The 56284-nt window shown below is 62.5% G+C and carries 49 protein-coding genes and 3 pseudogenes (2 of these 52 running past the window's edge); 19 read left to right on the top strand and 33 right to left on the bottom strand.

Annotated elements, in window-relative coordinates; genetic code table 11:
- From chrA to AC0C6X_RS24615, 3 genes are all read left to right on the top strand, one after another.
- Window positions 1–1206 carry the 3' portion of a chromate efflux transporter gene (chrA, locus tag AC0C6X_RS24625; RefSeq protein WP_376741727.1) on the top strand. Its footprint begins 210 nt before the window's first position, so only the last 1206 of its 1416 coding nucleotides appear in the window; the start codon falls outside the window, past its left edge; its stop codon occupies window positions 1204–1206.
- A 328-nt stretch (window positions 1207–1534) separates the two neighbouring features.
- Window positions 1535–1789: a type II toxin-antitoxin system Phd/YefM family antitoxin gene (locus AC0C6X_RS24620; protein ID WP_173520014.1), complete on the top strand. Its 255-nt coding sequence runs from the start codon at window positions 1535–1537 to the stop codon at window positions 1787–1789.
- A complete protein-coding gene (locus AC0C6X_RS24615) occupies window positions 1789–2196 on the top strand; it encodes a PIN domain-containing protein (RefSeq protein WP_472955716.1) in 408 nt (135 codons plus the stop codon). The genes AC0C6X_RS24620 and AC0C6X_RS24615 overlap by 1 nt, the downstream gene beginning before the upstream one ends.
- A 283-nt stretch (window positions 2197–2479) precedes the next feature.
- Here AC0C6X_RS24615 and AC0C6X_RS24610 read toward each other — a convergent pair whose 3' ends face one another.
- On the bottom strand, window positions 2480–2677 hold the full coding sequence (locus AC0C6X_RS24610; protein WP_173520016.1) for a hypothetical protein: 198 nt from the start codon (window positions 2675–2677) through the stop codon (window positions 2480–2482).
- Window positions 2678–2978: 301 nt separating this feature from the next.
- Here AC0C6X_RS24610 and AC0C6X_RS24605 point away from each other — a divergent pair, with 301 nt between their 5' ends.
- From AC0C6X_RS24605 to AC0C6X_RS24585, 5 genes are all read left to right on the top strand, one after another.
- Window positions 2979–3911 (top strand): LysR family transcriptional regulator, encoded by a 933-nt coding sequence (locus AC0C6X_RS24605; RefSeq protein WP_472955713.1) that lies wholly within the window; start codon window positions 2979–2981, stop codon window positions 3909–3911.
- Window positions 3912–4054: 143 nt separating this feature from the next.
- The gene (locus tag AC0C6X_RS24600; RefSeq protein WP_173520018.1) at window positions 4055–4768 is read left to right on the top strand and encodes an SDR family NAD(P)-dependent oxidoreductase; all 714 of its coding nucleotides are present in this window, start codon (window positions 4055–4057) and stop codon (window positions 4766–4768) included.
- Between the two features lie 128 nt (window positions 4769–4896).
- A complete protein-coding gene (locus AC0C6X_RS24595) occupies window positions 4897–5136 on the top strand; it encodes a tautomerase family protein (RefSeq protein WP_173520019.1) in 240 nt (79 codons plus the stop codon).
- Window positions 5137–5360: 224 nt separating this feature from the next.
- Complete coding sequence (locus AC0C6X_RS24590; RefSeq protein ID WP_247960007.1) at window positions 5361–6101, top strand: response regulator; 741 nt, start codon at window positions 5361–5363, stop codon at window positions 6099–6101.
- Entirely contained in the window at window positions 6098–7432 is a 1335-nt protein-coding gene (locus AC0C6X_RS24585) for a sensor histidine kinase (protein WP_472955710.1), read from the top strand. Before AC0C6X_RS24590 ends, AC0C6X_RS24585 begins: the two co-directional genes overlap by 4 nt.
- A 278-nt stretch (window positions 7433–7710) precedes the next feature.
- Here AC0C6X_RS24585 and eglC read toward each other — a convergent pair whose 3' ends face one another.
- The 3 genes and pseudogenes from eglC to AC0C6X_RS24570 form a co-directional block, all read right to left on the bottom strand.
- A complete protein-coding gene (gene eglC, locus AC0C6X_RS24580) occupies window positions 7711–9108 on the bottom strand; it encodes an endo-1,3-1,4-beta-glycanase EglC (RefSeq protein WP_173520022.1) in 1398 nt (465 codons plus the stop codon).
- 772 nt (window positions 9109–9880) lie between these two features.
- Entirely contained in the window at window positions 9881–11320 is a 1440-nt protein-coding gene (locus AC0C6X_RS24575) for an FAD-binding oxidoreductase (protein ID WP_173520224.1), read from the bottom strand.
- Between the two features lie 162 nt (window positions 11321–11482).
- Window positions 11483–11713: pseudogene (locus AC0C6X_RS24570) on the bottom strand (IS1595 family transposase); the annotation flags it as partial.
- Window positions 11714–11879: 166 nt separating this feature from the next.
- Between AC0C6X_RS24570 and AC0C6X_RS24565 the strand changes: the two are divergent.
- The 3 genes from AC0C6X_RS24565 to AC0C6X_RS24555 all read left to right on the top strand — a co-directional run bounded on the left by AC0C6X_RS24565 (window position 11880) and on the right by AC0C6X_RS24555 (window position 16854).
- Window positions 11880–13751: a sigma-54-dependent Fis family transcriptional regulator gene (locus tag AC0C6X_RS24565; RefSeq protein ID WP_173520023.1), complete on the top strand. Its 1872-nt coding sequence runs from the start codon at window positions 11880–11882 to the stop codon at window positions 13749–13751.
- Window positions 13752–13913: 162 nt separating this feature from the next.
- Window positions 13914–14987: a 2,3-butanediol dehydrogenase gene (locus AC0C6X_RS24560; RefSeq protein WP_472955707.1), complete on the top strand. Its 1074-nt coding sequence runs from the start codon at window positions 13914–13916 to the stop codon at window positions 14985–14987.
- Between the two features lie 67 nt (window positions 14988–15054).
- The gene (locus AC0C6X_RS24555) at window positions 15055–16854 is read left to right on the top strand and encodes an NAD(P)-binding domain-containing protein (protein ID WP_472955705.1); all 1800 of its coding nucleotides are present in this window, start codon (window positions 15055–15057) and stop codon (window positions 16852–16854) included.
- A 208-nt stretch (window positions 16855–17062) separates the two neighbouring features.
- On the opposite strand, the pseudogene AC0C6X_RS24550 reads toward AC0C6X_RS24555, so the two are convergent.
- From AC0C6X_RS24550 to AC0C6X_RS24520, 7 genes and pseudogenes are all read right to left on the bottom strand, one after another.
- Window positions 17063–17355: pseudogene (locus tag AC0C6X_RS24550) on the bottom strand (type II toxin-antitoxin system RelE/ParE family toxin).
- Window positions 17352–17660 carry a type II toxin-antitoxin system RelB/DinJ family antitoxin gene (locus AC0C6X_RS24545; RefSeq protein WP_173520026.1) on the bottom strand — a complete coding sequence of 103 codons (309 nt, stop codon included), beginning with the start codon at window positions 17658–17660 and terminating at the stop codon, window positions 17352–17354. The pseudogene AC0C6X_RS24550 and the gene AC0C6X_RS24545 overlap by 4 nt, the downstream one beginning before the upstream one ends.
- A gap of 226 nt (window positions 17661–17886) precedes the next feature.
- Window positions 17887–18936: a sn-glycerol-3-phosphate import ATP-binding protein UgpC gene (locus tag AC0C6X_RS24540; RefSeq protein WP_472955703.1), complete on the bottom strand. Its 1050-nt coding sequence runs from the start codon at window positions 18934–18936 to the stop codon at window positions 17887–17889.
- Window positions 18936–19784 (bottom strand): sn-glycerol-3-phosphate ABC transporter permease UgpE, encoded by an 849-nt coding sequence (ugpE, locus tag AC0C6X_RS24535; RefSeq protein WP_472955700.1) that lies wholly within the window; start codon window positions 19782–19784, stop codon window positions 18936–18938. The genes AC0C6X_RS24540 and ugpE overlap by 1 nt, the downstream gene beginning before the upstream one ends.
- 7 nt (window positions 19785–19791) lie before the next feature.
- Window positions 19792–20673, bottom strand: a complete 882-nt coding sequence (gene ugpA / locus AC0C6X_RS24530; protein WP_247960001.1) for a sn-glycerol-3-phosphate ABC transporter permease UgpA — start codon at window positions 20671–20673, stop codon at window positions 19792–19794.
- Window positions 20674–20841: 168 nt separating this feature from the next.
- A complete protein-coding gene (ugpB, locus tag AC0C6X_RS24525) occupies window positions 20842–22146 on the bottom strand; it encodes a sn-glycerol-3-phosphate ABC transporter substrate-binding protein UgpB (protein WP_472955697.1) in 1305 nt (434 codons plus the stop codon).
- A gap of 309 nt (window positions 22147–22455) precedes the next feature.
- Window positions 22456–23379, bottom strand: coding sequence for a DMT family transporter (locus tag AC0C6X_RS24520; RefSeq protein ID WP_472955693.1), 924 nt, complete (start codon window positions 23377–23379; stop codon window positions 22456–22458).
- A gap of 337 nt (window positions 23380–23716) precedes the next feature.
- Between AC0C6X_RS24520 and AC0C6X_RS24515 the strand changes: the two genes are divergently transcribed.
- A complete protein-coding gene (locus tag AC0C6X_RS24515) occupies window positions 23717–24646 on the top strand; it encodes a LysR family transcriptional regulator (protein WP_472955691.1) in 930 nt (309 codons plus the stop codon).
- A 10-nt stretch (window positions 24647–24656) separates the two neighbouring features.
- Here the strand turns inward: AC0C6X_RS24515 and AC0C6X_RS24510 are convergent, their stop codons facing one another.
- From AC0C6X_RS24510 to AC0C6X_RS24485, 6 genes are all read right to left on the bottom strand, one after another.
- Window positions 24657–25463, bottom strand: a complete 807-nt coding sequence (locus AC0C6X_RS24510; protein WP_472955689.1) for an inositol monophosphatase family protein — start codon at window positions 25461–25463, stop codon at window positions 24657–24659.
- Window positions 25460–26431 carry a sugar phosphate isomerase/epimerase family protein gene (locus AC0C6X_RS24505; protein ID WP_472955686.1) on the bottom strand — a complete coding sequence of 324 codons (972 nt, stop codon included), beginning with the start codon at window positions 26429–26431 and terminating at the stop codon, window positions 25460–25462. The genes AC0C6X_RS24510 and AC0C6X_RS24505 overlap by 4 nt, the downstream gene beginning before the upstream one ends.
- Window positions 26432–26517: 86 nt before the next feature.
- Entirely contained in the window at window positions 26518–27576 is a 1059-nt protein-coding gene (locus AC0C6X_RS24500; RefSeq protein WP_173520034.1) for an ABC transporter ATP-binding protein, read from the bottom strand.
- A 2-nt stretch (window positions 27577–27578) separates the two neighbouring features.
- On the bottom strand, window positions 27579–28367 hold the full coding sequence (locus AC0C6X_RS24495; protein WP_472955683.1) for an ABC transporter permease: 789 nt from the start codon (window positions 28365–28367) through the stop codon (window positions 27579–27581).
- A complete protein-coding gene (locus AC0C6X_RS24490) occupies window positions 28364–29248 on the bottom strand; it encodes an ABC transporter permease (protein ID WP_173520036.1) in 885 nt (294 codons plus the stop codon). Before AC0C6X_RS24490 ends, AC0C6X_RS24495 begins: the two co-directional genes overlap by 4 nt.
- Window positions 29249–29322: 74 nt before the next feature.
- Window positions 29323–30417: an ABC transporter substrate-binding protein gene (locus AC0C6X_RS24485; protein WP_247960086.1), complete on the bottom strand. Its 1095-nt coding sequence runs from the start codon at window positions 30415–30417 to the stop codon at window positions 29323–29325.
- A 249-nt stretch (window positions 30418–30666) separates the two neighbouring features.
- Between AC0C6X_RS24485 and pdxR the strand changes: the two genes are divergently transcribed.
- The 5 genes and pseudogenes from pdxR (at window position 30667) to AC0C6X_RS24460 (ending at window position 33780) form a co-directional block, all read left to right on the top strand.
- Window positions 30667–32175 carry a MocR-like pyridoxine biosynthesis transcription factor PdxR gene (gene pdxR, locus AC0C6X_RS24480; protein WP_472955681.1) on the top strand — a complete coding sequence of 503 codons (1509 nt, stop codon included), beginning with the start codon at window positions 30667–30669 and terminating at the stop codon, window positions 32173–32175.
- A gap of 99 nt (window positions 32176–32274) precedes the next feature.
- Window positions 32275–32520 (top strand): type II toxin-antitoxin system ParD family antitoxin, encoded by a 246-nt coding sequence (locus tag AC0C6X_RS24475; RefSeq protein WP_334198670.1) that lies wholly within the window; start codon window positions 32275–32277, stop codon window positions 32518–32520.
- 72 nt (window positions 32521–32592) lie between these two features.
- Window positions 32593–32829, top strand: coding sequence for a type II toxin-antitoxin system RelE/ParE family toxin (locus AC0C6X_RS24470; RefSeq protein WP_334196733.1), 237 nt, complete (start codon window positions 32593–32595; stop codon window positions 32827–32829).
- 283 nt (window positions 32830–33112) lie between these two features.
- Window positions 33113–33364 (top strand): FitA-like ribbon-helix-helix domain-containing protein, encoded by a 252-nt coding sequence (locus AC0C6X_RS24465; protein ID WP_334196734.1) that lies wholly within the window; start codon window positions 33113–33115, stop codon window positions 33362–33364.
- Window positions 33361–33780: pseudogene (locus tag AC0C6X_RS24460) on the top strand (PIN domain-containing protein). The gene AC0C6X_RS24465 and the pseudogene AC0C6X_RS24460 overlap by 4 nt, the downstream one beginning before the upstream one ends.
- 237 nt (window positions 33781–34017) lie before the next feature.
- Here AC0C6X_RS24460 and betA read toward each other — a convergent pair.
- The 7 genes from betA to speB form a co-directional block, all read right to left on the bottom strand.
- Window positions 34018–35703: a choline dehydrogenase gene (gene betA / locus AC0C6X_RS24455; RefSeq protein ID WP_472955678.1), complete on the bottom strand. Its 1686-nt coding sequence runs from the start codon at window positions 35701–35703 to the stop codon at window positions 34018–34020.
- A 17-nt stretch (window positions 35704–35720) separates the two neighbouring features.
- On the bottom strand, window positions 35721–37184 hold the full coding sequence (locus AC0C6X_RS24450; RefSeq protein ID WP_472955676.1) for a purine-cytosine permease family protein: 1464 nt from the start codon (window positions 37182–37184) through the stop codon (window positions 35721–35723).
- Window position 37185: 1 nt separating this feature from the next.
- A complete protein-coding gene (locus AC0C6X_RS24445; RefSeq protein WP_247959965.1) occupies window positions 37186–37356 on the bottom strand; it encodes a hypothetical protein in 171 nt (56 codons plus the stop codon).
- 103 nt (window positions 37357–37459) lie between these two features.
- Complete coding sequence (locus AC0C6X_RS24440) at window positions 37460–38350, bottom strand: polysaccharide deacetylase family protein (RefSeq protein WP_472955673.1); 891 nt, start codon at window positions 38348–38350, stop codon at window positions 37460–37462.
- Entirely contained in the window at window positions 38347–39084 is a 738-nt protein-coding gene (locus tag AC0C6X_RS24435) for an SDR family NAD(P)-dependent oxidoreductase (RefSeq protein WP_247959963.1), read from the bottom strand. Before AC0C6X_RS24435 ends, AC0C6X_RS24440 begins: the two co-directional genes overlap by 4 nt.
- Window positions 39081–39863 (bottom strand): SDR family NAD(P)-dependent oxidoreductase, encoded by a 783-nt coding sequence (locus AC0C6X_RS24430; RefSeq protein ID WP_472955670.1) that lies wholly within the window; start codon window positions 39861–39863, stop codon window positions 39081–39083. Before AC0C6X_RS24430 ends, AC0C6X_RS24435 begins: the two co-directional genes overlap by 4 nt.
- 4 nt (window positions 39864–39867) lie before the next feature.
- Window positions 39868–40839, bottom strand: coding sequence for an agmatinase (speB, locus tag AC0C6X_RS24425; RefSeq protein WP_472955668.1), 972 nt, complete (start codon window positions 40837–40839; stop codon window positions 39868–39870).
- Window positions 40840–40929: 90 nt separating this feature from the next.
- Between speB and AC0C6X_RS24420 the strand changes: the two genes are divergently transcribed.
- Window positions 40930–41862, top strand: a complete 933-nt coding sequence (locus tag AC0C6X_RS24420; RefSeq protein ID WP_247959960.1) for a LysR family transcriptional regulator — start codon at window positions 40930–40932, stop codon at window positions 41860–41862.
- Window positions 41863–41909: 47 nt separating this feature from the next.
- On the opposite strand, the gene AC0C6X_RS24415 is transcribed toward AC0C6X_RS24420, so the two are convergent.
- Together AC0C6X_RS24415 and AC0C6X_RS24410 are read right to left on the bottom strand one after the other, a co-directional pair.
- A complete protein-coding gene (locus tag AC0C6X_RS24415; protein WP_472955666.1) occupies window positions 41910–44360 on the bottom strand; it encodes a GcvT family protein in 2451 nt (816 codons plus the stop codon).
- Between the two features lie 88 nt (window positions 44361–44448).
- Window positions 44449–45231, bottom strand: a complete 783-nt coding sequence (locus AC0C6X_RS24410; RefSeq protein ID WP_472955663.1) for a DeoR/GlpR family DNA-binding transcription regulator — start codon at window positions 45229–45231, stop codon at window positions 44449–44451.
- Window positions 45232–45443: 212 nt separating this feature from the next.
- On the opposite strand from AC0C6X_RS24410, the gene AC0C6X_RS24405 reads away from it, so the two are divergent.
- Window positions 45444–46481 (top strand): GlxA family transcriptional regulator, encoded by a 1038-nt coding sequence (locus AC0C6X_RS24405; RefSeq protein WP_472955660.1) that lies wholly within the window; start codon window positions 45444–45446, stop codon window positions 46479–46481.
- 71 nt (window positions 46482–46552) lie between these two features.
- Here AC0C6X_RS24405 and AC0C6X_RS24400 read toward each other — a convergent pair whose 3' ends face one another.
- The 7 genes from AC0C6X_RS24400 to AC0C6X_RS24370 form a co-directional block, all read right to left on the bottom strand.
- A complete protein-coding gene (locus AC0C6X_RS24400; RefSeq protein ID WP_472955754.1) occupies window positions 46553–48562 on the bottom strand; it encodes a putative 2-aminoethylphosphonate ABC transporter permease subunit in 2010 nt (669 codons plus the stop codon).
- 8 nt (window positions 48563–48570) lie between these two features.
- Window positions 48571–49740, bottom strand: coding sequence for a putative 2-aminoethylphosphonate ABC transporter ATP-binding protein (locus AC0C6X_RS24395; RefSeq protein WP_472955658.1), 1170 nt, complete (start codon window positions 49738–49740; stop codon window positions 48571–48573).
- Between the two features lie 80 nt (window positions 49741–49820).
- Window positions 49821–50843 carry a putative 2-aminoethylphosphonate ABC transporter substrate-binding protein gene (locus tag AC0C6X_RS24390; protein WP_472955656.1) on the bottom strand — a complete coding sequence of 341 codons (1023 nt, stop codon included), beginning with the start codon at window positions 50841–50843 and terminating at the stop codon, window positions 49821–49823.
- Between the two features lie 362 nt (window positions 50844–51205).
- Complete coding sequence (gene phnY / locus AC0C6X_RS24385) at window positions 51206–52660, bottom strand: phosphonoacetaldehyde dehydrogenase (protein ID WP_472955654.1); 1455 nt, start codon at window positions 52658–52660, stop codon at window positions 51206–51208.
- Window positions 52661–52670: 10 nt separating this feature from the next.
- A complete protein-coding gene (gene phnA / locus AC0C6X_RS24380) occupies window positions 52671–53933 on the bottom strand; it encodes a phosphonoacetate hydrolase (RefSeq protein WP_472955653.1) in 1263 nt (420 codons plus the stop codon).
- 17 nt (window positions 53934–53950) lie between these two features.
- Complete coding sequence (locus AC0C6X_RS24375; RefSeq protein ID WP_472955651.1) at window positions 53951–55153, bottom strand: 2-aminoethylphosphonate--pyruvate transaminase; 1203 nt, start codon at window positions 55151–55153, stop codon at window positions 53951–53953.
- A gap of 102 nt (window positions 55154–55255) precedes the next feature.
- Window positions 55256–56284, bottom strand: partial view of a Na/Pi cotransporter family protein gene (locus tag AC0C6X_RS24370; protein WP_472955648.1) — the 3' portion only. 624 nt of this gene lie beyond the right edge of the window; only the last 1029 of its 1653 coding nucleotides appear in the window; its start codon lies beyond the right edge, outside the window; it ends in the stop codon at window positions 55256–55258.

The raw sequence follows: 56284 nt of genomic DNA, 5'->3' as shown, positions 1-56284 counted from the left end.
CTGAACTACTGCATGCTGCTGCCTGGACCCGAGGCGCAGCAGCTTGCCGTCTATATCGGCTGGCTCCTGCACCGCACCGCCGGCGGCCTCATTGCCGGCCTTCTCTTCGTGCTTCCTGGTTTCCTGGCGATCCTGGGCTTGAGCTACATCTACACCGCCTTCGGTAATGTCACCGTCGTCGAAGGGCTGTTCTTCGGCCTCAAGGCCGCCGTGCTCGCGGTGGTTTTCCAGGCCGTCTTCCGCATTGGCGGCCGGGCCCTCAAGAACCGGATGATGGTCGGCATCGCGGCAGTCGCCTTCATCGCCATTTTCTTGTTTCGCGTTCCCTTCCCCCTGATCATCCTTGCAGCCGGTGTGCTTGGCTATGTCGGGGCGCGCGTCGGCTCGCCGCTTTTTCGCATCGGCGGCGGACACAAGGGTGGCACGGGCACATTTCTGAGAGACGAGGACTCCGCGCTCGGCGAGGAAATCCCCGTTCACGCACGCCCCAATCTTGCATGGTCGCTTCGGATCTCCGGCGTCCTGCTTGCGTTGTGGCTCTTGCCGTTGGCGCTCATCGTCATCGTCCTCGGCCGGGAGAGCGTCTTCAGCCAGATCGGCCTGTTCTTCAGCCAGATGGCGGTCGTCACCTTTGGCGGCGCCTATGCCGTGCTCGCCTATGTCGCCCAGGAGGCGGTCCAGCACTACGGCTGGCTAAGGCCCAGCGAGATGCTCGACGGTCTCGGCATGGCCGAGACGACGCCTGGGCCGCTGATCATGGTGGTGCAGTTCGTGGGCTTCATGGGCGCCTACCGTGATCCGGGTGGGCTCCATCCGATGGCGGCGGCGACACTGGGCGCGATGCTGACCACCTGGGTGACCTTCGTGCCCTGCTTCCTCTGGATCTTCCTCGGGGCGCCCTTCATCGAGCGGCTGCGGAACAACATCGCGCTCACAGGCGCCATGTCGGCGATCACCGCCGCCGTCGTCGGCGTGATCCTCAACCTTGCCGTCTGGTTCGGCCTGCACACGTTGTTTGCGGAGCTCGTGAGCTGGCAATTCGGGCCGTTCGCGCTCGACATACCGGTGCTACGGTCGCTGGTCATGCCATCGCTCCTGCTGACGGTTGCTGCCGGCACGGCGATCTTCCGCTTCAACGCCTCGGTCATCACGACGCTGCTTGCCTGCGCGTTTGCCGGCATGGGCTGGACGCTGGCAACCGCATGATTGCGGAGGCGACATCTCGTCTTGGTCTCGTCGCTTTGTGCAGAGGATTTGGCGGGTTATAGCTTTGGTAGGTCGTCGGGTTTGATGAGCCATTCGACGCTTCGCGCGACGCCCAGCCGCCTTCCGTGTCGATCTCGACCGACCCGAACCAACGGGGCTCGCACGCGCCCCCTGCCCCCGAGCGTCCATGGTGTCAGCCATCAGCAACAGCACGGGATCGCGCAACGCCGCTTCGTCCTCTCACCCTCGATCGGTAGAAAATTGCGCTTTCATCCGGTAGAGGGTGGGTGTATATAGCTAGACAGACTAGCTAGTTTGGAGCGCAATCATGGAATGGCAGTTGCAGGACGCCAAGAACCACTTTTCGAAAGTGGTGCAGAAGGCCCGACACGAGGGGCCGCAGATCGTCACGCTGCGTGGCGAGCGCGCGGCGGTGGTCCTGTCCGCCCATGACTATGACGCCCTGCGCGCCGGCCGACCGACGCTGGTCGACGATCTACTTGGCGGTCCCCCTTGGAATGATGAGCTTGCCGATGCGGTCGAGGCGCGCGCCAAGACACCAAGCCGCGACGTGGCCTTCTGATGTATCTGGTTGATTCCAACATCGTTTCGGAGGCGCGGCGCGGCACGCCGCAGGCGATTGCCTGGTTGCGCTCGGTCGATCCGCTCAGTATCCATCTGAGCGCGCTGACCCTCGGCGAAATCATGCGCGGTATTGCGGTGAAGCAGAAGTCGGATCCGAAGGCCGCTGCTCACCTCACCGAATGGCTGCGCAAGCTGCGCCACGACCACGGCGACCGCATCCTCCCGGTGACCGACCAGATCGCCGTCGAATGGGGCCGCATCGCCGCCATCCGGCCGCGTGGCGATATTGACGGGCTCCTCGCCGCGACCGCGATCGTCCACGACCTGATCCTCGTCACGCGCAACGTCAAGGATTTTGAAGACACGGACGCATCTGTGATCAATCCCTGGGAGACATCGGCGTGAGCGGCCCACCCACGAGCTTGGAACTGACAGAAGTCGATCTCTCCGACCAGCTGGTGTAACGGTCGACACAAGCCCCGGGTGGCACTGCACAGGAAGCGATGCCGCCCTGCCGGCGCACCTCGAGCGCCTCGCCGATGCCGATGCCGATGCGCAGCATGCTCAAGAGTTCGTGGCGTTCGGTTGGTCGAGATCGACACGAAGGCGCTCCGGTGTCGAACGAAGCAATGGCTCGTCGAACCCGACTGTGCACCAAAGCTACAACCCGTCAATCCTCTGCGCAGAGCTACTCGCCGTCGTAGACCGACTGCGGCAGGTGAAAGCCTTCCGGCAATTGCGATCCGTAGAAGCGCTCTTCCGGCGGAGATGGCGGAGGTTCGCGGTGTTTCACCGCAAAGGCGGCGAGCACGGCCTTGAGCTGTACCGGCCGATAATGTTCGACAAGACTTGGAGGTGGATCTTGCTCGTCCGTCTGTCGCGACATCAGGCCCTCCTGGAAACAGCTCGTTACGCACCGACAGTGCCAGCCAATCGATCTCGCTGCAACTATCCACCGACGCAGTCGCCCGTTTGTCAGTGCGACCATTGGACAATTGACCTCTGGCCACTCCGGGTTTCCTTTATGGCCCCGTGCGATGCCCGGGCTATCAATCTTCGCCGATTGATCACCAGCTCCTCGGAACGTGGCCCCGACCCCGCAAGAGGAAGATGCCCGCCCCTTTACTTCTGCCAAGCCGCGGGTGAATGCTTGCCAATAGGCAACCATCATCGCGAAAGTCGGCAGAATGGATCGTATCGACGCCATGAAAGTCTTCGTGACTGCTGTCGACGAAGGCAGCCTCGCAGCCGCGGCCCGACTGCTGAAGCGATCGCCGACGGCCGTCAGCCGCGCCCTGAACCTGCTTGAAGCCCATGTCGGGGTCGAGTTGCTGCATCGAACGACGCGATCGCTGAAGCTCAGCGAGGCCGGCCAGCGCTACGCGGCGGCCTGCCGGCGGGTGCTGATCGATCTCGAAGAGGCCGACATGCTCGCAGGTGGCGAACGTGCGGCCCCTCGCGGCACGCTGACGATTTCCGCGCCACCGATCGTTGGCGAAGAGGTCCTGCGTCCGATCCTCGACGACTTCCTCAACCTCCACCAGGCGGTATCAGCCAGGCTTCTCTTGCTCGACCGCTTCGTGAACCTCGTCGACGAGGGTGTCGATATTGCGCTCCGCATCGGCCATCTCGCCGACTCGTCGCTGATTTCGACACGGATCGGCGGCGATGTCCGGCGCGTGGTCGTCGCCTCGCCCCGCTATCTTGCCAACCATCCGCGGATCGGCGAGCCGGCCGATCTCGCCAAACACCAGATCGTCGCCTTCACCAACTTCGGCCTCGATTCCTGGACATTCACGCCGGCCGAAGGCTCGTTGATCCCACGCACGGTGCAGTTCACACCGCGGTGCATCGTCAACAGTGTGCGTGCCGCGCTCGACTTTGCCGCTGCGGGTACTGGCCTGACCCGGCTCTACTCCTATCATGTCGCGCGCTATGTCAGCGATGGGCGGCTGAAAATCGTGCTGGCTGACGCCGAGCATCCGCCGATGCCGGTTCACCTTCTTGCGCCACAGGGCCGCATGTCGGTGCCGAAGGTTCGCGCCTTTACCGATTTCGCGTTACCGCGTCTCAGGACCGAGTTCTCACGAATGGCAACAGAAGCCGGCAAGCTCGACTAACTATGCCGATTTTGGGTTGACTGACTGTCGAATGGCGCCAATTCTCCCACTCATCGGATGGGTCTAAATCTGATTGCACCAACGCCGAGGGCGAAGGACGGGCCGGACCAAGCGCCCGTTGCAGTCGAAGAAGGATCACATCCATGAGCAATGAGCAGAAGGTCGCCGTCATCACTGGTGCATCGCAGGGCATCGGCGCCGCCCTGGTTCAGGCTTACCGCGATCGCAACTACCGGGTCGTCGCCACGTCCCGTTCCATCCAGGGAAGTTCGGACGCTGGCATTCTCAGCGTTGCCGGCGATATCAGCGAGCCGGAGACCGCCGAGCGGGTGGTTCATCTGGGCTTGGAACGCTTCGGCCGTATCGATACGCTGGTCAACAATGCCGGCGTCTTCACCGCCAAGCCGTTCACCGAATTCACCCAGGAAGACTATGATCTGAACATGGGCGTCAACGTCGCCGGCTTCTTCCACATCACCCAACACGCGGCCCGCGAGATGCTGAAGCAGGGCTCCGGTCACATCGTCAGCATCACGACCAGCCTCGTGAACCAGCCGATTGCTGGCGTCCCGGCAGCGCTTGCATCTATCACGAAGGGTGGGCTGAATTCCGTGACCCAGGCGCTCGCCATTGAGTTTGCCAAGACCGGCGTTCGCGTCAATGCCGTCTCGCCGGGCATCATCAAGACCCCGATGCACGCGCCGGAAACGCACGCGGCCCTCTCGACATTGCATCCCGTCGGCCGCATGGGCGAAATTCGCGACATCGTCGACGCCGTCCTCTACCTGGAGGGCGCCGGCTTCGTCACCGGTGAGATCCTGCATGTGGATGGCGGACAGAACGCCGGACGCTGGTAGGCAACTCTCAGGCGTGAGGGGAGCGGCTGTCGGCCCAATCCTGGTCGCTCCTCCGCCTTCCCACCCATTGCACAAGGGTGCGGCCCCTGATGGCGCTATCACCTCCCAGATTTGAAGAGGAAACGACAATGCCGATCGTTACAGTTCAGGTGACCCGAGAAGGCACCACTGCGGACCGCAAGGCGGTCACGGCCGAGGAAAAGGCCGAAATCATCAAGGGCGTGAGCCAGGTGCTGCTCGACGTGCTCAACAAGCCGTTGGAATCGACCTACGTGCTCATCGAGGAAGTCGAACTCGACAATTGGGGCTGGGGCGGCCTGCCGACCGCGCAATATCGCGCTCAGCGGGCGGTCGAGGCAAAGGCCTGACACCTCCGACCAGACGTCTCTGCTACCCGCCGCTCGAAAGCAAGCGGCGGGTTTCGTTTGCGAAATTGTGTCGAAATGTATCCGGAGGTGCTTGCATTACATTCTCATGCAAGTCTGGATGTTGCGAACACACCGAGGACATATCCCAGGCGCCAATCAGGCTGAGCAGGCCGGATGATGCCGCAAGGACGCGACGACTGAACCGGATATGAGGAGCTTGCTCGATGGAGCATATCGACCATGTATTGATTGTCGATGACGACCGTGAAATCCGGGAACTCGTGTCTAGTTATCTCAAGAAGAACGGGCTGCGCGCAACGGCCGTCGCCGACGGGCGGCAGATGCGCAGCTTCCTCGAAGGAGATACCGTGGATCTCATCGTGCTCGACGTGATGATGCCGGGCGACGATGGGCTCGTGCTCAGCCGCGAGCTGCGCGCCAGCAAGCACAAGGCAATCCCGATCATCATGCTGACGGCCCGCAACGACGAGATGGACCGTATCCTCGGCCTCGAGATGGGCGCGGACGATTATCTCTCCAAACCGTTCTCGGCGCGCGAACTGCTCGCGCGCATCAAGGCGGTGCTCCGACGCGCGCGCATGCTGCCGCCGAACCTGCAGATCTCGGAGGCCGGACAGTTGCTGCGATTCGGCCAGTGGAAACTCGATACGACCGCCCGGCACCTGATCGATGCGGAAGGCACGGTGGTCGCATTGAGCGGTGCCGAATATCGGTTGCTGAAGGTGTTCATCGACCATCCCCAACGCGTGCTCAACCGCGACCAGTTGCTCAATCTCACCCAGGGCCGCGAGGCCGAACTCTTCGACCGATCGATCGATCTGCTCGTCAGCCGGGTTCGCCAGCGGCTGGGCGACGATGCACGCGAACCGACCTACATCAAGACGGTGCGCAGCGAAGGTTATGTCTTCTCGGTGCCGATCGAAATCATGGAGGCGCGGGAATGACGACGCGTGCCGAGCCAAAAGGTTTTCGACTGTGGCCGCGCACGCTCAGGGCGCGGCTCTTCGTTATCCTTCTGGCCGGCCTCATCATCGCGCATGTCATGTCGTTCACCGTCCTGTTCTTCGAGCGCTATATGGCCGCCAGGTCGGTCATGTTCGATACGCTCGAAAACGACATTGCGACGTCGATCGCCATCCTCGATCGCCTGCCCGCGCCCGAGCGAGCCTCGTGGCTTACGCGCCTGGCCCGCGACAATTACGGCTTCGTTCTCGGACCCGGCATTCCCGGCAATCCGTCGCTCGATCCGGCCGCCATGGAGATCGCGTCAAAAATCGAGCGGGCGACGGGCCATCGATTTCCGGTCAAGGTGGAAACGATCCCGGGCGACCGCCGCCATCTGCAGGCGCATCTGACGCTGAGCGACGGCTCGCCGCTGACGATCGACGTCTTTCCCAAGGGGGTCATGCCCTTGGCCGATTGGCTGCCCTTCGTGCTCGTGGCCCAGCTCGCACTTCTGCTCCTGTGCGCCTGGTTCGCCATGCGTCAGGCGGTGCGCCCGCTCGTCAATCTTGCCGCGGCTGCCGATACGCTCGATCCGAACCGGAACACGCCGCGCCTCAGCGAGACCGGACCTACGGAGGTTGCCTATGCGGCGACCGCGTTCAACGCCATGCGCGACCGGATCGCCCAGTATCTCGAAGAGCGGGTCCAGATCCTTGCCGCCATTTCCCACGATCTGCAGACGCCGATCACCCGCATGAAGCTACGCGCCGAGATGGCGGATGATTTCGCCGACCGGGAGAAGCTGATCCAGGATCTGGGCCAGATCGAAAGCCTGGTTAAGGAAGGCGTCGCCTATGCGCGCAGCGCCCATAGCAACGTCGAAAAGGCGACACGCATCGACCTTGCCTCCTTCGTCGAAAGCCTCGTCTATGATTATCAGGACACCGGCAAGGTCGTTGCCATCAGCGCTGTCGATCGCGGCGCGATCATCACCCGGCCGCAGGCTCTCAGACGTATCCTCACCAACCTGATCGACAATGCGCTCAAGTTCGGCGGCAGCGCCGAGATCGAGGCCAGCCAGCTTTCTGACGACGCGGTGATAATCAAGGTGCTCGACCGCGGGCCCGGCATTCCCGATGATCAACTGGATGCCGTACTCAAACCCTTCGTCCGGCTGGAGGATTCCCGCAATCGCGATACCGGCGGTACCGGCCTCGGTCTTGCCATCGCCCAGCAGCTCGCGGCCTCGATCAACGCCTCGCTGACCCTCAAGAACCGCGACGGCGGTGGATTGATCGCAGAGCTCGCCATTCGTCATCATCGGGCATGAGACATAACAAGGCGCGGCTATTTCGCATGCCTGTGCCTCGCCGCTTCAATACAACCGATCCTCCAGTATCCGGCTTTGTGGTTCCGCACCTGCGTTGTTTCGGTCGGCACGCAGGACGTCTGAAGCCCGTTACAGATGCTTGCCAAGGATGGTCGTCTTATCGGCGCAGATCTTGCGCATGGTGCGGAATCGCGCACGTTGCCCACTGACGGCGACTGATCTCTTTCTTCGAAGGTTTGGCAGGGCCGGCCGCGGAAGCGGCCGCCCCCGTTGTCTGCCTAGATATCCCAATCGGAGTTCAGCGAGTACGCCTCGATGGAGTCGATCTTCATCTCCGATCCGTCGGCAAAGTCGTCATTGGGCGTGTCCGCCATGCCACCGACCGCGAGATTGACGACCATATACATTGGCTCGTGCATATCTGCGGGCGTGTCGGCGCGGGCGATCTCGGTATCGTCGAAGTACCAGACGATCTCGTCTTTCGTCCAAAGCACGCCGTAGTCGTGAAACCCATCGGTATCGGCAACCTGCACTCCGTCTCGGGTCATTGTGTGTTCGCCGCTTTCATTGGAATGGGCGGTGGTGATCACGGTATTCGTGTCCTGCCCGCGCATTTCGACGACGTCGAGTTCCGGCGGCCAGGAGCCGTCGGCGGGCAGCAGCCAGAAAGCGGGCCAGGCTCCCTGATCATCCGGCATGTCGGCCCGCATCTCGAAGTAGCCGTAGGTCTGGGCGAAGGAGGAGTACGTCGTCAGCATGCCCGATGTATAGTCATAGCCACCGATTTCGGCCTGGATCTCCTCCGAGGCACGCTCTGCGGTGATCGTCAGCACGCCTTCCTCGACCGAAAACGGGTTGGCGGAAGCGGTCGGTTCGTAGCTCGGATTGACGTACCACTGCAGTTCACCGTTTTCGACGAGCGTTGCTCCCTCTTCCGGCGCCCACCAGTATTTCGTGTCCCAGACACCGCCTGTGTCGTTTCGAAGTTGAAGCGTGTCGAAGTCGTCCGAGAAAGTCTGCGTCAGGGACGACCGATCCAGGCTCAACTGGAACTGGCTCTCGTGCAGCTGATCGGCTGTCGTATCGGAAAAGACCAGGCTTTCGCCATCGGTCAGATGAAGGCGGAGATCCTCCCCCTCCTGGGCAGAATTGGCCAGGACCTGGTCGAACGAGGTAATTCCATAACCGTCGAGGCGGACAGTGTCGTTGGAGCTGAAATCGGCAATGAGGTCGCTGCCATTGCCGTGCCCGAACACGAAGGTATCGGCGCCACCGGCACCGAACAGCACGTCGTTACCGGCGCCTCCGTCGATGGTCTGGCTGCCCGAACCACCCCTGATGATGTTGTCGGCACTATTGCCGAACGCGTGCCGGCCGTCGCCGGTGACGGTCAGATTCTCGAAATTCTGCGGCAAGGTGTAGCTCATCCACGTATCGATCGTGTCTACGCCTTCGCCTTGGTCTTCATAGGCTCGGTTCGTCGATGAATAGAGATAGTAGACATCGTCGCCCGTGCCGCCGACCATCGTTACGTCGACGGAACTGTCGCCCCAGATGGAATCATTGCCCGGCGTGCCATAAAGGGTCGGTCCGGATCCGGTTGCGGAAAACCATGCCGTCGAACCTCCGCTGTAATAGACCGGCTGTCCTAGGGCGTTCATGGCAGTTCTGCTCATCGAGAAGTCTCCTGCTTCATTGCGTGCCCCTTCCCGACGAACACCCCTAGCATCTCTGACTGTGGCCTGTCGCCCACACCTCCAACTCTTTTGCCGCGACGCACTCCTCAACCTGCGATGCAGCAAGTGGCGCCGACCGACCGGATACGGCGCGGCGCCAAAGCGCTACCCCGTGTGGCCGGTCCCAGCCCAGGCGATCTTCTCAACCCGATGACCGGTCGAGGGACCGCTGCCGAGGCACCGCGGCCTCGTGCCCTGCCGCATATGAAGGCATAGCGCTGGTTTCCTGCCAAACAACTGCACCGAAGACGCGCACGTCCTCGGAGAGCCCGAAGAGGATTTCCTTATGCCGGATGGTGGCGGGCGCTCGTAGGCACCGACGCCGACCCCGATAACGGTGGCGCTTTCCATTACAGCCTTGTAATCACCCTGTTTGAAGGCGGCCGAACCTGGTGTCGCCTGGTAGCGACAAGCTCGCGCCGCAGAGTGTCGGGCCGGCGCGCCGAGATTGTGCAGTCCGATGCCGAGCGCGATGGTCGCAAGCGCAACCAGTCGGCCACCCCTGTCGTTGGGAGATCGACCTGATCGACAGGCAGATGCTTGATGCTTGCGACCGCATCCGCGCACTCGCCGAGCCATGACGACACGTATTTTGCCGACCTTAGGAAGCACACTCGGAGGATTGCCTATACACCGGGGCTGCTCGCAGGCCTCGATCTCAGCACCGCCCTCGCCGCCCTCGCCGGCCGCCCCTTGCTGGAGGCGATCACGTTCAGGCCGCGCCGCGTTCCTCGTTCGGCCGAACGTTCTGGTTCAGCCGGAAGAGGTTCTGCGGGTCGTAGCGCCGCTTGACCTCCACAAGTCGGCGGTAGTTGCCGCCATAGGCCGCCTCAACCCGGTCGACCTCGTCTTCCGGCATGAAATTGACGTAGGCTGTGCCAGCGGCATGGGGCTTGGCGGCCTCGAAGAGATGCCGCGCCCAATCGATGCAGGCCCGGTCCATCGCCGGATCGCGCCAGCGGGCGTGCACATTCATGACGAAATGCGAACCGCGCTGCGGGAAAGCAGTCTCCTCGACTGCGATGCGACCGGCGGCCCCGCCGACATGGCCGATGAATATCTCGCATTCCGGCCCCGGCAGTTGCCGGATGGCATCGAGCAGTAAGCCCGTGGTCTGATCGGAAAGCTCCAGGAAATCATGGCTCTTCCAGTAGTTGCGCGCGCCGGGGGCCAGCAATGGATCGAAGGCCTGCTGCCAGGCGACGAAGGGATGCGGCGCGACGACGTCGGCGATCGGCCTGCCGATCGCGCGAAGGCCGGCCGTCGCCTTCTCACCCGCCTCGAGATCGCCGCAATAGCACATCGCGAGCACGAGCACCTCCTTGCCGTGCCACTCGGCAGGAAGGAACGGCAGCGGTGGAGCCTGCCGCATCACCACCCAGCAGGTGAGTTCGTCCGGCGCGTTTTCAAGCGCCTGCCGGTACTGCTGGAGCACGTTTTGCGCATCGGCGAAGGGATGGACGACGAGCCCGGAGAGAACCTCCGGCCCGAGATCGTGCAGTTCGAATTCGAACGCCGTGACGACGCCGAAATTCCCGCCGCCGCCTCTTAAGCCCCAGAAGAGGTCGCGGTGCTCCGTCGGGCTGGCGCGCACCAGTTCGCCGTTCGCCGTGACCACATCGGCCGAAAGCAGGTTATCGATCGTCAAACCGAACTTGCGCGTGATCCATCCAAAGCCACCGCCGAGCGTCAGGCCGGCAATGCCGGTCGTGGAATTTATGCCGGTCGGCAGGGCGAGGCGGAATGCCTGCGTCTCCTTGTCGACATCGGCAAGCGTCGCTCCCGGCTCGACCCAGGCCCTCTTCGTAGTCGCATCGACACGTACCGATTTCATAGGCGTCAAGTCGATCATCAGGCCGCCGTCGCAGACCCCGTTCCCGGCAATGTTGTGACCACCGCCACGCACGGCGACGAGCAGGTGGTTTTCAGCCGCGAAGCGAACCGCATGGGCGACATCGGCAGCCCCGGCGCACTGCACGATCAGTCCGGGCCTGCGGTCGATCATGGCGTTCCAGATCGTCCGCGACTCATCATAGGTGGCGTCGGTCGCGTTTAGGACTCGACCGCGCAACCGTCCCGCCAGCACCTCGATCGCCGCGGCGCTGATCATTGTTACTCCCGCTTGCAGATTGGTGAGGCTCATATCGTCCATGATTCGCTCCTCCAACAGGAAGCATTGCCCCAGCGGCCAGCATTCTGCGCCTTTGCCGCGCACCCGGCAAGCGCGCCGGCGACCGCCATCCATAGCCCTTTGGGGTGCTGTCGGCCCAAATCGTCGATGCCGTGTTCCCCCCATCACGACCTTCCGGAGTTGAGGAAGCATTGTCGAATGCAGAGGCGTGTGCGTTGTCGCTGTGAACCGGAACCGGCAATCTCCGGTTGAACATTGATCCACCCAAGACCGGGCGCGTCGCTTGCCCATGTCCCGACCAGCGATCGCGATCGAACGTTTGTAGCCGCAGGCCCGGCAGACCCGACCATCGGGCGACACCATGCTTTCCAGCAATCTGCGGCAATGTACCTCGTCGCGGAAGCCCGCAACCATCTCCTCTCTCAACGACAATGCTGTCTTTGGTTGATAAGCCGCGTTGTTCGGCAGGCGCTATGCCCTCCTATGGAGAATGACGCACAATCTCGTCCGTTGCATCCTGAGAGATGTGCATTGTCGATACGCCGAGAGTGTGTCAGCTTCCCGTGTAGGAGGATGGTCGATGATAACGCCGCTATCGCATATACGTGAGATAGAGCGTGTAGCTTCGGGAGCCGCGAGCCCGCGCGATGCGCCCGTCGTCCAATCCTGGCTTCGCTGCCTCAACGATTACAAGCTGGATCCGACAATCGCGCAGGAAGCCTATATTGTTCCGGGATCGAAGCTGCGCGAGCATCGCGAGCAGGCAGAAGAGCTGATCCGCATCGGTCGCTCCGGCCTTGAAGGGCTGTTCAATCAAGTCGCCGAACAGAACTATGTCCTGTTGCTGTCCGATGCGCGCGGCGTCACGGTCGATTTCATGGGGGATCCGACCTTCGACAACCAGTTGCGCAAGGCGGGTCTCTATCTCGGTTCGGAATGGTCGGAGAGCCGCGCGGGCACCTGTGCCGTCGGGGCCTGCATCGTCTCCGGCGAACCGGTCATCATTCATCAGGACGATCATTTCGACGCCAGCCATATCGGATTGACCTGTACGGCAGCACCCGTCTTCGACACGCTTGGCGACCTCACCGCCGTGCTCGATATCTCCCAGCTCCGATCGCCTTCCGCCAAGGCGAGCCAGCAACTGGCGTTGCATCTGGTGTCCGCCACCGCCCGGCGGATCGAGCTCGCCAATCTCATGACCCGTACCCGCAATGACTGGGTCCTGCGGCTCGCTCGCTCCCCGGAATTCCTCGATGTCGACCCGGACGCCGCCATCGCACTGGATGGCAGCGGCCGCATCACCGGAATGACCCATGGCGGTTTTGGCGCACTCGCCCGCTCGATGAACATACGAAGCCTCAGAACGCGCGACTTCCTTGGCCTGCCCATCTCCGAGGTTTTCGATATCGACGTGGACGACCTGCCCAACTTCATGCGCGGCCGGCCGAACGGCGAGCGCCTGCTCCGGGCCAAGAGCGGCCTGGTCCTCTTCGCCAGCGCAATCGCGCCCGTCGTCAATGTTCGAGCGCCTGCCGTTCCGGAACCGCGGCTGCCCCGGGCTTTGCGCGACCTCAGCCACGGCGACGCGGCAATGGAACGGGTGCAGGCACGCGCGGCGAAGCTTGCCACTCGCCATATCCCGATCCTCATTCAGGGAGAAACGGGCAGCGGCAAGGAATATCTTGCGCGTGCGATCCACGACAGTTGCGGCGACAACGGCAATTTCGTCGCCGTCAATTGCGCGGCGATCCCGGAGCACCTCATCGAATCCGAACTTTTTGGCTATGCGCCCGGCGCGTTCACCGGCGCCAGCCAGAGGGGTAAGCGCGGCCTGATCGAGGACGCCGATGGCGGCACCCTGTTTCTCGACGAGATCGGCGACATGCCGCTTTCGCTGCAAAGCCGGCTATTGCGCGTGCTTTCGGAAAACGAGATCCAGCCGGTCGGCGCACTGAAGGCCCGCCCGATCCGCCTGCGCGTCGTCTCCGCCTCCCACCGCGACCTCGCAGAACTGGTGAAGGAAGGTCGGTTCCGGCAGGATCTCTATTATCGCCTGAACGCCGCGACGCTCTCGCTTCCCGCATTGCGGGAGCGCCAGGATCTCGGCTGGCTGATCGACCAGTTGCTCTCTCGCATCGAGAAGGAGAACAACGAGTCCTACCGGATCGACAAGGCCGCGCGGGCGGCATTGCTGGCGCATGAATGGCCGGGAAATCTGCGCGAGCTTTCCAACGTCCTGCGGGTGGCCGCGGCACTTTCCGAACGCGGCCTCATAGATGCCGAGTGCCTGCCGGAACAGCTCTTCTCCGCGTCCGTCTCTCCGCTACCTGGCGAAGACGACGCATTGCGTCAGGCGCTCAAAGACTGCGGCGACAACGTCTCGGCACTTGCAAGGAAACTCGGGGTCAACCGCTCAACGATCCACCGCCGTCTGAAGCGGCTCAACTGACGCAACGTCTGCAACACCTGTTGCAGAGCAACTGTTGCATTCCCTGAATGCCTTCGACGAAGAGCTTTTTAAGCCATTGATATCACGCCGCAAATAGGCGTCCCGTCGATTTGGCATGCCGCTTGCTGCGCCTCCTGTGCAAGAACAACAGGAGGAAACGAAATGAAAGCTCTGCGCTTTCACGCCGCCAGGGATTTACGCATCGATGAAGTCGAGGCCCCACCGGAGCCTGGGCCAGGTGAGGTGCTGGTGGAAAATCGGTTCTGCGGCATCTGCGGGACCGATCTGCATGAATATGCCTATGGTCCGATCTTCATCCCGAAGGAACCGCATCCCTTCACCGGCGCCCATGGGCCGCAGATTCTCGGTCATGAATTCGGCGGCGTGGTGAAGGCGGTCGGCGAAGGGATCAGCCATGTGAAGCCGGGCGACCGGGTCTCGATCCAGCCTTTGATCATGCCGCGCCGTGGCGACTACTATGCCGATCGCGACCTGTTTCACCTGAGCGCCGACCTCGCTCTTGCAGGGCTCTCCTGGCATTCCGGCGGGATGGCGCAAGCCGCCCTTCTCAACGACTACAACGTGCAGCCCATACCCGATGCCCTGTCAGACGAGGAGGCTGCGCTGATCGAACCGACCGCAGTCGCCGTTTATGCCTGCGACCGCGGTGGCGTCACTGCGGGAAACAGCGTGCTGGTCACCGGCGCGGGACCGATCGGCATTCTCGTCGCCATGGCCGCGCGAGCCTCCGGCGCATCGAAGATCTTCCTCTCCGACCTCAACGACACCCGGCTGGCGCTGGCAAAGGAGGCGCTTGGCGAAGTCCGCACGATCAACCCCAAAATGGAAAAGGTCAGCGACGTCGTGCAAGCCGAGACCGAGGGCGGCGTCGGTTGCGACGTCGCAATCGAATGCGTCGGCAACGAACATGCACTCAAGAACTGCGCAAGCGCCGTGCGCAAGCAGGGTGTCGTGGTACAGACCGGTCTTCATCCCGGCGAAAACCCGCTGAACTGGTTCGACGTGACCTTCAAGGACATCGATATCCGCGGTTCCTGGGCCTACCCGACCCATTACTGGCCGCGGGTCGCACGCCTGATCGCCAGCGGCCAGATACCGGCCCGCCGCATCGTCACCAAATATGTCTCGCTCGCCGAGGCCGTTTCGGCCGGGTTCGACCAGTTGCTCGACCCCGCCGGCACCCATCTGAAAATTCTGGTCGACCTCAAGCGCTAGGCCGATCCGCGTTGCGGGACGGTTGAGGAGCCGCCCCGTTTTCCATCGAAGAGCAGGAGGAGAAACAATGCTCGACAAGACCCCCACCACCCGCGTCCAGGCACTGCTTGATGCCTTTGGCGCCGCACTCGAAGCCGGCCGCATCGACGATGCGACCAGCCTCTTTGCCGAGGAATGCTACTGGCGCGATCTCGTCGCCTTCACCTGGAACATCAAGACCGTCGAGGGGCGCGATCAGGTACGCGACATGCTTCTTGCGCAGCTTGCCTCCGCAAAGCCCTCCAACTGGCGCGTCGCCGCCGGCGAGGAAGCGACAGAGGCGGATGGCGTACTCGAAAGCTGGATCTCGTTCGAGACGGCGACCGGGCGCGGCTATGGCCTCGTGCGCATCAAGAACGGCCTCATCTGGACGCTACTGACGGCACTGGCAGAACTCAAAGGTCACGAGGAGAAATCCGGCTTCACCCGCCCGCTCGGTGCCAAGCACGGCCAGAATGTCGGCGCGAAGACCTGGAAGGAGGAGCGCGAGCACGAGGAGCGCACGCTCGGTTATGAGACGCAGCCCTATGTCGTGATCATCGGCGGCGGACAGGGCGGCATTGCGCTGGGTGCCAGGCTTCGCCAACTGGGCGTGCCCACCATCATCCTCGAGAAAAACGATCGGCCGGGCGACAGCTGGCGCAAGCGCTACAAGTCGCTCTGCCTGCACGACCCGGTCTGGTACGATCACCTGCCCTACATCGATTTCCCGAAGAACTGGCCGGTCTTCGCGCCGAAGGACAAGATCGGCGACTGGCTGGAATTCTATACGAAGGTAATGGAGCTGAACTACTGGACGCGCTCCACCGCCAAGTCGGCGAAATGGGACGAAGCCACGAAGGAATGGACGATCGTGGTCGACCGCGACGGCGAGGAAGTGTTGCTGCGCCCGAAGCAGCTCGTCTTCGCAACCGGTATGTCCGGCAAGGCAAACATTCCGGACTTCAAGGGCCGCGAGCGCTTCAAGGGCGAGCAGCATCATTCCTCGCAGCATCCGGGGCCGGATGGCTACAAGGGCAAGAAGGTCGTCGTCATCGGCTCGAACAATTCGGCCCATGACATCTGCGCGGCCCTTTACGAAGCGGGCGTCGACGTCACGATGATCCAGCGCTCGACGACCCATATCGTCAAGTCCGACACGCTGATGGACATCGGCCTCGGCGCGCTCTACTCCGAACAGGCGCTGGCAAATGGCGTGACGACGGCCAAGGCGGATCTCATCTTCGCCTCGCTCCCCTACCGGATCATGCACGAGTTCCAGATCCCGCTTTACGACAAGATGCGCGAGCGCGATGCCGACTTCTATGCGGCGCTGGAGAAAGCCGGCTTCCAGCTCGATTGGGGCGCTGACGGCTCGGGTCTTTTCATGAAGTATCTGCGCCGCGGATCCGGCTACTATATCGATATCGGCGCTTCGCAGCTGATCATCGACGGCAAGGTGAAACTTGCCGCGGGACAGGTGGAAGAGATCACCGAAACCTCCGTAAAACTGTCTGACGGCAAGGAACTCCCGGCCGACGTCATCGTCTATGCGACGGGCTACGGCTCGATGAACGGCTGGGTCGCCGATCTCATAGACCAGGAAACCGCCGACAAGGTCGGCAAGGTCTGGGGGCTCGGCTCCGATACGCCGAAGGATCCCGGCCCCTGGGAGGGCGAGCAACGCAACATGTGGAAGCCGACGCAACAGGAGGCGCTGTGGTTCCACGGCGGCAACCTGCACCAGTCGCGCCACTACTCGCAGTATCTCTCGCTGCAACTGAAGGCGCGCTTGGAAGGTATTCACACACCGGTCTACGGCCTGCAAAGCGTTCATCACAAACGCTGATTGAAGCCAGACGACGAGAGGGCGGTTTGACCGCCCTCTCGTCGTGCCCGGCCGGGTCCATTGAAAAGAGGCTGGCAAATAACGACTCAGGTCCAGCTCGGTAGGGGCGGCGCCGTCAGAGGTTCGCCGGGGACGGATCGCATTCGACAATGCCAAGCTCTTGAAGGAAGTCGAACCGCGGGCCGCAAAGCATGCATTGATGTTGTGTCTACTCGTCGCCGAACTCGAAGGGCCAAATCTGGGCGCCATGCAAAATACGAAGAATGCGATTCGATCCACCATCAGCATGTAGGCTGCGATGTATGGTGTGCGTGGGATTACCAACTCCCGCGTTCCCTCTATTCGACCAGGTCGACCGCTTTCGGGAAAATCGAGGAGACGGCGAACGGCTCGCGCAATCTCCTCGTCGACGTGAACCGCCGCCTTCGGGTTCTCATTTTCAATGTAAGTGAAGATGGCATCGCGATCGTCAAGCGCATACTGCGCCCAGACAATCCTCATCGGCCGCCCGCTCCGGATTTACGCGCAGCCGCCATCCGACGCTCGCGGAATCGAGCCTCCGCGTCGCCATCCTCGAGATCGGGTCGCGTGTCTTCAAGAGCCTGCAACACCTTCGCGCGGAACCAGGCATCATGAGCGTCAGTGCCACCAACCAGTTCCAGTGGAAGCGAGCCTTCGTTTGCCGTTCGAGTTAAAAGGATTCGAACAGCATCCGAAACCGTCAGTCCCATATTCTGTAGGACAGCAGTAGCGCGGTCCCGAATATCGGGATCAATCCGAGTCTGTACGATTGCATTTGAAACCATCGCAAATCTCCTTCGGTTTCAGTGTAATGCAATTGCATGACAAACTTCAGTCCAGCCATACACGCCGAGCATTCCGGTCGATATATCATGCACTTCGGTCAGCTTTTCCAAACGTTCTTTTCTACGTGCGGTCCCCCTTGTGCCGCGGGCGCTTTGTAATTGGCGGTATTGCTAACCGTGTTTTTTTTGCAGCCCCACGGCCCTGAAGCGCACTCGAACTGGGGCCTCATCCAAACCGATGGCCGTTCGCATCGAACATGTGGAGAGCCTCTATGCTCGCCCCGACTTTCACCGCGTCGCCGATCGCGTTGCGGGCACGCCCGGAAACACGAAAGATCAGTTCACTGCCGTTTTCGAGCCTGCCGTGCAGCAGGCTTTCGGCTCCGACCAGTTCGATCCCGTCGACGCGAACCGTCGCCTCGAAGGCCGGAGCCGGACCATTGGCAAGTATCGGGGAAAGGTCCTCTGGACGGACGCCCAGCGTAAAGTCACCATTCGGACGCGCCACGTCAGGGGCGAGCGACCAGCCCGCCGACGCGTCCCTGCCGTGCAGCAGGTTCATGGAAGGCGAGCCGATGAAGGTGGCGACAAAGGTGGTCGCGGGCTTCTCGTAGAGCTCCAGCGGCGTGCCGACCTGTTCGATCCGGCCGGCGCTGACGACAACGAGCCGATCGGCGAGCGTCATCGCTTCCATCTGATCGTGTGTGACATAGACGCTCGTCGTCCCGAGGGAGCGCTGCAGCCGCTTGATCTCTATACGCATCTGCCCGCGCAGCTTCGCGTCGAGGTTTGACAGCGGCTCGTCAAAGAGAAAGGCCGCGGGTTGGCGAACGATGGCCCGTCCCATGGCAACCCGCTGGCGCTGGCCGCCCGAGAGCTGCCGCGGCTTCCGGTCGAGATAGGGTTCGATCTCCAGTGTCTTCGCCGCGGCGGCGATGCGCCGATCGATCTCGGCACTCGGTGTTTTCCGGTTCTTGAGACCATAGGCGAGGTTCTGTCGCACGGTCATATGCGGATAGAGCGCGTAATTCTGGAACACCATGGCGATGTCGCGTTCCGCCGGCTCGACATCGTTGACCTGGCGCCCGCCGATGAGGATATCGCCGCCCGTAATGCCTTCGAGGCCTGCGATCATGCGCAAAAGCGTGGACTTGCCACATCCCGACGGGCCGACCAGAACGACGAACTCGCCGTCGTCGATGTCGAGCGAAACGCCCTTGATCGCCTCCACCGTGCCGTAGGACTTGCGGACGTCTTTGAGGGTAATCTCAGCCATTACTTTTCTGTCTCCACAAGGCCTTTGACGAACCAGCGCTGCATCAGCACGACGACGAGAATGGGGGGAATGATCGCAAGGATTGCGGTCACCATGACATAATTCCAGGGGGTCGAAGCGTCGGTGAAATCGATCATCCGCCTGAGCCCGATGATGATCGTGTTCATTTTCGCATCGTTGGTCACGAGCAGCGGCCAGAGATATTGGGTCCAGCCATAGATGAAGAGAATGACGAAGAGCGCAGCAATGTTCGTTGCCGAGAGCGGCAGCAGGATGTCCCGCATGAAGCGGAACGGACCGGCATTGTCGATGCGTGCGGCCTCGACCAGTTCGCCCGGTATCGTCAGGAAGAACTGGCGAAAGAGGAAAGTCGCCGTGGCCGAAGCCATCAGAGGCAGCGTCAAACCCGCATAGGTGTCGATCAGGCCGAGGTCGACGATCACCTTGTAGGTCGGCAGGATACGCACCTCGACCGGAAGCATCAGGGTGATGAAGATCATCCAGAAGAACAGCATTTTCAGCGGGAAACGAAAGAAGACGATCGCGAAGGCCGACAGGAAGGAAATCACGATCTTGCCGACGGCAATCGCGATCGCCACGACCGTCGAATTGAACAGCAGCCGCTCGAGGCTGACGCCGACGACGCGCTCGACGCCGCCGCCGACCGCCTCCCTGTAGTTCGAGACGAGATGATCGCCGACCGCAAGCGACATGGGTGGCCGCACGATCTCGATCGAAGTGTGCGTGGAAGCGACGAAGGTGTAGTAGATCGGCAGCGCGACGATGATGATCCCGAGCACGAGCAGCAAGTGGCTGATCAGGGTGGAAATCGGACGATTCTCGATCATCGGCGTCTCACGAATAATGGACCCGCTTCTCGACGAAGCGGAACTGGAAGGCCGTCAGTGCGACGACGATGATCATCAGGATCACCGACTGGGCCGCCGAACTGCCGAGGTCGAGATTGACGAAACCGTCGTTGTAGACCTTGTAGACGAGCGTCTCGGTCGCCTTTGCCGGACCGCCGCCTGTTACCGCGTGGATGATGCCGAAGGTATCGAAGAAGGCGTAGACGGTGTTGACGACGAGAAGGAAGAAGGTCGTCGGCGCGAGAAGCGGAAAGACGATGGTCCAGAACCGCTTGGTGCCGCGCGCGCCGTCGATTGCCGCTGCCTCGATCAGCGATTTCGGGATCGCTTGCAGACCAGCGACGAAGAAGAGAAAATTGTAGCTGATCTGTTTCCACGCCGCCGCGACGATGACCAGCCACATCGCCTGGTTACCGTTGAGCAACGGATCCCAGACGAAGCCGTTCCGCCGCAAGATATAGGCGAAGGTTCCCATCGCCGGATTGAACATGAAAAGCCACAACATGCCGGCAACCGCCGGGGCGACCGCATAGGGCCAGATCAGGAGCGTGCGGTAGACGTTGCGCCCGCGCACCACACGGTCGGCCGAGGTCGACAGCAAAAGCGCGAGAGCCATCGACAACAGCGCAGTTGCGAGACTGAACACGACCGTCACCTGCAGCGAATGCAGGTAGTCCGGATTGGCGAGAATGGCCCGGAAATTGGCAAGGCCGACAAAACCGGACTTCAGGCCGAACGGATCCTCGCGCAACACCGACTGGTAGAGCGCCTGGCTTGCGGGCCAGAAGAAAAAGACGACCGTCAGGACGATCTGCGGCGCAAGCAGAAGATAGGGCAGCACCTTGTTGGGAAACACGACGGACTGCATGAAAACGACCCCTCCATGAATAACCAGTCCGCACCGCCTACAGCGTCGCGCGTCTTATCAGACGCGCTAAGGCCGCTGTAGCACTTTGAAGTGCTGCATGTTTTTATCCTTTAATCGGCGACGATTAAAGGAAACATGCAGTGGCGGTGCGGACGTTCGCTGAGAGGATCAGTTGCCGATCGCGGCAGTGATCGCCGCGTTTGCCTTCGCTACACCTTCGCTGAGAGCCGTCTTTGCATCCTTCTGTCCAGCAAGCATCGCCTCGAATTCTTCGTTGAGAATGTCGCGAACCTGCGGAAGGTTGACGAGGCGAACGCCCTTCGAATTTTCGGTCGGCGCCTTGCCCATCATTTGCTTGATCGGCGTTTCGCGACCCGGATTCTTTTCATAGAAGCCGGACTTCTTGGTTTCCTCATAGGCTGCGAGCGTCACGGGCAGATAGCCGGAGACCTGGTGGAGCTGGGCCTGGGTTTCCGTTTTCGAGAGGAAATGGAAGAACTCGGCCACGCCGTTGTATTCGGCATCACTCTTGCCGGCGAAGACCCAGAGGCTTGCGCCACCGGGAATGGTGTTTTGCGGGCCATGGCCTTCATAATAGGGAAGCTGGCCGACGCCATAATTGACGCCCGACTTCACGATGTCGCCCAGACCGCCGGAAGATTCGGTGAGGATGGCGCATTCGCCTGACATGAAGAGCTGCTTTGCTTCCGAGGTGCGGCCGCCGTAGCGGAAGGTACCGTCCTTGGCGAGGTCGGCAATCGACTGGAAATGCTCGACGAACAGCGGGGCGTCGATCTTCAGTTCCACTTCGAGGCCGGCAAGCCCGTTTTCGTTCGTGCCATAGGGTACATTGTTCCAGGCAGAGAAGTTCTCGGTCTGGATCCAGGTCAACCAGGTCGAGGTGAAGCCGCAATTTGCCGCCCCGCTCGCCTTGATTTTCTTCGCCGCCTCGAAGACCTCAGGCCATGTGGCCGGCGGCTTTGCCGTATCGATGCCGGCCTTCGCGAAAGCGTCCTTGTTGTAATAGAGAACCGGGGAAGACGAGTTGAAGGGGAAGGACAGCATGGTACCGTCCGGCTTGGAATAATAAGCAACGATCCCCGGCAGGTACTGATCCTTGTCGAACTCGTAGCCGCCCTTCTTAAGAACGTCCGCCACCGGGACCACCGCGCCCTCGGCACCCAGCATCACGCCGCTGCCTGCGTCGAAGACTTGCAGGATGGCGGGAGCCTGCCTGGAACGGAAGGCGGCGATACCGGCATTCAGCGTCTCGGCATAGGTCCCCTTGAAGACCGGAACAACCTTGTATTCCGACTGGCTTTCGTTGAACTCCTTGGCAAGCCGTTCAACCGTTTCGTTGTTGGCGCCGGTCATTGCATGCCACCAGGCAAGTTCCGTCGCCGCGAAGGCGCTCGAGGTGGCAAAGATCGAAAGCGCAGATGTGGCCGCAAGGGTCCATTTCAAAGCTCTCATGGCGGTTCCTCCCATTGGTAAGACGATAAGTCCCGATGCTCAGGCACGTCGACTCTCCTCAATCGGACGCGCCTGACTTTCGTTGCGAAAGTGCACCGATTAAAAACGAACGATTACGAACCCGCAAGAGAAAACTGGAACGGAAAATTCGCAGATTTTTCATAGTGGAATATTCGTTCTGCTTCATATGCGAATGGCGGATGAAGCGGCCAAACGGACAGAACGAGATGGATCCAGGCAAGCGGCGGCGGTGACATGGAAATTCTCGAGCGGCCGGCGATCGCCGGCCGCGAAAAGATGGCGCCTGTTTCAGACGAGCTTGATGAGAACGACGCCCGCAAGCAGCAGCAGCACCCCGGCAAGACGCAGGCCCGACACCGGCCTTTGCGGCAGGCGGAACAAGCCGTAACGATCGACGAATACGCTTGCCACCTGCTGCCCCGCGACCGTGAAACCAACGGCGGCAGCGGCGCCGATCACCGGGATCGCCGTAAAGACCGTGGTGACATAGGTCGCTCCGGCGAGACCGCCGAGCCAACCCCACCAGGGCATGGCCTGCACGCCGACAATGTTGGGACGGGGTGTCTTCTGTCCGGCGAGCGCCAAGAGCAGCACCGTTGCCATGGCGAGCGTAGCGACGAAGAACGAGATCGCGCCCACCGCAAACGGCGCACCGCCAAGATCATGGCGCAGCAGCGCATTGACGGCCCCCTGGACCGGGAGCACCGCACCGGCCACGAGTGCCAGGGCGATCCATCCAAGCTTGTCGGCCTCGATCTTGTCCTTTCCGCCTTGGCCGAACACAATCATGCCGACGCCGATCAGCACGACGAGCGTACCGATCGCGGCTCCGACCCGAAGCCCGGTTTGCACGACACCCAGCAGGCCGAAGCTGTCGAGCGCGAGAGAGGCGAGCATCTGCCCGGCGATAAAGAGCCCGACGGAAACGACTGCGCCGAGGCGGGGGAAGAGAACGATCGTCGAGACGACGTAGACGGCCGAGGCAGTGCCTCCGACGAGATGCCACCACTTAGCCTGCGGAACGGTCGCAAGCACGGCCAGTGTCCCGGTGAACAGGGCGACCAGAACCAGCAGGCCGGTGCCGATCGCGAGTTGGAGCGTGGTCGCCACGAACGGCGATCCGACCGCTTTCGAAAGTTGCGCGTTCGCGCCGGCCTGAACGGCGAGCAGACCGCCCGCGACGAGAGCCAATGGGACAAACAGGGTCTCCATGACGGGACCTCCTTGATGAGAATGACGTTGGACGGATGGGAGAAAAGGGATCAGGCGGTGATGCGCTCGCGAAACGGCAGCCGCGGCACGACAAATCTGGTGTCTCCATCGACCGGCCCATCCGATCATGGCTACTTAGTTAGACCGTGCTTTCTCGCAGCGCGATCTGTTGCTTTGCCGAGTTCTTCTGCATATTTGCACATCCGCAGCCACGACGACCGCGCAGGCCGACGCAACACCGGTGGCGTAATCAGGCGAGGTCGACTTGGCGGATCCGATCAATAGTGGCGCGCTGCAACTTCGCTCGCTCGATCACCAACCGTAGCTTTGGGCAATCATGCACAGCCATCACCGTATCGACTGGGAAGATCTCCGTTTTGTCTTGGCGGTCGCGGAGGCAAACTCCCTCGCCGCTGCCGCCCGCATGCTCGGCGTCAATCACACCACCGTGCTGAGACGCGTTGGATCGTTCGAGCAGAAACTGGGGGTTCGGCTTTTTGATCGCCTCCCTTCCGGCTACACGCTGACAGCCGGGGGCGAGGAACTGCTCGCGGTGGCCCGCCAGATGGCCGAGACCGTCACGGAACTCGAACGCCGACTGACGGGGCAGGACCTGCGTCTGGAAGGTAGCCTGCGCATCACCACCACCGACACGCTCATGGCTTCGATTCTGCCGTCGATATTGGCAGCCTTCCAGCAGCGCCATCCCGGCGTCCTCCTCGAGGTGAGCACGTCGAACGCTCTCGCAAATCTCTCCCATCGCGACGCGGACGTCGCCATTCGACCAGCAATCGATTCACCCGATGCCCTGGTTGGCCGCCGAATAGCGAGCGTTGCCTTCGCCGTCTATGCGGCGCCCGCCTACCTGCGGGAACGCGGCCTCGCTTCGATCGAGAAGATCAACTACGCAAACGAACGCTGGATTGGGCTCGGCGATGCGCTTGCCTCTACAAGCGTCGCACGGTGGATGCGGGCGACGCTGTCCTCTCCAGCGGTGCTGCGTTGCGACTCACTCGTTACGGCGCGTGAAACTGCCGCAGCCGGCATCGGCCTTACCGCCCTGCCGTGCTATCTCGGCGATACGACAGCCGGTCTGGTGCGCGTCGGCCCGCCTGTCGCTGAAATGACGAGGGAACTTTGGCTTCTCACCCACGAGGATCTCCGCCGTACGGCCCGCGTCAGCGCCTTTACCGAGTTTGCGGGCCAGGCACTTGCCAAACAACGCCCGCTGCTCGAAGGGCACCTTCCCTTGGAACGTTCCCGCTAGGGAATTTACCCTAGGCGACGGGATCCGTCCCGTGCCTCAGCCGATCGAGCGCTTCGGCGTGGAGCGTCCCGTTTGCTGCCATCAGGACCGTCTCGTACCGGCTCGCGTCGGTCAGCGTCCGGCCCTCCCAGTCCGTAACGATACCACCCGCCCCTTCGATGATGGGTATCTGCGGAAGGATGTCGTAGTCAAACACGTTGCTCTCGACCAGAAGGTCGATGCTGCCAAGCGCCAGCAGGCCGGCGGCGTAGCAATCATGAGACATTCGCGTGAAGCGCGCCCCCGCGGCCAGCCGCGAGAAGCGCTCTCTGGCATCGAGATCGAACTGCTCCAACGCCGATGTATAGACGATTGCCTCCCTGAGGCGGGCCGTATCGCTCGTTCGGACTGGCACACCGTTGAAGAGCGTCGGGCTCGTGCGTTGGCCGACCCAGCGCTCGTTCGTTATCGGCTGATCGATAATGCCGAGGACCGGCGCGTCCTGATGCAACAGGGCGATCTGGATGCCGAACGCAAGGGAGCCGGACGCAAAGGATTTCGTGCCGTCAATCGGATCGAGCACCCAAACCCATTCCGCCTCCGCATTTGAAGTGCCAAACTCCTCGCCACGAACACCGTGGCCGGGAAAGCACTTCTCGATCATCCGTCGCATCGTCATTTCGGCAAGGCGATCGGCGACGGTAACGGGGCTGCTGTCCGCCTTGGCGGCGATCTCGAGCCGCTGGCGAAAATAGGGACGGATAACGGTAGCGGCGGCATCGGCTATTTCGTGGGCGAATGCCAGAAACGCCGGCGGACAGACATTTTCGGCCGTCATTCTTGGACCTTCTCGGCTTGGGTTGTAATTCTCTGCAACAGGCTTCTGACCGTATCGACCTGCCGGCGGGCGGCGACGGCCTCCTGGCGCAACCGAGCCTGCTGATTGCCCGTTCCGATCGCGGTGAAGCTTGGCGAGCGGGCGGGAATGAACGGGTCTCGGGCCTCGGAGGCAAACCGGAGTGCCGGTGCGAAATAGCCCTCCTCCTCTTCCAGCCCGAAGGCCAGAACCTGAGGCTTGTCGCGGCCAAGCAGCAGGAGTTCCACCAACATCGCGAGCATCGGCAAGTCGCCGTCTCCGGACAGGCAGGCGAGATGGGCCCAACCGCCACGATCGGGTCTCACGAGGCAGTCCTTGACATGCACCTCGGTGATGTATGGCGACTGGGCGATCAGGGCCGACATCGGCATTTCAAATGCATTGATCATGTTGCCGAAATCGAACAGAAGGCTGAGGCGCGGATTGGCGACCGCCTCGATAATCCGGATCAACTCCGCCGATTTGAGATCCTCATGCTGTTCAAGCGTGAAGCGAAGCCTGCCGTCAGGATCGAGTATCTCGAGCCGGCGGAGATCTGCGATCGTCCATTCGACGATCTCAGAGACGCGCCCCTCGTAGCGCGGATAGCAGCGAAGCGAAGTGGTGCCTGTGGCAAGCGCGATGCGAACCGCATCCGAGAGCCCGGGCAGTTCCGTCGTGCTGGTTTCGACATGCAGTTCCAGGCCGAGCCCGCCAACCGCTGCCCCGAAGGCACGCAGCTCTTCGTCCGGCATTCTCGCGAGACTGGCCTGCTCGCCGTCCTCGACGTGAATCTTGAGGCCCGAGAGGCCCTGAGCTTTGGCGAATTCAGCCAGATGCAAGGGCTTCATGCCGCCAAAGCGGAAGTTCAGATGAAAGGCATAGGCATGAGCAAAAAGCGGCGCGCATCGCGCCCGTGCAGCCAGCTGCGCGCGGCTCTCAGCGGACAAGCCTTCTATCCTCTGTCGCCAATTCGGACGAGGCGTCATTTCCCACGGCATATCGGTCACCATCCCCGGTTCCTTCCCGCGCTGCGTCAGGCGGCAAGAACGAGCAGGTCGCGATCAGAAATGCTGACCTCGACCGGGGTGCCGACCGAAGGCGGCGGTCTATCGGGTTGATTGAACGTGTCGAGCGAGACGAACTGACCGGCAACCGCGACCCGGATGCGGATGACCGACCCTAGGAAATGCACCTCCGCGATATGGCCGGGGAGAACGACGCTGCCTTCGCCTTTTCGCCCCAGCGCCACGGTTTCCGGCCGAAGCGCCAGGCTCACCCGGTCTCCAGCCCGGCCAGGCAGCTTACGGTTCAGCGCCACCGGCAGATCCCCCAACCCTACCCGCCCTGCGGCTGCGTCGAGGAGGCTGGCGTCCAGGAGATTGAGCGTACCGACGAACTGCGCCACGAAACGCGTCGCCGGACGATTGTAGATTTCAAACGGTGTGCCGACCTGATCGGCAATGCCCTGATGCATGACCACGACCCGGTCCGACATCGACAACGCCTCTTCCTGATCATGCGTCACGAAGATGGTGGTGATGCCGAGCTCGCGCTGGATGCGGCGGATCTCCTCCCGCAGGCTCGTGCGTATCTTCGCGTCAAGTGCCGACAGCGGCTCATCCAGCAGCAGAACCTGCGGTCGGATTGCCAGTGCGCGCGCCAAGGCGACCCGCTGCTGCTGGCCGCCGGAAAGCTGGAACGGGTAGCGTTCGCCAAGATTCGGCAGGCCGACCATCTCCAACATTTCGCCGACACGTGTGCGAATGTCCGCCTTTCCTTCACCCTTTATTCGCAGCCCGAACCCGACGTTCTGCTCGACTGTCAGGTTGGGAAAGAGCGCATAGGCCTGGAAGACCATCCCGATGTTGCGACGGTTGGCAGCAAGCCCGCTGACATCGCGCCCGTCGATGCAGATCGCGCCTGATGTTGGTGTCTCGAAACCGGCGACCATACGCAGGACCGTGGTCTTGCCGCAGCCGGAGGGCCCGAGGAAGGAGATGAATTCGCCCTTCTCGATGTTGAGATTGAAATCCTTGACGACGCGATGCGCGCCAAAGGACTTTTCCAGTCGAAGGATATCGAGAAAGGCCATGGTCAGCGCCTCACGGTGGAGAATTTGGAAAAGCGGGTGAAAAGCTGGATCAGCCCCATACAGGCCCAGGTAATGGCAAAGGCCACCACCGCGAGCGCGGATGGTTCATAGGCTCGGTTGCCGCCCATCCAGACCATGTAGGGACCGAAGGAGCCGACGTTGAGCAGGGCGGCAAAGACATATTCGCCGATGACGATCGCGAAGGTCAGGAACGCCCCCGACAGTATTGAGACGAAGACGTTCGGCAGGATGACGACGGTGAGAATGCGCGCCCAGCCGGCCCCAAGGCTCTGTGCTGCCTCCGTCAGGCTGCCGATATCGATGGTGCGAAGGCCCGTATCCACCGAACGATACATGTAGGGGAGCGACAGCGTCGCATAACCGAACAGAAGCAGGAGATTGGTACCCCACCAGCTTCCCGTCAACGGCAGGACCGAGGACGTGTTGTAGATGCGGATATAGCCGAAGACGATGACGATCGGCGGAATGACCAGCGGCAGCAGCGTGAGGAACTCGACGATCGGCCGCAGGCCCGGAAAACGCAACCGCACGAAATAGGCGGTGGGGAACACGATCAGGATACCGAGCACGATCGTCAGCAGCGCCAGCACGACCGAATAGCCGAAGGTCTGCTGGAATTGCGGATCGGCCAGCACGACACGGTAGGCTTCGAAGCTGTAGCCATCGCGCTGCATGCGCATCGAGAAATCGACCATGCCGACGAGCGGCAGCAGGAAGTAAAGCCCGCCGAGGACGACGGCGAGCCAGGACCAGAGGCGTCTCTCCGTCATTTGACCCACCTTTCCGCGCGCATGCGCAAGAGGATGTAGATTGCATTGGCAATCGCGGTCAGCAGGATCATGGCGAAGGCAATGGCGTAGCCCAGATGCGGGTCATTGAGCACGTCGCCGCGAACCTGCGCGAACAGCACGATGGGGGCGATCGAGAGCGACGAGCCCGTAAGGGCGATGGCGGTGGCAACCGCTCCAAAGGCATTGGCGAAGAGCAGCGCCAGCGTGCCGAGCAGCGAAGGCCAGAGCACCGGCAATGCGACCATGCGCCAATATTGCAAGCCGCTGGCGCCAAGGCTTTCGGCCGCCTCGCGCCATTCGCGCCGCAACCCTTCCAGGGCGGGGGTGATGATCAGCACCATCAACGGGATCTGGAAATAGAGATAGGTAAGCGCCAGGCCCAGAAACGAGACGATGTTGAAGCCGGCCCCGTAGAGATTGATGCCAAACCAATGGCGCAGCAGCATCGTCACGAAGCCGAGGCGGCCGAGCGTTGCGATGAAGGCGAAGGCGAGCGGCACGCCGGCAAAGTTCGAGGCGACGCCCGAAAAGGTGAGAATGGCACCGCGCAGCGGGCGCGGGAGACCACCGAGGGTGATGGCGGCAGCGATCAGGAAGCCGAAAAGACATCCGAGCGCCGCCGTCAGCAGGCTGAGTTCGATCGATATCCAGAAGGCCGACCGTATGGAGGGTGACAGAAGTTTGCCAAGGTTCTCCAGCGTCACCTGTCCCTCAGCGTTGCGGAACGCGCCGAGCACGATGTTGAGTGTCGGCAGGATGAGGAAGAGCGTGGCGAAGAGGAAGAAGGGAGCAACCCCGAGCCAGCTGAAAACCTGCCGCGGCCGGAACGCCGTCGGCAGGGATGCGACGCTTGTCGTCATCGGATTTGTCCCTGGAATAAATTGCGCCAAAGCGGGCGAGAGGCTTCGTGCGAGCCTCTCGCCGGCCGAAAGACTTATTTCACGTTGGCGCCGACCACCTTGTCCCAGCCCTCGACCACGGCGGTCTTGTTGGCGGCAAGTTCGTCGACCGTCGGGAAGATCGCCTTTTCATAGGCTTCGGCCGGCGGCAGCTTGTCGAGCAGATCCTGCGGGAACTTGCCGGCCTTCAGCATGGCGTTGAAGCGCGCCGGGTGGCAGTAGCCCTTCAGCCAGCCGGTCTGGCCCTCGTCGGAATAGAGGTATTCCATCCAGAGCTTGGCGGCGTTCGGATGCGGCGCATAGGCGGAGATCGCCTGTACATAGACGCCGGCGACGACACCGCTTGCCGGCACGACCACGTCCATCGGCGGATTGCCTTTCAGCGCGTCTCGCCAGGCCAAGAGATTGTAGTCCCAGGCAGCGACGATCGGCGTCTGCCCCTGTGCGATCGTGCCGGCCTTGCCGAGCACCGGCACGAAGTTGCCGGACTTGTTCAGTTCCGCAAAGAGCTCCAGGCCCTTGCCGCCGGATTCCGTTCCAGGCTTGGCACCGCGCGAAATACCGGCCGACATCAATGCGAGGATTGCCTGCGCCGAGGACCGCGGGTCGCCGGTCAGCGCCACCGCCCCGGAATATTCCGACTTCGACAGATCCGACCAGTCGGTCGGTGCGGTCTCAAGCAGGTCCTTGTTCACGCCGAAGGCCATGACGCCGTAATAATCGCCGTACCAATAACCCTTATCGTCCTTGATATTGCCGGGGATTTCGTCCCAGGTCGCCACCTTGTATGGCTGAAGCAGGCCCTCTTGCGCGGCAGCCGGCGCGAAGGCCAGGCCGAGATCGACGACGTCGGGGGCCTGCGACCCCGTATTGCCCTTGTTCGCCCGGATTGCTTCCAGCTCATCGGCCGTACCGGCGTCAGGGTTCAGTTCGTTGACCTCTATGCCCGGATACTTGGCCTTGAACCCCTCTATGACCTCGCCATAGTTGCACCAGTCGTGCGGCAGCGCGATGACCGTCAGCATGCCTTCCTTCGTGGCGGCCGTGACCAGCTCTTTGGCGGCTTCAGCGCGCGCGAGACCCGGCAGCGCCGCTGCCAAGGCAAGCGTGGAGACGAAGGCGCGGCTCATTGCGCGCGATACAAGCTTCTTCATGAACTCCTCCTGTTGACCGTCAGCGACGGATCGTGGGCGATGGCTGTTTTTTTCCTTGCATCCGGTCGTCGGCACCGCCGCCTGGCCCGGTTCCCCCGCACCTTGTCTGCGTCCTGCGGGGGCTGCATCGGTGCGTTTTTGTGTAGGGACAGGATGTAACAATTGGACGACGAAGGAACGTCCATTATGATGCATTTGACTGTACCAATTTTGAAAGACGCATCGATGGTCAAACAACTTGAAGGCCCTATCCTGCCTTTCCTTCGCCTCGACGCCACGATCGCGCTGCCGAAATTCCGCCAGGTGCAGGACCAATTGCGCGCGGCGATCCTCAAGGGGCACTTGCGCGCCGGAACAAGGCTACCCGCAAGCCGCATCCTTGCCGAGGAGTTGGGCCTGTCGCGCCAGACCTTGGTGCGGGTGCTCGAGAACCTGAAGGCGGAGGGCTACCTGGAGGCACGACAGGGAGCCGGCACTTTCGTGTCGGCCGCCCTGCCCCGCCCATCCGCCAACCGCCGCTTCACCCCAATTCGGCGAGATGCCGCGGAGAGCGCACCGCCGCGCCTGTCGCGTATCGGCGACCTCTCACGCCTGATGTCGGCCGATATCGGCCAGATGGAAGACAGGCCTTTCCTCCCGAATCGTCCGGCGCTCGACCGGTTTCCTTTCGCCGTCTGGCGCAAATGCTGGAATTCGGTGACGCGCGGCGGCAAGGCCGTGGCCTTGGGCTACGGCGACGTTGCGGGCGAACTGGTTCTGCGGCAGAGGATCGCCGAATATCTGGCCCTGCATCGGCGCGACCCCTGCGATCCCGAGCAGATCGTCATCACGCCCGGCGGGCATGCAGCCTTCACGCTCGCAGCCCTGGCGCTTGCCGACCCTGGCGATGGCATCTGGTTCGAGGATCCGGGGCCCGTGACGACCAGCAACCTTTTCCGCACGCTCGGGCTGCGACTGTGTCCGGCCGATGTCGATGCGGACGGCATGGATGTCGAAAGCGTCATGGCGCGCTATCCCGATGCGCGGCTCGCCTTCGTGATGCCGTCGCGCCAGCACCCGCTCGGCATTACCCTGTCGCTGCCCCGCCGGCTTGCCCTGCTCGAATGGGCACGGGCAAACGATGCCTGGATCATCGAGGACGATTACGACAGTGAATTCCGTTATGACGGTGCGCCGCTGCCCTCCATGCGCTCGATCGACGGCTCCGACCGGGTGATCTACGCGGGCAGTTTCAGCAAGGCGCTCTACCCGGGAATCCGCGTCGGCTATCTCGTCTTGCCGCCGCAGCTCGTCGGGGCCTTTCGCACGCTTTCGGGGTTGATCCATCGCAGCGTGCCAGTGGAAACCCAGCTCGCCCTTGCCGAGTTCATCGGCGGCGGTCATTTTGCCAGCCATCTGCGCCGCATGCGCGGCCTTTACGCCGAGCGCCGCGAGGCCTTCATCCAGGCCGGACGAGAGACCCTCGCCGGACTCGCCCGCATCGACTGCTCCGAAAGCGGGCTCAACGCGCTCGCCTGGCTGGAGGGCGGCCGGGAGGACCAGGCCCCGCACCGCGCGGCGCTCGATGCGGGGCTGCAATGTTATCCGCTGTCCGACTATACGATCGCGTCACCCCAGCCCGGGGCGCTCATTCTCGGTTATGCCGGCGTTCCGGCGGATCGGATGAGACCTCTTCTTCTTCGGCTGGCCGAGGCGATCGCCCGAAAGGAAGGCCACATCGGGAAGGTCTCTTGAAAATAAGATCGAGCGTTCGCATTTGAGGTGACGTCGCAGTGTCAATAACTGCGCAAGAATTGTTATTGTGGCATGCTGTAATGCAATCGGAGGTGTCACATAAACGTTTCCATTGGTGACCGCTGGGAAGCCTTTGTATCCAACATCGTGAAGGACGGCCGTTACGGTTCCGCCAGCGAAGTCGTGCGGGAACGACTGCGCCTGGTCGAGGAACGCGAACAGAAGCTGAGGGCTCTGACCAGCCTGCTCAACAAATCGATTGCCGACGGCGGTGAAGCGTCGGATGCAGATATTAACGCGGCGCTGGAGGCGAAGGCCGCCCAACTAACCAGGGAAGGCTTCTAAGCGTGCCGCAGCTTCGTATGCTGCCTTCGGCACTCACTGACCTCGTCAATATTCTCGAATACATCACCTAGCTTGGTCGTCGGCCGTCGCTTTGTCGGGGAACTCCGGCAAAAATGCCGGACACTGGCCGACCTCCCCGGCACCCTCGGCCGAGCACGGCCGGAATTGCGTCCCGATATCCGCAGCTCGGCGTTCAAGGGATACGTCATCTTCTTCCGCTATGTCGACGAACGTTTTGAGGTAGTCAACATCATCGAGGGACACCGCGACATCGACGAGCTGTTTTCTCCGGTCGACACGGACGAGTAACTCCCAGGCCCAGCTAACCCAACCGCCTATTCTACGCGCGTTCGGCGGGGTGGCGGCCCTCGGCAACCAGCCGCCGGCGCGTTGCCGCTCGCCCAACGACAATCTGCTCAATGAGCCGCACGGCTGAAGCGCTACGGTGGGATGTATTGGGCGTTCGGCTCGGACGGGAAGACGGAACTGTCTATGACCGGCAAACCTTCGATGCCGCGCACGGCTGTGAGTCCGATTGAAAATTGGCCATCAATGCATTCTATGCAATCAATGACTAATGGAGGCGTTCAACATGGCCAGCATTACCATTCACAACATCGACGATCGGATGAAACAGAGGTTGCGCGTCCGCGCGGCGACCCACGGCCGTTCGATGGAAGACGAGGTACGCGACATCTTGAAAATGGTGTTGGCGCAGCAGGAGGCAACAGCGGGAAACCTCGCTGGCGCTATCCGCGCCCGTTTACAGCCGCTTGGCGGCGTCGAACTGGAACTTCCCGCGCGCGAACCGATCCGTGACGTTCCGCATTTCTCCGCCCTATGATCGTTTTCGACACAAACATCATACCGAACTGCTATTGCCGGCTCCGGAGCCCGCGGTTGTCGACTGGCCTGCGGAACAGCCTTCGGCCGCGGTCTTCACGACCACGATCACCGAAGCCGATCCTATACGGTCTACGCCTGCTTCCCGATGGGCGCCGCCGGCGCGACCTTGAAGCGGCAATCTTGCCGATCTTTGCGCAAGATCTCGCCGGTCGTGTCCTGCCGTTCGATCGGGAGGCCGCCGACGTTTACGGTTTAATTGCAACTGAGCGGCGCAAGGCCGGTCGCCCGATTAGTCAGTTCGACGCGCAGATCGCCTCGATCGCCCTCTCCCGCGGCGCCGCGCTGGCAACCCGGAATGTTTCGGATTTCGAGGGTGTCGGTTTGGTGATCGTCAACCCTTGGACGGGTAAATAAGGTGGTCGAACGCGCTCATTCTCGGCTATGCCGGCGTTCCGGCGGATCGGATGAGACCTCTTCTTCTTCGGCTGGCCGAGGCGATCGCGCGAAAGGAAGGCCACATCGGGAGATCAGGCGGTTGAGGAGCTTCTCGACCGCCAAAGCCCATTCGTTCGGCTCTTGCCTATCGCCGCGAGCTCGCCGGGCCACCACATAACCGATACCCCGCAACATGCCGCACCGCCTTCTCTGACGTCATTGTCGGACGGCGCGCAGCGGCTTGCCACTACGCTGCGTTACGCCGACACCCGGTGCAACACCGACTTCCGCGTTGGAGGCCGCGAGCAGCGGCTTGCCACGCACCATGTCGGAGGCCCGCTCCGCCAGCATGATCGTCGGCGCATTGAGATTGGCGTTCGGCTCTGACGGAAAGACGGAACTGTCGATGACCCGCAAACCTTCGATGCCGCGCACCTTGAGCTCGCTATCGACGACCGCCATTCCATCCTCGCCCATCCGGCAGGAGCCGCAGGGGTGATAGGTGCTCTCCATGGTCTCACGCACCCAGGCGTCGATCTCGTCATTCGTGCGAACATTCGCCCCCGGGGCGATCTCCTCGCCCCGGAAACGGTCGAAGGCCGGCTGGGCGATGATCTCGCGCGTCAGCCGCAGGCAGCGGCGGAACCCTTCGCGGTCCTCTTCGCGGTCGAGATAGTTGAAGAGGATATCCGGCTGTTCATGCGCTTCGGGAGAGCGTAGCCGCACATAGCCCCGACTCTTCGGCTTGTTCGGTCCGGTCAGTACCATGAAGCCATGGCCATCGAGCGGCTTCTTGCCGTCGTAGCGCATCGCCGCCGGCAGGAAGTGGAACTGAACATCAGGCCACTGAAGCGAGGCGTCGGAACGAATGAAGCCGCCGCTTTCGAAGTGGTTCGAGACCGAGAGCCCCTTCTTGAGCAACAGCCATTCGGCGCCGATCAAGGCCTTGCTCAAAAGCCCCATCTTGCCATTGAGCGTGATCGGCTCCTTGCAGGCATATTGGATATAGACCTCGGAATGATCCTGCAGGTTCTCCCCGACACCCGGCAGATCGTGCAACACCGCGACGCCCGCCTGTTGCAGAACCGGCGCCGGGCCGATGCCGGAGCGCTGCAACAGGTGGGGCGATCCGATCGGCCCGGAGGAGATGAGCACTTCGCGGTTCGCCCGTGCAACAACACGTTCGCCAGCAAGTTCGTATTCGACGCCGACGGCGCGCTTGCCTTCGAGCAACACCCTTCGTGTCATGGCATGCGTGACCACGGTGAGGTTCGGCCGGTCCATCGCCGGCTTCAGATAGGCATTGGCCGTCGACCAGCGCACGCCGTTCTTCACGGTCATGTGCATCGGCCCGAAGCCTTCCTGCATGTATCCGTTCGGATCGTCGGTGGCGATGTAGCCCGCCTCGCGACCGGCATCGACGAAAGCGCGGTAGAGCGGGTTTTTCATCTTGTTGCCGGCATTGGTCGCAAGCGGCCCGGAGGCGCCGCGATAGCTGTCCCCGCCGTCCTGCCAGCTTTCGGCCCGCTGGAAATAGGGCAGGCAATTGGCATAGCGCCAGCCGCGCGCGCCCAGTTCCTCCCACTCGTCGAAGTCCCGAGCATGGCCACGCATGTAGACGAGACCGTTGATCGACGACGAACCGCCGATCACCTTGCCGCGCGGACAATGCACCCGGCGGCCGTCGAGACCGGGTTCCGGCAGGGTCATGTATTTCCAGTTGTACTTCGTTCCGTTCATCGGAATGGATAGCGCCGTCGGCATCTGGATGAAGATCGACTTGTCGCTGCCGCCGAATTCCAGCACGAGTACCCTGGTGGACGGATCCTCCGACAGGCGGTTGGCAAGCACGCAGCCGGCCGACCCTGCGCCGATGATGATGTAATCGTATCTGTCGCTCATGGCGGTGATCTCCGGTGTCACGGGTATTGGCCCCAGCCACGGCCGCGGGCGAAGAGCCGGGTCAGCACGTAGTGCACGGCACCTGCCGCAAGGCAGGACGGCACGGAGGCGGTCAGGTATTTGAAGGCCGGCAGGCTCGCGAGCGTCTGCGGGTTGAAGACGGCGACATAGACGATGAAGCCGACCGCAAGAGCGAAGAGCCCGATGGGGTTGAAGCCCGCGCAGAAGCGGTAAGGTCCGTTTTCCTGCGGCCCGTGCAGGCTGCGCATGTCGAGCTTCTGGCCACGCAGGAAGAAGTAATCGGCGATGCCGATGCCGGCGAGTGCGGAGTTCAGCGCCGAGGTCCATACCAGGAAGATGAAGAAGCCGTCGTACATCTGCGGGTAGAAGATCACGAGCCCGAACGGGATGAGGCAGAAGAGGAACAGGATCGTGCCCCAGGAAATCGCGCGCACCGACGCCGTACCGACCTGCCTGAGGCCGACAATGGACGTGTAGAGGATGTTCGCCATAGAGGTCATGTTGGCGAAAGCGACAAAGAGCAGCGCCACGATGCCGATCATCGGGCCGGCGATCTTCGTCATCCAGATGGTCGGATCGCTTTCACCGAGCGCAACCGCCGCAAGCAGACCGACGATTTCGCCAAGTGCAGCCGCACCGAAGATGCCGAGAATGTTTGGCCAGAAGGCGGTGCGCTCGCTCTTCGTCAGCCGCGCCAGGTTGCCGATATAGGGCCACCACGAGAAGCCGGCGGCGAGATTGACCTCGACCGCGACGACGAAGTTCAGCGTCTTGTCCTCGAAGGGCGGCGCGAGCGCGGGAAGTGCCAGAAGCTCGCCGATCGAATGGTGGCTGAGGATGAGGTAGAGCATCGCCACCATCAACAGCACCAGCGCCGGCGAAACGACCATGTTGAAGAACTTGATCGAGGTCGGCCCCTTGGCGACGATGAACCAGGTGAGAAGGATGGCGCCAATGGCGGCGACGATCATCTTGGTGCCGGTCGGGTTGGCCGCTTCGTTGGCGCTGAGCGCCATCAGGCCGTCAATCGAGCGGCCGAACATCATGGCAAGGACGGCGAGCCAACCCATGGTCAGCACGACCACGGCAAGCACATAGACGACGCGGCTGCCGTTGTAGCCGAATTGGCTGCGCAGCGCGACGAATTGCTCGACACCGTAGCGGCCCGACATGGTTGTCGTGGCGAGCGCGGTCAGAACGACGCCGACGATGTTGCCGATGACGATGGCGGCGATGCCCTCCTTCGGCCCGACGAAAAGACCGACGGAGCCGCCGATCAGAAAGGCCCAGGTGGCAATCGCCAGCGCGGAGTTGGCATAGGTGAACTCCCAAAAGCCCCAGAGCCTTTCGGATGGCAGCAGCGGCGCATCGCCGCGCTCGGCGGCGGCGCGGTTGCGCGCCGCCTCTGCCTGTTCGGTTTCGACGGATGCCAGCCGGCCCAGTGCAACGTGATCGGTCATCTCACGCCCCCCAGAACCAGAAGCCGACAACCAGCAGCAGCGTCAGCACGGTCATGCCGGTGTAGTCGAGCTTGGTCATCCTGCCCTCGAAGCGGTCTCCAGCCTCGATGTCCTCATAGATGCGGGCGCGCCGAGACAGTTCGCTCTGCCAGGCGATATCGTTGTGTTCCATTGTCGTTCCCCTTTTCGCGTCGCGCCTTTTGGCGTCTTTCCCGCGAAGACAGTCGCGGCTCCATCAGCCGCCGATCTTCGGGAGCGGGCGAACCCGCTTCCGGCTACCGAACCCGCACGGGCTCGGAATAGAAGGGCAGCCGGTCGATCCTCGGCGACCAGCTGCCGTTTTCGACAACGCGCCGCACATGGGCGGCAATCTCCTCCATCGGCGCGAACCAGACGTCGCCGCGTGTGAGAACCTGTTCGAGAAAGCGGTGCACCACCTCCCAGCGGGCCAGACGGCCGGTGGCAAACGGATGGACGACCGGCACCCAGAGCGCGCCATGGCGATAGGCGGTCTCGAACTCCTGCGCAAAGGCGGCAAAGCCCTGTTCCGGCGCCCGGATCGGCATCATGTAGTCGAGGTCCATCGACTGGACGTATTGCGGCCAATCGTCGAGACCCCAATGCGAAGGAAGTTCGACGAGGCGCCCGGCATCGCACTCGAGGAGGTAGGGAATATCGTCGCCCATCAGCGAGGCGTCATACTCAAAGCCACGCGACACCAGGAGATCGGCGGAGCGATGGGAGAAATTGTAGAGCGGTGCCCGCCAGCCACGCGGCCGCTTGCCGCTCGCTTTCAAGATCACCGCGATGCCACGATCGAGCCAGCAAGCCTCTTCGTCATCGGAAAGCTCGCGCGGGTGTTCGTGCAGGAAGCCGTGATGAGCAAGCTCGTGACCGCCTTCGAGGATCGCCTCGATCGCTTGCGGATATTGCTCGATGCACCAGGCAGGAACGAAGAACGTCTGTTTGATCCCAAGTTGCCGGTAGCTCTCGACGATGCGCGGGATCGCCACCTTCGGCCCGTATTGCAGCATCGAAATCGCCGAGACGCGGCTATGGCCATCCTCGGGATGGGCGATATGGATGAGGCTGTCGGCATCCATGTCGAAGGTGATAGAGGCGGCGCACTTGGCGCCATTCGGCCAGGGGATGGGGTTGCGGATCATGGCATGATGCTCCCGCCGTTGCTGCCGATCCCCTGACCGGTGAAGTAGCGTCCTGCGGACCCGGCAAGGAACAGCGCGAGTTCACCGATCTCCTCCGGCTTGCCGAAGCGGGCAAGCGGGATCGCCAACTCCCGAGCGCGCCATTCCGCGCTCATATGGGCGACACCCAGCATCTCCGTATCGATCGGACCTGGGCAGATGGCGTTGACGAGGACGCGTGGCGCGAACTCCTTCGCCCAGGAACGCACCAGGCCGAGCACGCCGTGTTTCGAGGCGACATAGGGCGAGAACGTCTCGCGGCCGTAATAGGCCATGTCGGAAGCGATCATGATCAGCCGGGCCGGCGCTTCGGCCGTTCCGTTCATCAGCCCGAGCGCCATTTTGCCGACGAGGAAGCTGCCGCGCAGGTTGACGGCAATTACCCGGTCGAAATCGGCAACCGGCGTTTCGAGTAGCGGCGCCTCGTGGATGACGCCGGCGCAGTGAACGACGACATCCAGTCCGCCGAACGTCCGCCGCAGCGCCTCGCCGACGGCGGCGACGGCGCCTTCGTCAGAAACATCGCAGGCGAGCGTGAGCGCCTCGGTCGCTCCTGCCCGTGCGGCCGCCGCCGCGGTCTCCTCAGGTTTGCGGATGTCGGCAAGCGCAACGCGCGCGCCGGACGCGGCGAAAGCCAGCGCACAGGCGGCGCCGATGCCACGATGGGCGCCGGTGATGAGAACACGCGTGCTCATGCCATCACCTCGCCGCGGTCGAGCATCAGCGCCTGGCCCGTCATATCCTTGGCACCGTCAGAGGCGAGGAAGAGATAGGGGGCGGCCAGATCCTCCGGCTCGAGCAGTCCCGGCAGAACCTGCGCGCCGACGATCTCGGCCAGGAGATTTTCTTCGCTGCGCCCGGTGCGCAACGACATGTTCTTCAGCGACAACATCGCTGCCTCTGTGCGCACCCAGCCCGGACAGACGGCGTTGACGCGGATCCCCTTGCCGGCGAGTTCCTTCGCCATCACGCGGGTAAAGCCGAGGTTGGCATGCTTGGAGGCGATATAGGCGGAGAACTCCGGCACCGCGACCCGGCTCCAGATCGACGCGGTGACGACAATACGGCCGCCGGCGGCCATATGCGGCACCGCGCGGCGGGTGACGTAGAAGGTGCCGTTGGTGTTGATATCCGTGATGCGGCGGAACGTGTCCTCGACGGCATCCCCTTCTTCGGTTAGTGGCGTGATGCGCTCCAGCCCGGCATTGTTGACGAGAACGTCGATCCGCCCAAGCGGCGCAAGTGTCGCCTTCACCGCGGCGCTGTCGGTGATGTCGCATTCGAGCGCCGCGATCCTGCGGCCGAAACGAGCCGACATTTCGCGGGCTGCCGCATGGATGCCGGCGCCGGAGGAGAGGATCGTCACTTCGGCTCCGGCAGCGGCAAACCCCTCGGCCACAGCACGGCCGATGCCGCGGCTCGCGCCGGTCACCAGCACGTGTTCGCCGGAAAAATCGTAACGAATGCGCCCCATGGTCTCAGCCCCTCTTCGCGTGCATAACGCGGCCGATCAGGTTCATCAGCACCTGTGCGGCGAGGACCGACGTGGAACCGGAATGATCGTAGTCCGGCGCAACCTCGACCAGGTCGATACCGACGATCGTGCCGCGCTTGGCAAGTGCCGCAAGGATCTCCAGCACTTCGTAGTAGACGAAGCCGCCATGCGACGGCGTGCCGGTGCCGGGTGCGATCGAAGGATCAAAGCCATCGATGTCGATGGTGACATAGTAGCGGACGCCCGCCGGTACGCGGGCGGCGACAGCCTCCGTTCCCAACGCGCGGATCTGGCGCACCGAGAGGATGTCCGAGCCCATGGCGCGGGCATCCTCATACCCCTCCTTCGCGGTCGAGGAGACGTTGCGGATGCCGAGTTGCGAAAGCCCGCTGACATAGGATTTTTCCGCTGCCCGGCGCATGGGGTTGCCGTGGCCGTAGCGAACCCCATGGCGCTCGTCGACGAAATCGAGATGCGCGTCGATCTGGACGATATGGATCGGACCGTTCCGGGCGCAGTCCTCAGCGAACGCATTGATGCAAGGAATGTTGACGGAATGGTCGCCGCCCAGCACCACCGGCAACGCACCCGCGGCCAGGATCTTGCGCACGCCGAATTCGATATTGGCGTGGCTCTTCATCGTGTCGGTATGCACGATGTCGGCGTCGCCGATATCGACGATCGAAACCTTGTCATTCGGCAGGTAGGTGACGTCGTCTTCGTGGTCATAGGCGCCGCCGTGGCCAAAGGAAAACAAGGTCGAGGCCTCGCGGATGGCGCGCGGTCCGAAACGGGTGCCGGCACGCCATTGCGTGCCGCAGTCGAAGGGCGCACCCAGGATCGCGACGTCGGCGTCGATCGCGTCCCAATCCGGCTGATAGGAATATTTGCCGAAGGTGCAGATGCCGACAAACGGCAGGTTCAGTCGCCCGGTTTCGTAGGAATTGCTCGCCATGTCTCTCCTCCACAGGTGAAGGAGTGTGCGGAAGGTCGATACCTTTAAAAATATCTATGATTGGATGTTTAGTTGTGACTTAATCGATGCATGATCAACAAGGTTCGACACCGCGTTCTCAATCTGTCGCTCGGCGACACGGAGCTCAGGCTGCTGCGCGTCTTTGCCTCCGTCGTCCAGTATGGCGGCTTCTCCTCCGCGCAAACCGCGCTTGGAATGACGCAGGCAACGATCTCCACCCATATGCGCCATCTCGAGGATCGCCTGGGCTTGCGGCTCTGCAGCCGCGGGCGCAGCGGCTTCCTGCTGACGGACGAGGGGCGCCTCGTCTATGAGGCGACGCTGGAACTCTTCGGATCGCTGGAGAAGTTCCAAAGCCGCGTCGGCGAGGCGCAAGGCGAGCTGACCGGCAGCCTGACCTTCGGCACCGTGGATGCGATGATCACCAACAGGGATCTCGATCTTCAGGGCGCCCTTGCCGCCTTCCATCGGCAGGCGCCGCGCGTGCATCTCGAAATCGACGTCGCCGCGCCGCAACTCCTGCAGCAGGGGCTGCTGAGCGGCGGCTATCAGATCGTGCTGATGCCATCGGTCGGCAGCGTCACCCCGCATTTCCGTACCCAGCCGGTCTTTTCCGAGGTTCAGAAACTCTATTGCGCGCAAGGCCACCCGCTCTTCGGCGTGGCGGATGCGGCAATCACGACGGAGCTTCTGGAGGCACAGTCCTTCGCTGGCCGCACCTATATGCTGAACGAGACGATTTGCGGCGTGAACTTCCGCTGGGCGGCAGCCACGCCGCATATGGAGGGAACGCTGCTGCTTCTCCTCTCCGGCGCCTATATCGGCTTCCTGCCTGATCATTACGCCGAGGAATGGGTGCGCAGCGGCCGCCTTCGGCTGCTGGTGCCCGAGCGTATGGCCTTCGAGGACATGTTCCACATCGCTCACCCACGCAACAAACCGTCGCGCGCCGCCGAGACGCTGGCGCGCGCCATTGTCGAAAGTGTGCGCACCCATCGTTGACGGCGGCGGCCGTAGCCCACGCGAAGCGCCTGCGGCCGACACGATCACTAGCCTTTCACCCGGACCGCTTTCGGATCATAGGCCGCAGTAAGGTGCGCAGTGACCGGGAAACGGTCGCCGGCGAGTTCGACCTCGAAGCGGCCGGACTTCACGAAGGCCCGGTCCACACCAGCCGCATGTTCGATCAGTGCCAGCGCCACCGAGCGACCAAGGGTATGACCGTAGGCCGCCGAGCGCACCTCGCCAACGGGCTTTCCATCCCGAAGGATCAACTCGCCACCCCAGAGCATGGGCAAGGGATCATCCACGGTAAATTGAAGGATGCGGCGGGAGGGTGAGCCCTTCGCCTTTGCGGCAAGATAGGCCTCCCGGCCGATGAAGCCCCCAGCCTTGTCGACAGCCACCGCAAAGGAGAGCCCCGCTTCGCAAGGATTGACGTCCGGCGTGAGTTCGCGGCTCCAGGCACGGTAGCCCTTCTCCAGCCGGAGCGCCTCCAAGGCATAGTAGCCGCAATCGGTGAGCCCGAAATCACGGCCCGCCGCGTGCAATGCCTCGTAGACGCCGACCGCGAATTCCGTCGGTACGATCAGTTCCCACCCGAGTTCGCCGACATAGGTCATGCGGTTGGCATAGGCGGTGGCGTAGCCGATATCGATTTCGCGGATCGTGGCGAAGGGAAAGCCCTCGTTCGAGAGATCCGCGGAGGTGAGGCGCCAGAGTACATCGCGCGACTTCGGCCCCATCAGGGCGAGAACCGCATAGGCGGAGGTGACATCGGTGAGCGTCACATGGGCGTCAGCGGCAACGTTCTTGCGGATCCAGTCCGCGTCATGCACCGCCTGCGCCGATCCGGTAATCAGCAGGAAGCGGTCGGCGGCAAGGCGCATCACCGTCAGGTCGCTCTCATATCCGCCTCGCTCATTCAGGAGGCCGGTATAGACGGAGCGGCCGATCTCCACGTCGACCTCGGCTGCACAGATGCGATTGAGTGACGTCACCGCATCGCGCCCCTGGACCAGCAGCTTGGCGAAGGAGGTCTGGTCGAAAATGCCGGCTGCCTCGCGCGTCGCTTTCATCTCGCGCTTTACCGCCTCGTGCCAATTCTGCCGGCCAAAGGCGTATTCCGTCACGGGTCTTTCACCCTCGGCGGCAAACCAGTTGGCTCGCTCCCATCCCATCTTCGAGCCGAAGCAGGCCCTCTTGGCGGCGAGCCGATCATAGAGCGGCGACCGGCGGAACGGACGCGCCGTATCGAGCTCCCTGTTTGGCCAGGGCATCGCATAATGCAAGCCGAGTGTCTCCTTGACGCGATCGTGCAGCCAGCGCGGGTTGTTGTTGAAGCTCGCGAAACGGCGGATATCGACGGGCCAGAGATCCATGGTCGGGGCGCGGTTGACGATCCACTCGGCCAACGCGCGCCCTGCCCCGCCGGCGCTGGCGATGCCCATCGAATTGAAGCCGGCGCCGACAAAGAAGTTCCTCAGCTCGGGCGCCTCGCCCAGAATGAAATTGTTGTCCGGGGTGAAGCTCTCCGGGCCATTGTAGAACTTCTTCACCTCCGAGGTCGCCAGCTGCGGCACGCGCTGCAGCGCGTTGTGCATGAGAATTTCGAACTGGTCCCAATCGTCCGGCAGCAGAGCGAACTCGAAATCGTCGGGAATGCCCGCCATGCCCCAGGGTTTGGCCTCCGGCTCGAACCCGCCCATGACCAGACCGCCGACCTCCTCCTTGAAGTAGATGTAACCATCGGGATCGCGCATGACCGGCAGATCGGGATGCACGCCGTCAATCCGGCCTGTGACGATGTACATGTGTTCGGCCGAGTGCAGCGGCACGGCAACACCGCACATCTGGCCGACCTTGCGCGCCCACTGACCCGCACAGTTGACGACGATCTCGGCGGTGATGGCCCCACGGTCGGTTTCCACGCCCGTGACGGCGCCGTTGTGGACGGAAATGCCGGTGACCCGAACGCGTTCGAAAATGCGCGCGCCGCGACTGCGTGCGCCCCTGGCGAGCGATTGCGTGAGATCGGTCGGATTGGCCTTGCCGTCGCCCGGCAGCCAGACGGCGCCGACGAGGTCGTCAATCGCCATGACCGGCCACAGATCCTGCGCCTCCCTCGGCGAGATCACCTCGATCTCAACACCCTGCGCGCGTGCCGAAGCAGCGGTGCGTTTCAGCACCGTCATGCGGTCCACCGAGCGCGCGACGGAGAGGGAGCCGCAATTCTTCCAGCCTGTCGCCAGACCCGTCTCCGCTTCCAGCTCGCTATAGAGCTTGGTCGAATATTTGATGAGACCCGTCATATTGGCCTGGCTGCGCAACTGCCCGACCAGGCCCGCCGCGTGCCAGGTGGTGCCGCCGCTCAGTTGCCCCTGCTCCAGAAGAACGACATCGCGCCAGCCGAGCTTGGTCAGATGATAGGCGACCGAGCAACCGATAATACCGCCACCGACGATGACGACCTGGGCTTGTGTTGGAAATTCCTGCGCCATGAAACGACCTCCCGAAACCATGGAAGGTCATACGGTAACAAAAAGCCGCCAAAGGACAAGACAAAATGTTACAAAACATTACATCTTCCTATTCCGCGACGATCAGAACCGGCCCCTTGCGCTCCAGTGCCTCACGGATCGCCTCCGGCGGACGACGATCAACGATCACCCCGGCGGCAGCCTCGAACCGCGGGATGCGCAGCGGCGTCAGCCGTCCGAACTTGGAACTGTCGAGCACGAAATAGGCCTTGGCAGCCGTCGCCACCATCCGGGAGCGCTGCTCGGCGCCATTGCGGGTAAAGTCGGTCACCTCGCCATCCGGCGACAGTCCGCCACCGCCAAGGAACGCAACGTCGACGCGGAAGTGAGCGATGGCTTCGAGCGCATCGACGCCGACAGCTGCCTCCTCGTCCGGATCGATTTCACCGCCAAGCATATGCACGCGGACTTGGGGTTGCCGGCACATCAGCAGCGCAATTGACAGAGAAGTCGTGCAAATCGTCAGGTTTTTCCGCCCAGACAGCGCATGGGCGACCGCCAGCGTCGTCGTGCCGGAGTCAAGGAAGACGACCATGCCGTCGCGCACCAGGCCGGCGGCAGCACGACCGATCGCCGCCTTCGCCCCGGCATTTTCCTCCCGGCGCTCGACGAACGCCGCTTCCGTCGGCTCAAACAGGGTGGCGCCGCCATGCACGAGATCGAGCTGGCCGCGATCGGCAAGGAGCTTCAGATCCCGGCGGATCGTCTGACGTGAAACATCGAAGAAATCGGCAAGCTCGGTGATGCTCACCGTGCCGTCCTGAGCAAGGCGTCGCAGGATTTCGCCGTGACGGCGTGGTGCAAGGGCTCGGGCGCTTTGCGAGTCTGACATATGGCTATCTGTGTTCATTTTTGTCGTTTTGGCAAGCCGAGCGGCAACATCGCTGCCCTTGCGGGATCGTTCGCGCTCAGATCAGCGGCGTTCACGCAGGTTTGCCGATATCTCGACAAGAATACGCTTGGAGATGTCCTTATATGTTGCATAATGTAACTATTCCTTTCACTCACGTTCCAACCCGTCGCTTCGCGATCAGGAAGGTGACAATGCAACAGGCCAGCATGGGCGCCCGCCGCTTCATCTTCTATCTGCTCGACGGTTTTGCCCTGCACGGCTTTTCCGCGGCGATCGAGGCGCTGCGCCTCGCGAACGATGTGGCAGGTCGGCCGGTGTACGGATGGCAATCTGTAACGGCGGATGGTCATCCCGCGGTCTCGTCCTGCGGCACACGCATTGCTGCGACGGGATCGCTCGTGGACGAGCGTGGTCGTATGCATCGCGGCGGAGAACCGCCGTTCGTCGTCGTCTGTGGCGGCCGCGCAAAGCCGCCCGATGACAGGGCGCTGGACGCATGGCTTCGGCTTTGCGCGCGGAGCCACCGGCCACTCGCCGCGCTTGCCGGCGGTGTCTACTGCCTGGCTCGCGCCGGCCTGCTCGACGAGCGCCGTTGCGCCGTCCACTGGGAACATTTCCCGGATTTTTCGGAGCGGTACGTCGCGGCCAAGGCGCACCAAACTGCGTTTGAGATCGACGGCAGCATTTACACCTGTGCCGGCGGCAACGCACCGTTCGACATGTTCCTGCGCATCATCGAAACGGACCTCGGTCGGGACGTGACCAACCGCATCTGCGAGACAGCGCTTTGCGAACGGCTTCGCGAGACGGGCGAACGCCAGCGGCTTCCGTTGCAGGCACGCCTCGGCATCGACAACCCGTTGCTGATCCGGATCATCGAGCAGATGCAGGCAAACCTCGCCGAGCCACTGAAACTTGCCGACATGTCGCCGGCAACCGGCCTTTCCCGACGCCAGATGGAGCGCCTGTTTCGAAGGGAAATGGGGCGCACGCCAGCGCGCTACTATCTCGAGCTGCGGCTGGAGCGCGCCCATCTCCTTCTGCTCACCTCGTCGCTTCCCGTCATCGAGATCGCCGTCGCCTGCGGCTTCTCCACCGCCTCGCATTTTTCCCGCACCTATCGGGAGCGCTACGGCATCACGCCGCAGCGCACGCGTATCGCCGAAATGGAGCGGCTTCATAAAGGTGGTGGGTTGAGGATGGAGAAGGAAGAGCGTCGGGTGGCCTGAAAGGCGCCACGTCCATGGCGCCTTCCTTCGGGATAAAGTCTTGTTGGAGCGGGGCTACCCGCCGCGATTGGCTATCGCCAAGCCTGGGTGCGGGCCAGCAGGCCGCGGGCGATCAGCGCGTGAACGAGCTTGGCAACGACGTTCGTGTAGAAGATCATCATGCCCATGGCGGCGGCCGGCGCGATGTCGCCCGCATCGTCCATGTTCAGCACCGCAACCGAGGCAAGCTTGGTGTCCGTCGCATAGAGAAAGACCACCGCCGAGACCGTCGTCATCGCATTGACGAAGAGATAGATCGCGATGTTGAGGATCGCCGGAAGGCAGACCGGCACGGTCACGCGGAAGAACAGCCGGTGGAACGGCTGCTTGAGGGAGGCGGCGACGGATTCGAATTCCGGATCCATCTGCTTTAGCGCGGTCAATGCCGTCAGATGCGCGACGGTATAGAAATGCGTCACCGTCGATACGACTAGGATCGTCATCGTGCCATAGATCGCGTGCAGCGGATTGGCCGGGTTGTTGAAGAAGAAGATGTAGGCAAGGCCGAGCACCATGCCGGGCACGGCCATCGGCATCATTGCCAGGAAATGAAAGAGGCCACGGCCGAAGCGGAAGCCATCGGCCTTCTCGACCATATAGGCGCCGGCAAAGACGACGACCGAGCCGAAGAGCGCCGTCAGCAGCGCGAGCCGGATCGAATTGCCATAGGCCGCCCAGCCGCCACCGTCCATCAGGTCGAAGGCAAAGTTCTTCGTCGTCAGCGTCAGGTCATAGGGCCAGAACTTAACGACGGCCGCGATCTGGCACATGGCGATCATGCTGAGAATGAAGAGGCTGACGAGGCAGGCGAAGGCAAAGCAGAGCCCATCCATGCGCATGTTGGGCTTCGGCGAATAGGGTACCGCGCGCGCCGAGAGAAGTGCCACTTGCCGCTTCTGCATATGTCGATCGACGACAAAGGCAAGCACGGCTGGCACGAGCAGGATGACGGAAACGACCGCCCCCATCTCGAAATTCTGCTGGCCGATCACCTGCTTGTAGATATCGACGGCAAGCATGCCGTATTGCCCGCCGATCACCTTGGGCAGGCCGAAATCCGTGATGACCAGCGTAAAGACGACGAAGGCCGCCGACACGATACCATAGCGCGCGCCGGGCACGGTGACGGTGGTGAAGGTGCGCCACTTGCTGGCTTTGAGAGAAGCGGCCGCCTCGTAGTGTCGGGCATCGGCGACGGAAAGCGCCGTCAGGATGATCAGGAAGGCGTGCGGCAGGGTGAAGAAGATCGAGCCGATGACGATGCCGATCGGCCCGTAGATCGAATAGCCGAGCAGCCAATCCTTGAAGATGCCCTGATTGCCGAAGAGATAGACCAACGCTATGCCCGGCAACAGCGACGGCACCAGGATCGGGATTGTCAGGATGCCGCGAAACAGGCCCTTCAGCGGCATGCAGCTTCGCGTCAGCCCATAGGCGAGCGCAAAAGCGATCGAGACTGTGAACACGGTGCTGAGCGCTGCCATCAGCACCGAATTGTAGATCGACTGGGCAAGGGCCGGTGTCGAGAAATAGGTCGCGAAGTTCTCGAAGCCGAGGCTGCGCGTCGGCCGCAGCACGACGCGCCGGAACGTGCCGGAATCGTATTCGCGCCATTCCGTCCCCTTTTCCAGGGTGGAGCCGACGAGGAAGGCTGCATCATCCGTGGTACCGCGAATGCGGTAGTGAACGGGACTGCGGAACTTGAACTCCGGAAAGAACGTCGTGGCGGCGAGCCGCCCGTCGGAACTGCTGGAAAGCTCGCTGTCCGCCACTGCTTCGAGCGTCCGGTTGAGGTCCGCGGCACTGACGACCGGTCCCCAGTTCGCGCCCGTCTCGTCGCTCACCTGCAACTCGAAGGCCGCAAGGTCGAACCGGTGGGTGGACAGCGACTTCGACAGCATGACGAAGAGCGGCGCACCGAGCGCCACGATCAGGTAAAGCCCGATGACCGCCATGAAGCCGAGCTTGACGCGGTCGTCGCCGGAGGACTCCTGCCGGAGCCGCTTGCCGATAACGGGAAGATGAGGCGCTTCGAGGACCATGTTCATCGTCAGGCACCCCTCGGATAGAGCAGCAGGCGCTCCCGCGGGATCTCCACCTGGATGGCGCCGCCCGTTTCGATCCTGAGGCGCCTGACGGCGTTGACGGAAAAATCGGCGACGAGCGTGCGCTCGCCGAGGCGAGGTGCCGTCAGGCGCGTGCGCCAGAACATGCCGAGGAATTCCATTTCCCGCACCTCCGCATCGATCAGGTTCTGCGGCGTTGCCGGCCGGTCGCTGGCGTTAGCGGCATGCGCATCGGCACCATGCGGGATGATGTCGACGGGACGCACGACAGCCGTGGCCGCATGACCGGCCGAAAAATCCTCGGTCGAGCAGCAGAAGGCCGAATGGCCGATCTCGACCTCACCGTCGCGTAGCACGCTCGCGGGAAACTGATTGGTCTCGCCGATGAAGTCGGCGACGAACAGCGTTTCGGGATGGCGATAGATTTCGGTGGGCGGGCCGACCTGTTCGATGACGCCGTGGTTCATGACGACGATCCGGTCCGCCATGGCGAGCGCCTCCTCCTGGTCGTGCGTGACCATGATGGTCGTCACGCCGAGTTTGCGCTGCAGTGCCTTGATCTCGTGACGGAGGTGCACACGGACCTTGGCGTCGAGCGCGGAGAGCGGCTCGTCGAGCAGCAAGAGCCCGGGTGAGATGGCGATCGCGCGGGCAAGCGCGATGCGTTGCTGCTGGCCGCCGGAAAGTTGCGCCGGATATTTCTTGCCATGGGCCGCAAGGCCGACCATTTCCAGCAGTTCAGCGACACGGGCTGCCACCCCCGCCTTCGATCGGCCGGTGTTTTCCAGGCCAAAGGCGATGTTCTGTTCGATCGTCAGGTTCGGGAAGAGCGCGTAGGACTGGAAGACGATGCCGTAGTCCCGGCTGGAGGCCGGCAGGGTCGAGATATTGCGCCCATCCTGCAGGATGATGCCCCGTGTCTGCAGATCGAGGCCGGCAATTGCCCTCAACAACGTCGTTTTGCCGCAGCCGGACGGGCCGAGGAAACAGATGAATTCGCCCCTCGCGATGCTGAGCGATATGTCGCGCAGCGCAATGAAGTCGCCATAGGTCTTCCACAAATCCGAGATCTGCAGATAGGGCGCCGGTTCCGCATGATCGGCGGGGCGCTGACGGCTGGTGGGCATCGGTTCGATCGACAGGGCATGCCTCATCTGCAAGCTCCGCTGCTTGAGGGATTTCGGGAGAATGCGGGTGGGCGTAGCGCCGAGGCGCTACGCCCGGCCGATCAGGCTCAGCTCTTCGGTTCCGACTTGGCGTCGTAACGCTTCTGCCATTCCTTCAGGATCGCCGCCCGATGGTTGGCGGCCCATTCGAAGTCGTTGTCGATCATCTTCGAGGCGATGTCGGACGGCAGGTGCTCGACCTGCTTGGCGACACCCGGATAGGCAACGACGGCATAGCCGGCATTGTACATCTCGTTGGCTTCCTTGGTGACCGACCAGTCGACGAGCGTCTTGGCGGCTTCGAGATTTGCCGTACCGGCAATGATCGCCGTCGCCTCAGCCTCCCAGCCCGAACCTTCCGAAGGAAAGATGATGTCGATCGGCGCACCAGCGCTCCTGGCCTTGGCGCCCGGGAACTCGAAGGAAACGCCGATCACCGCTTCGCCGGCGCCGGCCATCTTGCAAGGCTTGGAGCCGGAATGGGTATAGGCAGAGATGTTCTCGTGGAGCTTGTCCATGAAGCCCCAGGCCTTCTCCTCGCCCCACATCTGCATCCAGCCCGAGACGTCGAGGAACCCGGTGCCAGACGACGCCGGATTCGGCATCACGATGTGGCCCTTGTATTCCGGCTTTGTCAGGTCGTCCCAGCTCGTCGGCGCCTTGAGGCCGAGCTTTTCGCCCTCGACCGTGTTGTAGCAGAGTGCTGCGACATAGGCATCCATGCCGACCCAACTCGGCGGCGTGTCCTTGTCGACGAATTTCTTGTCGAGTACCTCAACACCCTTAGGCTGGTAAGGCTCCAGCATGCCTTCCGTTTTCAGGAGCAGCAGCGATGTGGCGGCCAGGCCCCAGACGACGTCGGCCTGCGGATTGTCCTTTTCGGCCAAAAGCTTGGCCGTCATGACGCCGGTGGAGTCGCGCACCCAGTTGATCTTGATGTCCGGATGGGCCTTCTCGAAGGTCGCCTTGTACCGATCGAGGTCCACGGCTTCGATCGCCGTGTAGACGGTCAGTTGGGTTTCAGCGGCAGCGATGGTAGGAAGCACAGCGGAAGCGGCGCCGGCAAGCACAAGGAGCGTGCGTCTGTTCATGATTGAAGTTCTCCTCTGAAGTCCTGGAAAAACCGGGGAAGCGCGGCGGGCAATCTTGATGCTGCCCTGTTGTGATCGGCTTCGGGAAACATTCTGCGCAGTGGCTTCCGGTAAGTAAAATTTATTATTCTTATCGTTCAGTAGATAAAAACTATGGATGCCATGCCGCGAAACCAGGCATATCGACAGGCAAACGGTCACATCTTCGGCAACTTTCAATAGAACTTCGGAAAGACTGCAAAATCCTGAGGCCGATCTACGATTGCGCCCGAAACAAGTTGCAGAGACACCGACGGCGCAACAAAAAAGGGAGCCGCCACGGCAGCTCCCAGAAGGGTGATTGCGCGGGGGAAACGCTCAGATCACCATGGCAGGGAGAAGGTCTTGACGTTGGTAAAGCTCTTCATCGCCTCGATGACACCTTCCTTGTAGCCGTTGCCCGAATCCTTGATGCCGCCGAAGGGGCTCATCTCGATGCGGTAGCCCGGCACTTCCCAGATGTTGACCGTGCCGACCTTCAGCCCGGCGATGTATTTCTGCATGCGCCGGAAGTCGTTGGTGCAGACGCCGGAGGAAAGGCCGAAGGCCGTCGAATTCGACAGGGCGATCAGCGCGTCGTCGTCATCGGGTGCGCGCACGATCGGGATGATCGGCGCGAAGGTTTCTTCCATCACCAGTTCGCTCGAGTGCGCGACCCGGTCGACCACGATCGGTGGCAGCAGGGCACCCTGCCGGCCGGGGTTGTAGAGGATCTCCGCTCCCTCTTCTGCCGCCCGGTGAACGCGCCGCTCGAAGATTTCGGCCGCGCGCGCATGCACGACCGTGCCGAGCTCCGTCGCGCGGTCCATCGGATCGCCGAACTTGAGCTCCTTCGCCCGCTCCAGCACCAGCGGCACGAAGCGGTCGGCAACGCTCTCCTGGCAGAGAATGCGCTTCACCGCCGTGCAACGCTGTCCGGAATTCTTCGTCGCGCCGGCAACGGCGAGTTCCGCTGCTTTGGCGAGATCGGCGTCCGACAGATCGTTGAGAATGATCAGCGGGTCGTTGCCGCCGAGTTCCAGCACCTGCCGCTTGTAATGCGCGTGCGCCGCGATCAGCTTTCCGACCGGCACGCTGCCGGTAAAGGTGATCAGGTCGAAGTTCGGGTTGGTGATCATCTCCATGCCGATATCGGCCGGCCAACCGGTCACGACCGAGAGCATCTCCGGCGGCAGGCCGGCTTCGTAGAGTATGTCGGCGAAGACGAGCGCCGTCATCGGCGTCAGTTCGGTCGGTTTCAACACCACGCAATTGTTCGTCGCAATGGCCGGCGCCACCTTGTGCGCCACCATATTGAGCGGGTGGTTGAAGGGCGTGATCGCCGAAATGGCGGTCAGCGGTTCGCGGGTGGTGAAGATCTTGCGTGCCTTGCCGTGCGGGGTGAGGTCGCAGGAGAAGATTTCGCCGTCGTCACGGATGCACATCTGGCCGGACAGCGTCAGCACGTCGAAGGCGCGACCGACCTCGTAAAGCGAATCCTGCTTCGAAATGCCGAGCTCCAGAGTGATCAGGTCGGAGATCTCCTCCTTGCGCGCGACGAGCAGTTCCGCCGCCTTCAGCAGGATGCGCTGACGCTCGTAGCGCGTCAGCTTCGGCTGGTAGGCCGCCGCGATCTCGAAGGCCTTGCGGGCATGCTCGGCGTTGCCCGCCGGCACTGTGCCGATCACGGCATCGTCCCAAGGGTAACGCACCTCGATGCGCCCCTCGGTATCGACCGCCTTGCCGGCGATCCGCATCGGCTCGTGGCGAATTGCGAATGTCGTTTCCACCTTGGTCATCGCCTCCTCCCTAGTGCGCGGCTTGCGCGGCTGCGACGAGCGCATAGTAGAAGGCATCAAAATTGCGCAACGTACCAGCGGCCGAAAGCTCGGGCAGCTTGCGGTTGGCGATGAAGGGGACCTCCTGCTCGGTCAAGCCACCGTGCGAGCGCAATGGCTCGTTCAGTGCGGCAAGGTCGTGACGGTGCTCGCTGGTGCCGAGCGTCTTGTTTTCGGTCGAGATCAGCACGAGATCGCCGATGCGGTCGTCGGGCAGGTCGAAACGCACGCAGGCTTCCGGACGGGAGAGCACGACGTCGATGCCGTCGATCGCCTGCAGGCGCTCGATGATCTCTTCCTTGTCCGTCCCTTCAGGCAGATAGGCCGTGGCGAACGAGCCGAGCGCGCCGTGATGCACGACATAGGGGTCGGTGATCGGCAGGATCACCCGCGCGGCGTCCTTGCCGAGCCATTCGTCGAGCAGGTCCTGAACGTAGACGACATCCGGCGAACCATCGGCCTTGTGCTTCGGCTTCATGCCGTGATCGGCGGTGACGATGATTGCCGCACCCAGCGCGTCGAGTTCGGTCAGGTACTTGTCGAACATCTCGTAGAAGGCGTTCGCCTGCGGCACCCCCGGCGCGTATTTGTGCTGCACGTAGTCGGTCGTCGTCAGGTACATGACATCCGGCCGGAATTCCTTGAGCAGCTTGACGCCGGCTGCGAAGACGAACTCGGAAAGATCCGCCGAATAGACTTCCGGCACCGGCCGGCCGAGCCAGGCCGAAGCATTGTCGAGGCCGTTTTCCGCCCTGGTCGTCTTGTCGGATTTTTCCGACGAGAAGCAGATCGCCCTGCCCTCGTCGAATGTGAGTCCGTGGCCGAGAAGCGCCCGCAGCTTGTCCTTCGCCGTCACGACCGCGACCTTTGCACCGGCATCGTAGAACGCCTTGAAGATGGTCGGCGCGCGCAGAAAGCGCGGGTCGTTCATCATCACTTCCTTGCCGGTCTGCGGTTCGTAGAGATAGTTGCCGCAGATACCGTGGATCGCCGGCGGCCGGCCGGTGGCGATGGACAGGTTGTTGGGGTTGGTGAAGCTTGGGATGACGCTCAGCGCTGTGCGCTCGGTTCCGGTCTTGCGGATGCGCTCGAGCGTCGGCATCAGCCCCGCCCTGATGGCTTCGTCGAGATAGGCGGGCTCGCAGCCATCGAGACAGATGGCGATGGCCGGGACCTTCGGCCAGGGATAGGTGCGGCGGTTGGCGGTGACGGTGATCTTGGACATCTGGTTCATGGGAGTTTCCTCTGTGTTCAGGCAGCGAGGCGGCGGCGTTCCTCAAGGGCAACGGCCGGCGGGGCGGCGCTGTCGACGCCCATTTCGATCAGGGATTCGCGGGCAGCTGCGACCACGCGGCGCATGACATGCTCGTCCATGCGGCCGATGCAGCCGACACGGAAGCTGTCGACGACGGTCAACTTGCCCGGATAGATGATGAACCCCTTCTCCTTCATCAGGTCGTAGAAACGATCGAAGGCGAAGGCCGGATGGGCCGGGCTGAAGAAGGTGACGATGATCGGCGACAGCCACTGGTCGGCAAGCAGCGTCTCGAACCCGGCCTCGCGCATTCCGGTGACCATGACGTCGCGGTTGCGGGCATAGCGGGCTCCGCGGCCGGCGACACCGCCCTCTTCCCGGTGCAGCCGCAGCGCTTCCAGGAAAGCCGCGACCACATGGGTTGGCGGCGTGAAGCGCCACTGGCCGGTCTTGTTCATGTATTCCCATTGGGCATGTACATCGAGGCTTAGCGAATGGCTGCGACCCTTGGCGGCCTCCAGCTCGCTCTTGCGGGCGATGACGAAGCCGAAGCCGGGCACGCCCTCGATGCATTTGTTGGCGGAGGAGACGATCGCCTCGTAGCGGAAATCGTTGACACCGGCCGGCACGGCGCCGAAGGCGCTCATGGAGTCGACGAGCAGCTTGCGGCCGCGGGAGTAGACGGTTTCGGAGATTTCCTTCAGGGGATTGAGGATGCCCGAGCTGGTCTCGCAATGGACGACGACTACATGGGTGATCGCCGGATCAGCATCGAGCGCCGCGGCGACTTCGGGACCGCGGGGCGGCATGTAGTCGCCCTTGTCGATCGTCACGTGATCGCGACCGAGATAGGAGAGCGTCTGGGCGATGCGCTTGCCATAGGCGCCGTTCATCAGCACCAGCACCTTGCCGTCCTTCGGAACGAAACTGCCGAGCATCGCCTCGACCGAGAACGAGCCGCTGCCCTGCATCGGCACGCAATCGAACTCCCCCTCGGTATCGCCGGCAATCTCAAGCAACTCGCCGCGAAGTCTGGCGGTCATCGCGCGGAAATCGCCGTCCCAGGACCCCCAATCCTTCAGCATCGCTTCCTTGACTTCATAGGCCGTGGTCAGCGGGCCGGGCGTCAGGAGATAGGGTTCGCCGAGTCTCGGCTTTTCCAGGGGCGCGATGGTTCTGTCAGAAGCGGTGTTTGGCATGGTCCGTCCTCGCAGTTGGCGTGTTCGAGAAAGACAATGCGGTGGAAACATGTATCTGTAAAATCGTTCTTTTGTATCAATATATAGACTGTACTTATACATCTAGGCTGCGGGAACCAGACGGCTTTCGAGCAGATCTCCGCTTTCGCGCAGACGCGGATAGGCCATGGCCGTCACCAGTGAATTGACCTCCTTCAGCGCCCGCACGATCTCCAGATGCATGTCGCTCGACAGGATGCTCGCCGCCACCCCTTGGCGAAGCCGCTCCAGATGGCTCTTGCTGCTCTCCTCGACGAGGCGGCGCACATGTTCCTTTTGCCGGACCATCTCGCGGGCAATCACCGGGTCGGGCGACACGAGAAGATTGGCCGCGAGCCTGACGTTGGAAGATACGGCCGCGTGCAGCAGGGTGAGCTCGCGCCAGCCCGCCTGCGAGAAGGTGCCCGCGCCCTCCAGCCGCTCCTCTGCCATTTGCAGAAGGTTCTTCGCAACGACGTCGCCGGCATATTCGAGATGGATCGCCGCCTCCGTGAGCTCGATGCCGCGCCGGGATTGGTCTTCGGTGAGCACACCGCGGTTGACGGCGGCGATGTAGAGCTTGATCTCGCTATGCGCCCGGTGGATGTCGGCGTCGATGCCGCGCAGCGTCTTGACCGCCTCCGGCGTCGGCGACTGAATGACAGTCATGACTGGCTCCAGCATTCGCGCAATGAGATTGCCCATGTGCAGCACTTCGCGCGCCGCGGCCGCGAGCGCCTGCGCCGGCTTGTCGATCAGCGTGCGGTCGAGCGCGCTGACATGGACAGAGTGGTCGCCAGCACCGGCGGCGTCCGGCATGAGCAACTGAACGAGCCGCGCCATCGCGCCGCAGGAAACCATTCCGACGAGAACCAGGGTGGCGTTGAAGAATACATGCAGGTTGACGAGTTGGCCGGCCGCCGTATCACCCGGAAGCCAGGTGAAAGGGGCGTGCAACGAGAATAGGCCGAAGATCATTGCGCCGAACAGGGCGCGAAAGAGGAGGTTCCCAAGCGGCAGGCGCCGGCCCTCGACCGGCAGACCGCGCGTCAGCCATAGCGCGATCAACCCGCCGCCAATGTTGACGCCGAGAACCAAGGGTATGCCGACCTC

Source organism: Ensifer sp. VA4 (assembly GCF_055710065.1).
The sequence above is the reverse complement of the archived record's forward strand: the minus strand, read 5'-3'. Positions and strand labels throughout refer to the sequence as shown.

What these genes read in the sequence shown, in the direction of transcription:
- AC0C6X_RS24620 (WP_173520014.1), top strand. Translation starts at nt 1,535, where the DNA reads ATGGAATGGCAGTTGCAGGACGCCAAGAACCACTTTTCGAAAGTGGTG.
- AC0C6X_RS24615 (WP_472955716.1), top strand. Translation starts at nt 1,789, where the DNA reads ATGTATCTGGTTGATTCCAACATCGTTTCGGAGGCGCGGCGCGGCACG.
- AC0C6X_RS24610 (WP_173520016.1), bottom strand. Translation starts at nt 2,677, where the DNA reads ATGTCGCGACAGACGGACGAGCAAGATCCACCTCCAAGTCTTGTCGAA.
- AC0C6X_RS24605 (WP_472955713.1), top strand. Translation starts at nt 2,979, where the DNA reads ATGGATCGTATCGACGCCATGAAAGTCTTCGTGACTGCTGTCGACGAA.
- AC0C6X_RS24600 (WP_173520018.1), top strand. Translation starts at nt 4,055, where the DNA reads ATGAGCAATGAGCAGAAGGTCGCCGTCATCACTGGTGCATCGCAGGGC.
- AC0C6X_RS24595 (WP_173520019.1), top strand. Translation starts at nt 4,897, where the DNA reads ATGCCGATCGTTACAGTTCAGGTGACCCGAGAAGGCACCACTGCGGAC.
- AC0C6X_RS24590 (WP_247960007.1), top strand. Translation starts at nt 5,361, where the DNA reads ATGGAGCATATCGACCATGTATTGATTGTCGATGACGACCGTGAAATC.
- AC0C6X_RS24585 (WP_472955710.1), top strand. Translation starts at nt 6,098, where the DNA reads ATGACGACGCGTGCCGAGCCAAAAGGTTTTCGACTGTGGCCGCGCACG.
- eglC (WP_173520022.1), bottom strand. Translation starts at nt 9,108, where the DNA reads ATGAGCAGAACTGCCATGAACGCCCTAGGACAGCCGGTCTATTACAGC.
- AC0C6X_RS24575 (WP_173520224.1), bottom strand. Translation starts at nt 11,320, where the DNA reads ATGGACGATATGAGCCTCACCAATCTGCAAGCGGGAGTAACAATGATC.
- AC0C6X_RS24565 (WP_173520023.1), top strand. Translation starts at nt 11,880, where the DNA reads ATGATAACGCCGCTATCGCATATACGTGAGATAGAGCGTGTAGCTTCG.
- AC0C6X_RS24560 (WP_472955707.1), top strand. Translation starts at nt 13,914, where the DNA reads ATGAAAGCTCTGCGCTTTCACGCCGCCAGGGATTTACGCATCGATGAA.
- AC0C6X_RS24555 (WP_472955705.1), top strand. Translation starts at nt 15,055, where the DNA reads ATGCTCGACAAGACCCCCACCACCCGCGTCCAGGCACTGCTTGATGCC.
- AC0C6X_RS24545 (WP_173520026.1), bottom strand. Translation starts at nt 17,660, where the DNA reads ATGGTTTCAAATGCAATCGTACAGACTCGGATTGATCCCGATATTCGG.
- AC0C6X_RS24540 (WP_472955703.1), bottom strand. Translation starts at nt 18,936, where the DNA reads ATGGCTGAGATTACCCTCAAAGACGTCCGCAAGTCCTACGGCACGGTG.
- ugpE (WP_472955700.1), bottom strand. Translation starts at nt 19,784, where the DNA reads ATGATCGAGAATCGTCCGATTTCCACCCTGATCAGCCACTTGCTGCTC.
- ugpA (WP_247960001.1), bottom strand. Translation starts at nt 20,673, where the DNA reads ATGCAGTCCGTCGTGTTTCCCAACAAGGTGCTGCCCTATCTTCTGCTT.
- ugpB (WP_472955697.1), bottom strand. Translation starts at nt 22,146, where the DNA reads ATGAGAGCTTTGAAATGGACCCTTGCGGCCACATCTGCGCTTTCGATC.
- AC0C6X_RS24520 (WP_472955693.1), bottom strand. Translation starts at nt 23,379, where the DNA reads ATGGAGACCCTGTTTGTCCCATTGGCTCTCGTCGCGGGCGGTCTGCTC.
- AC0C6X_RS24515 (WP_472955691.1), top strand. Translation starts at nt 23,717, where the DNA reads ATGCACAGCCATCACCGTATCGACTGGGAAGATCTCCGTTTTGTCTTG.
- AC0C6X_RS24510 (WP_472955689.1), bottom strand. Translation starts at nt 25,463, where the DNA reads ATGACGGCCGAAAATGTCTGTCCGCCGGCGTTTCTGGCATTCGCCCAC.
- AC0C6X_RS24500 (WP_173520034.1), bottom strand. Translation starts at nt 27,576, where the DNA reads ATGGCCTTTCTCGATATCCTTCGACTGGAAAAGTCCTTTGGCGCGCAT.
- AC0C6X_RS24495 (WP_472955683.1), bottom strand. Translation starts at nt 28,367, where the DNA reads ATGACGGAGAGACGCCTCTGGTCCTGGCTCGCCGTCGTCCTCGGCGGG.
- AC0C6X_RS24490 (WP_173520036.1), bottom strand. Translation starts at nt 29,248, where the DNA reads ATGACGACAAGCGTCGCATCCCTGCCGACGGCGTTCCGGCCGCGGCAG.
- AC0C6X_RS24485 (WP_247960086.1), bottom strand. Translation starts at nt 30,417, where the DNA reads ATGAGCCGCGCCTTCGTCTCCACGCTTGCCTTGGCAGCGGCGCTGCCG.
- pdxR (WP_472955681.1), top strand. Translation starts at nt 30,667, where the DNA reads ATGGTCAAACAACTTGAAGGCCCTATCCTGCCTTTCCTTCGCCTCGAC.
- AC0C6X_RS24465 (WP_334196734.1), top strand. Translation starts at nt 33,113, where the DNA reads ATGGCCAGCATTACCATTCACAACATCGACGATCGGATGAAACAGAGG.
- betA (WP_472955678.1), bottom strand. Translation starts at nt 35,703, where the DNA reads ATGAGCGACAGATACGATTACATCATCATCGGCGCAGGGTCGGCCGGC.
- AC0C6X_RS24450 (WP_472955676.1), bottom strand. Translation starts at nt 37,184, where the DNA reads ATGACCGATCACGTTGCACTGGGCCGGCTGGCATCCGTCGAAACCGAA.
- AC0C6X_RS24445 (WP_247959965.1), bottom strand. Translation starts at nt 37,356, where the DNA reads ATGGAACACAACGATATCGCCTGGCAGAGCGAACTGTCTCGGCGCGCC.
- AC0C6X_RS24440 (WP_472955673.1), bottom strand. Translation starts at nt 38,350, where the DNA reads ATGATCCGCAACCCCATCCCCTGGCCGAATGGCGCCAAGTGCGCCGCC.
- AC0C6X_RS24435 (WP_247959963.1), bottom strand. Translation starts at nt 39,084, where the DNA reads ATGAGCACGCGTGTTCTCATCACCGGCGCCCATCGTGGCATCGGCGCC.
- AC0C6X_RS24430 (WP_472955670.1), bottom strand. Translation starts at nt 39,863, where the DNA reads ATGGGGCGCATTCGTTACGATTTTTCCGGCGAACACGTGCTGGTGACC.
- speB (WP_472955668.1), bottom strand. Translation starts at nt 40,839, where the DNA reads ATGGCGAGCAATTCCTACGAAACCGGGCGACTGAACCTGCCGTTTGTC.
- AC0C6X_RS24420 (WP_247959960.1), top strand. Translation starts at nt 40,930, where the DNA reads ATGATCAACAAGGTTCGACACCGCGTTCTCAATCTGTCGCTCGGCGAC.
- AC0C6X_RS24415 (WP_472955666.1), bottom strand. Translation starts at nt 44,360, where the DNA reads ATGGCGCAGGAATTTCCAACACAAGCCCAGGTCGTCATCGTCGGTGGC.
- AC0C6X_RS24410 (WP_472955663.1), bottom strand. Translation starts at nt 45,231, where the DNA reads ATGTCAGACTCGCAAAGCGCCCGAGCCCTTGCACCACGCCGTCACGGC.
- AC0C6X_RS24405 (WP_472955660.1), top strand. Translation starts at nt 45,444, where the DNA reads ATGCAACAGGCCAGCATGGGCGCCCGCCGCTTCATCTTCTATCTGCTC.
- AC0C6X_RS24400 (WP_472955754.1), bottom strand. Translation starts at nt 48,562, where the DNA reads ATGGTCCTCGAAGCGCCTCATCTTCCCGTTATCGGCAAGCGGCTCCGG.
- AC0C6X_RS24395 (WP_472955658.1), bottom strand. Translation starts at nt 49,740, where the DNA reads ATGAGGCATGCCCTGTCGATCGAACCGATGCCCACCAGCCGTCAGCGC.
- AC0C6X_RS24390 (WP_472955656.1), bottom strand. Translation starts at nt 50,843, where the DNA reads ATGAACAGACGCACGCTCCTTGTGCTTGCCGGCGCCGCTTCCGCTGTG.
- phnY (WP_472955654.1), bottom strand. Translation starts at nt 52,660, where the DNA reads ATGACCAAGGTGGAAACGACATTCGCAATTCGCCACGAGCCGATGCGG.
- phnA (WP_472955653.1), bottom strand. Translation starts at nt 53,933, where the DNA reads ATGAACCAGATGTCCAAGATCACCGTCACCGCCAACCGCCGCACCTAT.
- AC0C6X_RS24375 (WP_472955651.1), bottom strand. Translation starts at nt 55,153, where the DNA reads ATGCCAAACACCGCTTCTGACAGAACCATCGCGCCCCTGGAAAAGCCG.